The organism is Frankia sp. CpI1-P (genome assembly GCF_001421075.1).
Taxonomy (GTDB): domain Bacteria; phylum Actinomycetota; class Actinomycetes; order Frankiales; family Frankiaceae; genus Frankia; species Frankia torreyi.
The window spans coordinates 1,491-59,161 of record NZ_LJJX01000034.1; the positions used below are offsets into that span (position 1 = coordinate 1,491).

General features: G+C 73.8%; 39 protein-coding genes, 1 tRNA gene, 31 pseudogenes and 1 riboswitch (1 of these 72 only partly in view). Of the genes and pseudogenes, 32 read left to right on the plus strand and 39 right to left on the minus strand.

From position 1 onward, the window contains the following. Window positions 1–351: 351 nt before the first annotated feature. Window positions 352–714 (minus strand): hypothetical protein, encoded by a 363-nt coding sequence (locus FF86_RS53800; protein WP_242419214.1) that lies wholly within the window; start codon window positions 712–714, stop codon window positions 352–354. Here FF86_RS53800 and FF86_RS20705 point away from each other — a divergent pair. Further along, window positions 707–1,342 carry a polysaccharide deacetylase family protein gene (locus FF86_RS20705; protein WP_242419211.1) on the plus strand — a complete coding sequence of 212 codons (636 nt, stop codon included), beginning with the start codon at window positions 707–709 and terminating at the stop codon, window positions 1,340–1,342. The genes FF86_RS53800 and FF86_RS20705 overlap by 8 nt on opposite strands. Window positions 1,343–1,590: 248 nt before the next feature. Here the strand turns inward: FF86_RS20705 and FF86_RS20710 are convergent. The 3 genes and pseudogenes from FF86_RS20710 to FF86_RS53805 all read right to left on the minus strand — a co-directional run. Next, window positions 1,591–1,662, minus strand: a tRNA-Val gene (locus FF86_RS20710). Between the two features lie 184 nt (window positions 1,663–1,846). Continuing rightward, a partial coding sequence (locus tag FF86_RS20715) for a redoxin domain-containing protein (RefSeq protein WP_242419192.1) occupies window positions 1,847–2,167 on the minus strand: 321 nt, incomplete at its 5' end. A gap of 1 nt (window position 2,168) precedes the next feature. Continuing rightward, window positions 2,169–2,305 (minus strand): annotated as a pseudogene (locus FF86_RS53805) (redoxin domain-containing protein); the annotation flags it as partial. Between the two features lie 613 nt (window positions 2,306–2,918). Here FF86_RS53805 and FF86_RS20725 point away from each other — a divergent pair. Beyond that, complete coding sequence (locus tag FF86_RS20725) at window positions 2,919–3,539, plus strand: DUF4234 domain-containing protein (RefSeq protein WP_236706264.1); 621 nt, start codon at window positions 2,919–2,921, stop codon at window positions 3,537–3,539. A 164-nt stretch (window positions 3,540–3,703) separates the two neighbouring features. Here FF86_RS20725 and FF86_RS20730 read toward each other — a convergent pair whose 3' ends face one another. Beyond that, window positions 3,704–4,141 (minus strand): DUF3052 domain-containing protein, encoded by a 438-nt coding sequence (locus tag FF86_RS20730; protein ID WP_009742958.1) that lies wholly within the window; start codon window positions 4,139–4,141, stop codon window positions 3,704–3,706. 241 nt (window positions 4,142–4,382) lie between these two features. Next, complete coding sequence (locus FF86_RS20735) at window positions 4,383–4,787, minus strand: secondary thiamine-phosphate synthase enzyme YjbQ (protein WP_041939623.1); 405 nt, start codon at window positions 4,785–4,787, stop codon at window positions 4,383–4,385. Window positions 4,788–5,176: 389 nt separating this feature from the next. Between FF86_RS20735 and FF86_RS53810 the strand changes: the two are divergent. The 5 genes and pseudogenes from FF86_RS53810 to FF86_RS20750 form a co-directional block, all read left to right on the plus strand. Beyond that, window positions 5,177–6,093, plus strand: a pseudogene (locus FF86_RS53810) (pyruvate dehydrogenase (acetyl-transferring), homodimeric type); the annotation flags it as partial. 1 nt (window position 6,094) lies between these two features. Next, window positions 6,095–6,861: pseudogene (locus FF86_RS53815) on the plus strand (pyruvate dehydrogenase (acetyl-transferring), homodimeric type); the annotation flags it as partial. 1 nt (window position 6,862) lies between these two features. Next, window positions 6,863–7,957, plus strand: a pseudogene (locus FF86_RS53820) (transketolase-like TK C-terminal-containing protein); the annotation flags it as partial. A 732-nt stretch (window positions 7,958–8,689) separates the two neighbouring features. Continuing rightward, window positions 8,690–8,950, plus strand: a complete 261-nt coding sequence (locus FF86_RS20745) for a hypothetical protein (RefSeq protein WP_055409011.1) — start codon at window positions 8,690–8,692, stop codon at window positions 8,948–8,950. After that, window positions 8,947–9,782 (plus strand): annotated as a pseudogene (locus FF86_RS20750) (hypothetical protein). Before FF86_RS20745 ends, FF86_RS20750 begins: the two are co-directional and overlap by 4 nt. A gap of 108 nt (window positions 9,783–9,890) precedes the next feature. On the opposite strand, the gene FF86_RS20755 reads toward FF86_RS20750, so the two are convergent. Both FF86_RS20755 and FF86_RS53825 read right to left on the minus strand, forming a co-directional pair. Then, window positions 9,891–11,399 (minus strand): bifunctional phosphatase PAP2/diacylglycerol kinase family protein, encoded by a 1,509-nt coding sequence (locus FF86_RS20755; protein WP_044888354.1) that lies wholly within the window; start codon window positions 11,397–11,399, stop codon window positions 9,891–9,893. Window positions 11,400–11,684: 285 nt separating this feature from the next. Next, window positions 11,685–11,940 (minus strand): DUF5999 family protein (locus FF86_RS53825; RefSeq protein ID WP_255355866.1); only part of this gene is annotated, 256 nt, incomplete at its 5' end. Window positions 11,941–12,446: 506 nt separating this feature from the next. On the opposite strand from FF86_RS53825, the gene FF86_RS20765 reads away from it, so the two are divergent. The 3 genes and pseudogenes from FF86_RS20765 to FF86_RS53835 form a co-directional block, all read left to right on the plus strand. After that, window positions 12,447–13,427: glycosyltransferase family 2 protein (locus FF86_RS20765; RefSeq protein WP_242419193.1), on the plus strand; the 981-nt coding region annotated here is incomplete at its 3' end. A 1-nt stretch (window position 13,428) separates the two neighbouring features. Continuing rightward, window positions 13,429–13,787, plus strand: a pseudogene (locus FF86_RS53830) (glycosyltransferase family 2 protein); the annotation flags it as partial. An 18-nt stretch (window positions 13,788–13,805) separates the two neighbouring features. Then, window positions 13,806–14,414, plus strand: a pseudogene (locus FF86_RS53835) (hypothetical protein); the annotation flags it as partial. 1,418 nt (window positions 14,415–15,832) lie between these two features. On the opposite strand, the gene FF86_RS20775 reads toward FF86_RS53835, so the two are convergent. After that, window positions 15,833–16,255 carry a CoA-binding protein gene (locus tag FF86_RS20775; protein WP_044888347.1) on the minus strand — a complete coding sequence of 141 codons (423 nt, stop codon included), beginning with the start codon at window positions 16,253–16,255 and terminating at the stop codon, window positions 15,833–15,835. Between the two features lie 224 nt (window positions 16,256–16,479). On the opposite strand from FF86_RS20775, the gene FF86_RS20780 reads away from it, so the two are divergent. The 4 genes and pseudogenes from FF86_RS20780 to FF86_RS20790 all read left to right on the plus strand — a co-directional run. Continuing rightward, on the plus strand, window positions 16,480–16,704 hold a 225-nt coding region (locus FF86_RS20780), incomplete at its 3' end, for a type II toxin-antitoxin system RelE/ParE family toxin (RefSeq protein WP_242419194.1). A 1-nt stretch (window position 16,705) separates the two neighbouring features. Then, a pseudogene (locus tag FF86_RS67285) lies at window positions 16,706–16,797 on the plus strand (type II toxin-antitoxin system RelE/ParE family toxin); the annotation flags it as partial. Between the two features lie 278 nt (window positions 16,798–17,075). Further along, the gene (locus tag FF86_RS20785) at window positions 17,076–17,666 is read left to right on the plus strand and encodes a type II toxin-antitoxin system antitoxin SocA domain-containing protein (protein WP_044888349.1); all 591 of its coding nucleotides are present in this window, start codon (window positions 17,076–17,078) and stop codon (window positions 17,664–17,666) included. Window positions 17,667–17,828: 162 nt separating this feature from the next. After that, window positions 17,829–18,368 carry a Fic family protein gene (locus FF86_RS20790; RefSeq protein WP_044888350.1) on the plus strand — a complete coding sequence of 180 codons (540 nt, stop codon included), beginning with the start codon at window positions 17,829–17,831 and terminating at the stop codon, window positions 18,366–18,368. A 41-nt stretch (window positions 18,369–18,409) separates the two neighbouring features. Here the strand turns inward: FF86_RS20790 and FF86_RS53845 are convergent. The 4 genes and pseudogenes from FF86_RS53845 to FF86_RS20805 all read right to left on the minus strand — a co-directional run. Then, window positions 18,410–18,772 (minus strand): TerD family protein (locus FF86_RS53845; RefSeq protein ID WP_242419195.1); only part of this gene is annotated, 363 nt, incomplete at its 5' end. A gap of 1 nt (window position 18,773) precedes the next feature. Further along, a pseudogene (locus FF86_RS53850) lies at window positions 18,774–18,991 on the minus strand (TerD family protein); the annotation flags it as partial. Window positions 18,992–19,105: 114 nt separating this feature from the next. Next, window positions 19,106–20,062: MBL fold metallo-hydrolase (locus FF86_RS20800; protein ID WP_242419196.1), on the minus strand; the 957-nt coding region annotated here is incomplete at its 5' end. A 143-nt stretch (window positions 20,063–20,205) separates the two neighbouring features. Next, the gene (locus FF86_RS20805; RefSeq protein ID WP_236706263.1) at window positions 20,206–21,024 is read right to left on the minus strand and encodes a PaaI family thioesterase; all 819 of its coding nucleotides are present in this window, start codon (window positions 21,022–21,024) and stop codon (window positions 20,206–20,208) included. 666 nt (window positions 21,025–21,690) lie between these two features. On the opposite strand from FF86_RS20805, the pseudogene FF86_RS53855 reads away from it, so the two are divergent. The 6 genes and pseudogenes from FF86_RS53855 to FF86_RS67300 all read left to right on the plus strand — a co-directional run. After that, window positions 21,691–21,998 (plus strand): annotated as a pseudogene (locus FF86_RS53855) (hypothetical protein); the annotation flags it as partial. A gap of 1 nt (window position 21,999) precedes the next feature. Then, a pseudogene (locus FF86_RS53860) lies at window positions 22,000–23,430 on the plus strand (hypothetical protein); the annotation flags it as partial. After that, the gene (locus tag FF86_RS20815) at window positions 23,427–24,410 is read left to right on the plus strand and encodes a hypothetical protein (protein WP_055868405.1); all 984 of its coding nucleotides are present in this window, start codon (window positions 23,427–23,429) and stop codon (window positions 24,408–24,410) included. The pseudogene FF86_RS53860 and the gene FF86_RS20815, both read left to right, overlap by 4 nt. After that, the coding region (locus tag FF86_RS67290) for a hypothetical protein (RefSeq protein ID WP_396229971.1) at window positions 24,403–24,794 on the plus strand (392 nt) is incomplete at its 3' end. The genes FF86_RS20815 and FF86_RS67290, both read left to right, overlap by 8 nt. Before the next feature lie 3,196 nt (window positions 24,795–27,990). Beyond that, a pseudogene (locus FF86_RS67295) lies at window positions 27,991–29,051 on the plus strand (hypothetical protein); the annotation flags it as partial. A 1-nt stretch (window position 29,052) separates the two neighbouring features. Then, window positions 29,053–29,453, plus strand: a pseudogene (locus FF86_RS67300) (hypothetical protein); the annotation flags it as partial. Window positions 29,454–29,657: 204 nt separating this feature from the next. Here the strand turns inward: FF86_RS67300 and FF86_RS53865 are convergent. Beyond that, window positions 29,658–30,275 carry a hypothetical protein gene (locus FF86_RS53865; protein WP_236706262.1) on the minus strand — a complete coding sequence of 206 codons (618 nt, stop codon included), beginning with the start codon at window positions 30,273–30,275 and terminating at the stop codon, window positions 29,658–29,660. 16 nt (window positions 30,276–30,291) lie between these two features. Between FF86_RS53865 and FF86_RS53870 the strand changes: the two genes are divergently transcribed. Continuing rightward, complete coding sequence (locus FF86_RS53870) at window positions 30,292–30,468, plus strand: hypothetical protein (RefSeq protein WP_242419197.1); 177 nt, start codon at window positions 30,292–30,294, stop codon at window positions 30,466–30,468. Window positions 30,469–30,864: 396 nt separating this feature from the next. Here FF86_RS53870 and FF86_RS20830 read toward each other — a convergent pair. The 10 genes and pseudogenes from FF86_RS20830 to FF86_RS20865 all read right to left on the minus strand — a co-directional run. Beyond that, a pseudogene (locus FF86_RS20830) lies at window positions 30,865–31,187 on the minus strand (lycopene cyclase domain-containing protein); the annotation flags it as partial. Further along, window positions 31,184–31,717, minus strand: a complete 534-nt coding sequence (locus tag FF86_RS53875; protein WP_236706260.1) for a lycopene cyclase domain-containing protein — start codon at window positions 31,715–31,717, stop codon at window positions 31,184–31,186. The pseudogene FF86_RS20830 and the gene FF86_RS53875, both read right to left, overlap by 4 nt. Beyond that, window positions 31,705–32,082, minus strand: a 378-nt coding sequence (locus FF86_RS53880) for a thiamine phosphate synthase (RefSeq protein WP_242419198.1), incomplete at its 5' end; no start/stop codon positions are given. The genes FF86_RS53875 and FF86_RS53880, both read right to left, overlap by 13 nt. Before the next feature lies 1 nt (window position 32,083). Continuing rightward, a pseudogene (locus FF86_RS53885) lies at window positions 32,084–32,394 on the minus strand (thiamine phosphate synthase); the annotation flags it as partial. An 85-nt stretch (window positions 32,395–32,479) separates the two neighbouring features. After that, the gene (gene thiS / locus FF86_RS20845; protein WP_044887237.1) at window positions 32,480–32,743 is read right to left on the minus strand and encodes a sulfur carrier protein ThiS; all 264 of its coding nucleotides are present in this window, start codon (window positions 32,741–32,743) and stop codon (window positions 32,480–32,482) included. Between the two features lie 97 nt (window positions 32,744–32,840). Then, window positions 32,841–33,164, minus strand: coding sequence for an Rv2175c family DNA-binding protein (locus FF86_RS20850; RefSeq protein WP_044887238.1), 324 nt, complete (start codon window positions 33,162–33,164; stop codon window positions 32,841–32,843). A gap of 157 nt (window positions 33,165–33,321) precedes the next feature. Then, a pseudogene (locus FF86_RS20855) lies at window positions 33,322–34,970 on the minus strand (Gfo/Idh/MocA family protein); the annotation flags it as partial. 208 nt (window positions 34,971–35,178) lie between these two features. Beyond that, window positions 35,179–35,896, minus strand: a pseudogene (locus tag FF86_RS53890) (2-iminoacetate synthase ThiH); the annotation flags it as partial. A 1-nt stretch (window position 35,897) separates the two neighbouring features. Beyond that, window positions 35,898–36,351 (minus strand): annotated as a pseudogene (locus tag FF86_RS53895) (2-iminoacetate synthase ThiH); the annotation flags it as partial. Further along, entirely contained in the window at window positions 36,348–37,256 is a 909-nt protein-coding gene (locus FF86_RS20865) for a thiazole synthase (protein ID WP_082122158.1), read from the minus strand. The gene FF86_RS20865 and the pseudogene FF86_RS53895, both read right to left, overlap by 4 nt. After that, window positions 37,251–37,365, minus strand: a riboswitch (TPP riboswitch). It overlaps the preceding gene by 6 nt. A 405-nt stretch (window positions 37,366–37,770) precedes the next feature. Here FF86_RS20865 and FF86_RS20870 point away from each other — a divergent pair. The 4 genes and pseudogenes from FF86_RS20870 to FF86_RS20875 all read left to right on the plus strand — a co-directional run. Next, a partial coding sequence (locus tag FF86_RS20870; RefSeq protein WP_396229972.1) for a protein kinase domain-containing protein occupies window positions 37,771–39,452 on the plus strand: 1,682 nt, incomplete at its 3' end. A gap of 40 nt (window positions 39,453–39,492) precedes the next feature. Continuing rightward, window positions 39,493–39,725: PASTA domain-containing protein (locus FF86_RS53900; protein ID WP_242419200.1), on the plus strand; the 233-nt coding region annotated here is incomplete at its 3' end. Window position 39,726: 1 nt separating this feature from the next. Continuing rightward, window positions 39,727–39,942, plus strand: a pseudogene (locus FF86_RS53905) (PASTA domain-containing protein); the annotation flags it as partial. Window positions 39,943–40,036: 94 nt separating this feature from the next. After that, complete coding sequence (locus FF86_RS20875; RefSeq protein ID WP_044887241.1) at window positions 40,037–42,049, plus strand: DUF5667 domain-containing protein; 2,013 nt, start codon at window positions 40,037–40,039, stop codon at window positions 42,047–42,049. Window positions 42,050–42,282: 233 nt separating this feature from the next. Here the strand turns inward: FF86_RS20875 and FF86_RS53910 are convergent. From FF86_RS53910 to FF86_RS20900, 8 genes and pseudogenes are all read right to left on the minus strand, one after another. Next, window positions 42,283–42,634, minus strand: a pseudogene (locus FF86_RS53910) (3-deoxy-7-phosphoheptulonate synthase); the annotation flags it as partial. Between the two features lies 1 nt (window position 42,635). Next, window positions 42,636–42,871: pseudogene (locus FF86_RS53915) on the minus strand (3-deoxy-7-phosphoheptulonate synthase); the annotation flags it as partial. A gap of 1 nt (window position 42,872) precedes the next feature. After that, window positions 42,873–43,266: pseudogene (locus FF86_RS53920) on the minus strand (3-deoxy-7-phosphoheptulonate synthase); the annotation flags it as partial. 1 nt (window position 43,267) lies between these two features. Beyond that, a pseudogene (locus FF86_RS53925) lies at window positions 43,268–43,535 on the minus strand (3-deoxy-7-phosphoheptulonate synthase); the annotation flags it as partial. 99 nt (window positions 43,536–43,634) lie between these two features. Then, window positions 43,635–44,621, minus strand: a 987-nt coding sequence (locus FF86_RS20885) for a 6-phosphofructokinase (protein ID WP_242419201.1), incomplete at its 5' end; no start/stop codon positions are given. 184 nt (window positions 44,622–44,805) lie between these two features. Continuing rightward, window positions 44,806–45,336: a polyadenylate-specific 3'-exoribonuclease AS gene (locus tag FF86_RS20890; protein WP_044887244.1), complete on the minus strand. Its 531-nt coding sequence runs from the start codon at window positions 45,334–45,336 to the stop codon at window positions 44,806–44,808. 4 nt (window positions 45,337–45,340) lie between these two features. Continuing rightward, entirely contained in the window at window positions 45,341–47,026 is a 1,686-nt protein-coding gene (locus FF86_RS20895) for a hypothetical protein (protein ID WP_242419202.1), read from the minus strand. 32 nt (window positions 47,027–47,058) lie between these two features. After that, window positions 47,059–48,033: a lysophospholipid acyltransferase family protein gene (locus FF86_RS20900; protein WP_044887245.1), complete on the minus strand. Its 975-nt coding sequence runs from the start codon at window positions 48,031–48,033 to the stop codon at window positions 47,059–47,061. Window positions 48,034–48,561: 528 nt separating this feature from the next. Here FF86_RS20900 and FF86_RS53930 point away from each other — a divergent pair. From FF86_RS53930 to FF86_RS20915, 5 genes and pseudogenes are all read left to right on the plus strand, one after another. After that, on the plus strand, window positions 48,562–48,953 hold a 392-nt coding region (locus tag FF86_RS53930), incomplete at its 3' end, for a carboxylesterase (RefSeq protein ID WP_242419203.1). A gap of 1 nt (window position 48,954) precedes the next feature. Continuing rightward, a pseudogene (locus tag FF86_RS53935) lies at window positions 48,955–49,359 on the plus strand (alpha/beta hydrolase); the annotation flags it as partial. A gap of 103 nt (window positions 49,360–49,462) precedes the next feature. Next, the gene (locus FF86_RS20910) at window positions 49,463–50,452 is read left to right on the plus strand and encodes a hypothetical protein (RefSeq protein WP_055868423.1); all 990 of its coding nucleotides are present in this window, start codon (window positions 49,463–49,465) and stop codon (window positions 50,450–50,452) included. 251 nt (window positions 50,453–50,703) lie between these two features. Further along, window positions 50,704–50,893 (plus strand): annotated as a pseudogene (locus FF86_RS53940) (TIGR00300 family protein); the annotation flags it as partial. A gap of 12 nt (window positions 50,894–50,905) precedes the next feature. Next, a pseudogene (locus FF86_RS20915) lies at window positions 50,906–51,969 on the plus strand (TIGR00300 family protein); the annotation flags it as partial. Window positions 51,970–52,011: 42 nt separating this feature from the next. Here FF86_RS20915 and FF86_RS20920 read toward each other — a convergent pair. From FF86_RS20920 to FF86_RS53955, 7 genes and pseudogenes are all read right to left on the minus strand, one after another. After that, window positions 52,012–53,112 carry an ROK family glucokinase gene (locus FF86_RS20920; RefSeq protein WP_242419204.1) on the minus strand — a complete coding sequence of 367 codons (1,101 nt, stop codon included), beginning with the start codon at window positions 53,110–53,112 and terminating at the stop codon, window positions 52,012–52,014. After that, complete coding sequence (locus FF86_RS20925) at window positions 53,109–53,879, minus strand: hypothetical protein (RefSeq protein WP_128423372.1); 771 nt, start codon at window positions 53,877–53,879, stop codon at window positions 53,109–53,111. The genes FF86_RS20920 and FF86_RS20925 overlap by 4 nt, the downstream gene beginning before the upstream one ends. Further along, window positions 53,876–54,879 (minus strand): ArsA family ATPase (locus FF86_RS20930; protein ID WP_242419205.1); only part of this gene is annotated, 1,004 nt, incomplete at its 5' end. The genes FF86_RS20925 and FF86_RS20930, both read right to left, overlap by 4 nt. A 1-nt stretch (window position 54,880) precedes the next feature. After that, a pseudogene (locus tag FF86_RS53945) lies at window positions 54,881–55,090 on the minus strand (ArsA-related P-loop ATPase); the annotation flags it as partial. A gap of 6 nt (window positions 55,091–55,096) precedes the next feature. Continuing rightward, on the minus strand, window positions 55,097–55,531 hold the full coding sequence (locus tag FF86_RS20935; RefSeq protein ID WP_009742916.1) for an SRPBCC family protein: 435 nt from the start codon (window positions 55,529–55,531) through the stop codon (window positions 55,097–55,099). Between the two features lie 153 nt (window positions 55,532–55,684). Further along, a pseudogene (locus FF86_RS53950) lies at window positions 55,685–55,986 on the minus strand (metallophosphoesterase family protein); the annotation flags it as partial. A gap of 1 nt (window position 55,987) precedes the next feature. Further along, a pseudogene (locus FF86_RS53955) lies at window positions 55,988–56,452 on the minus strand (metallophosphoesterase); the annotation flags it as partial. 364 nt (window positions 56,453–56,816) lie between these two features. On the opposite strand from FF86_RS53955, the pseudogene FF86_RS53960 reads away from it, so the two are divergent. Continuing rightward, window positions 56,817–57,578, plus strand: a pseudogene (locus tag FF86_RS53960) (AMP-binding protein); the annotation flags it as partial. Window position 57,579: 1 nt separating this feature from the next. Further along, window positions 57,580–57,671 (plus strand): annotated as a pseudogene (locus FF86_RS53965) (long-chain fatty acid--CoA ligase) (its annotated part continues 86 nt past the right edge of the window); the annotation flags it as partial.

A 57,671-nucleotide genomic window follows, 5' to 3' on the forward strand; every position in this document is an offset into this window, starting at 1 on the left:
GGACGTGCTCCGCCGGTACATCGAGGAACAGACCCGTCCGGTTTAGAGCACGCTCAGGCCGCGAGACGGCCTTCCCGCGCGGGCCTTCACCCCCGACCTGAAGGCCGGAGCACTGGCCCGCAACCCGGTAGCCAGGACCGCACGCAGCTCCAGGTCCAGCCGCAGACGCATCCNCATCCGCATCGCGCGGATGATCAGTTCAGTGCCATCGTCAAGGAGCAGGACGGCGATCTCCAGAAGGTTGCCAGCCAAATCCGGACCCCGCCGGAGCTCCCGCGGCGGGCCGTCCGACCTGCCCCGGCTGCGACCTTGGGCCGTTGCCGGCACCCGTGGGCGGTGCAAGGCTCCTGCTCACGACGTCGGGTGAGACCTCGTCCGCGTCGGATCGGGAGGCGCCATGCGACGCTCACAGCAGGCCCTCGTCACCTTGGTGGTGGCGTCCACCGTCGCGTTCACCGCCTGCGGCGGCTCCAGCGGCATCGCGACGCAGCCCGGCCCGACGTCCGCCACCGCCACGAGCACGGCGCGGCCCGCCAGTCCCGGCACCGGCACCGGCGTAGTCCCGCCCACCGCGACGACGACCGGGCCGGGCGGAGCGACGGCGACCGCGACCGCGACGATACGGCCCACCCCGGCGAGGCCGACGACGTCGACTAGGCCGTCGACCCCGGTGCCCCCGACGGCACCGACGGCACCGACCACGGGCGTGCCCACGCGCCTGGTCGGTCGGGACTGGGAGCGCATCCCGACCGACCGCCGAATGGTCGCGCTGACGTTCGACGCCGGCGCCAGCGCGGACGGCGTGGACTCGATCCTCTCGACGCTCAGCCGGGAGGGCGTGCCGGCCACCTTCTTCCTCACCGGCCGGTTCGCACAGACCTTCCCGGCCGCCGCGCGCGCCATCGCCGCCCGCGGCCAGGTCATCGGCAGCCATTCGGCCACGCACCCCTACTTCACCCGGCTCACCGACGCGGACCTGCGCGCCGAGCTGCTCGGTGCCCAGGCGACCATTCAGAGCGTCACCGGGGTCGACCCGCGCCCCTGGTTCCGCTTCCCGTACGGCGACCGTGACGCGCGCACGATCGGCGCGGTCAACGCCCTCGGCTACGTGCCGATCCGCTGGACGGTCGACACGCTCGGCTGGAAGGGCACCTCCGGTGGGCAGAGCATGCAGAGCGTCACCGACCGGGTGCTGGCCGCCGCGAGCAGCGGCGAGATCGTCCTCATGCACGTGGGCGCGAACCCGCAGGACCGCTCGACCCTGGATGCGGACGCGCTGGGCGGAATCATCCGGGAACTGCGCGCCCGCGGCTACACCTTCACCACGGTCAAGGCGATGTAGTCACGGCGAGATGACTGAGGGATCCACGTGCACCGACGTGCCGGCCGCCGGCGATCCACGCCTCCCGAGCGCCCCAGCAGCCGCCCCGGGGGCGGCCCAGACGGGTGGCAACAGACCGGGCCCCGCCAACCACNCCCCGGAAGCCGCCGCAGGCGCCCCGCCGGGGGGTTCGGGGGGTCGTCCCCCCGGCTAACATTGCGGCTGCGGCGCAGGCGATCAAAGATCGACAAGCACGCGGAGCCAGCGCGTGGGCGCGGCAGGGATCGAACCTGCNACCACTCGCTTGTAAGGCGAGCGCTCTCCCGCTGAGCTACGCGCCCGGGAGACGAGAAAAACGAAGCTGACTAAGACTACGCATGCGGCGACGCCCCGTGGAACGATCGAGCGCCTCGATCGGCGGATGGTGACCGGCCGGTCGGGCACCGACGCTCCAACGGGCCGTCGACAGCGGGAGCCGGCCCCACGACTACCCAGGTACGCCAGGCCGGCTCCCGTAGGTAGATCCTAGAGGGCGGCGAGAGCCTTGAGGTACTCGGCCTGGTCCCGCGCGTCCGGGATGTTGTTGACGACCTTCCAGCGCACGACGCCCTCCTTGTCGATCACGAAGGTGCCGCGCACGGCGATGCCCCGATCCTCGTTGAAGATGCCGTACGCCTTGGCGACCTCGCCGTGCGGCCAGAAGTCGGCGAGCAGCGGGAACTCGTAGCCCTGCTGCTCGGCCCAGACCTTGTGGGCGAACGGCGAGTCGACGGAGACGGCCAGCACCTGGACGTTGTCGTTCTGGAACGAGCCGAGGTCGTCGCGGACCGAGCACAGCTCGCCCTGNCAGACGCCGGTGAAGGTCAGCGGGTAGAAAAGCAGGACGACGTTCCGCTTGCCACGGAACTCCGACAGGGTGATGGTCTCGTTGTTCTGGTCCTTCAGCGAGAAGTCCGGGGCGACGGAGCCAACCTCGACGGTCACGGGCGCTTCCTCTCCACGACGATGGGGCTAATCACAAATGACGCTGATCNCGATGACCGAGCACCGAGGACGATGCACGGGCCGATCCGGAGGATCACCACAGATCGAATGATCGCAACGGCAGGTGGGAACGGGAGCGGACCGGCGACGGCACCCACCGGTTCGGGCGCCCCCGCAGATCGGTCCGCCGTCCCAGAGCCAGCATGCCAGTTCCGACCGCGATGAAACCGGCCGACCAGCCGCGGATGGCCCACACGGACGCCCGGGAGCCGTCCGTCCGCCTCACCGGGCGCCCAGGCGTTGACCACGACCTGCGAGGACGGTCGACGGCCGATCCACGCAGGGCGCAGGACCACCCGCACCGACAGACATCGATCACCTGCTTCGGGCCGCCACTCGACTGTCACCCAGACGAAGGTTCACCCGCATTCGATCCCAACAGAAGGTATCTTTCGCGCTCCCGGGACACTGATGCGGCGAGTGTTCGGGTTTCCTACGTCAGACTGGCCTAGTCTGGCCGATCGACACGGGAGCCATCGGCCGGACATGCGCGTAACACGGTGCGTGCTCCGCGTGCGCCACAGGTATGGACACCGATGAGGGCAGGACCACCTTGACCAATCAGAGTGCGACCCCGCACGGTTACCCCGAACCGCACGGCTACCCCGCGCAGGAACCCCACCCGATCGACGGTCCGGGCACCTCGACCGGCGGCTTTCCGATCTACGCCTTCCGCGAGTCACTGCCCGGCCCCGAGCCCGAACAAGGCTACCCCGCGACCCCCGACTACGGCTCGCCCGGCCCGGATGGGCCGCACGGCGCGCCGGACTCCTTCGGTGGGGCGGGGGTACTCGGCAAGCACCGCAACCCCTTCGCCGTCTGGCTGGGCCTGCCCCTGATCACCCTTGGGGTCTACTACTTCGTGTGGGTTTACAAGACGAACCGGGAGCTGGGTGAGTACGACCGGCGTATCCAGGTCAACCCGGCCCTGTCCCTGCTGGCGTTCCTCGTCGGTTGGCTGGTCCTCGTGCCGCCGTTCGTCGCCGCCTGGCGGCTGGGTACCCGCACGCGCGCGGCCCAGCACGCCGCCGGGGTGCCGGAGACGAATCCGGTGCTCGCGTTCGTACTGTTCCTGATCGGCTTCGGGCCGCTGTTCCTCCAGCTCGAACTCAACCGCCTCTGGGACCGCTACCCGGGGGCCGTCGAGGGCCAGCAGGTGCCGCTGTACCGCTGAGCCCGGGCGCGGGAGAGCCAGCCGGCCACGCGGGCCCTTCGGGTCCCCGCACGTATCGGTGGAGGCCGCGCGCGGGCCGGCGCAGGTCCCGACCCGACCCGGACGCGGGCATGACTCGACAGCGCCCGGGCCCACACGGGCCGCCGGACGCCCTCGCGCCGGCCTCAGCGGTGCCGCACGCGCTGCGACTTCGGTGCGGCCAGCCGCTGACCCGACCACTCCTGCGCGACGCTCAGCGTGCTGGTCTGCACCAGACCCGCGGTGGGCACCGCGTCCAGCACGTCGCTCGGCGCGACATGACCGTCCCGTCCGGCCTTGGGGGTGAGCAACCAGATCACCCCCTCGTCGGACAGTTGGCGGCGCGCGTCGATGAGCGCGTTGGCCAGATCCCCGTCGTCCTCCCGCCACCACAGCAGGACGATGTCGACGACGTCGTCGGAGTCCTCGGGGACCAGCTCCGTCCCGCTGGCGCTGGTCACCGCGTCCAGCAGATCCTGGGCGATGTCATCGTCCTCGTTGAGCGACTGCACCTGGGTCCCGGCGGAGACTCCCAGTCGCTCCGCCCGGCGCTGACCCTCGGCGTTCGCCGCGGTCGGACTCACCCTGCGCTACCTCCTGTTCGTGTGTGACGCTCCGCGAGGGTCGCGGAGACGTCCCGTGCATGAACGCACCGGCGCGATGGGGTCCATCACCCGGTGCGTCTCGACCTAGTCCACCGGACCTCCCGGTGGCTGCGCAAGTGCCACGCCGTCGGTTGTGGACCGATGACGGCGTGGCCGACGTGCGGCGACTACCCGCCGGTACCCGCAACGAGGCACGATCATTCCGTCGCCGGACGCTCGATCATCCCGTCAGGAGGGACAGCCGGACCGTTCGGTCGGGGTTGTCCACGTTGAGATCGACCAGCGCAATCGACTGCCAGGTGCCGAGCGCGAGCCGACCGTCGAGCACCGGGACGGTGAGCGTCGGCGGGATGAACGCCGGCATGACGTGGGAACGGCCGTGGCCGGGCGAGCCGTGCGCGTGGCGCCACCGGCCGTCGGCGGGCAGCAGCTCGGCGAGGGCCGCGAGCAGGTCGGGATCGCTGCCGGAGCCCAGCTCGAGGATGGCCAGCCCGGCCGTGGCGTGCGGCACGAACACCGACAGCAGGCCATCACCGGAATCAGTGACGAACTCCACCGCGTCGGGGGTGAGGTCGACCACACGCTCCTGGCGGCCGGTGTGCACGGACAGCGTCGTGGTCTTCATCCGGGTGTCCATCAGGGTGATTGTCTACCAGGCGGGGGCCCTTCACCGGCTGCGCCGCGGACGACATGTCGACAACGCCGCGCGTATCGCCCGATTCTCTACTCGAAAGTAACCAAGGCGTGCGTGACGAGGTCGCGCAGACGGAGCACGATGGGACCAAGGCGTGTTCGCTCGCCGGGTCCCGCCCTCGGCCGATGGGAGTCGGCCGACCACCCGCAGCGNCATGCCGACAGGAGAAGTTGACGAGCGGCCAGGACGCGGCGATGCATCGATCATGCGGGTTCCCGCATCCGCGAGCACGTGAAGTGACACATGGGCCGACGGACGCACGAGGAGGATCTTCTCGAGNGGCACCGGCGGCCCCGGAAGCTTGAGGAGCAGGANAAGGCGTGGCGCAGGACACAACCCGGAAGTTCTCGGTCATCACCGACGGGCTGCCGAGTCAGCTGCCGGACATCGACCCCTCGGAGACCAACGAGTGGCTGGAGTCACTCGACGCGGTCATCGAGGAGTCCGGCCGCGGCCGGGCCCGCTTCCTCATGCTGAAGCTCCTCGAACGAGCCCGCGAGAAGGCGGTCGGGGTTCCCGGTCTGACCAGCACGGACTACATCAACACGATTCCGCCGGAGCGCGAGCCCTGGTTCCCCGGCGACGAACATGTCGAGCGCCGCATCCGGGCGTATATCCGGTGGAACGCGGCCATCATGGTCAGCCGAGCGAACCGGCCCGAGTTCAACGTCGGCGGCCACATCGCCACGTACGCGTCGAGCGCGAGCCTGTACGAGGTCGGATTCAACCACTTCTTTCGCGGCAAGGACCACCTGAGCTCCTCGCCGGGAAGCGACTCGGGCGACCAGATCTTCATCCAGGGGCACGCCTCGCCGGGCATCTACGCCCGTGCGTTCCTGGAGGGCCGGCTGACGGAGAAGCAGCTCGACGCCTTCCGCCGGGAGAGCGAGTCGGGCGGGCTGTCGTCCTACCCGCACCCGCGGCTCATGCCCGACTTCTGGGAATTCCCCACCGTGTCGATGGGCCTCGGCCCGATCGACGCCATCTACCAGGCGCGGTTCAACCGTTACCTGCTCAACCGCCAGATCAAGGACACCTCGAACAGCCGGGTGTGGGCGTTCCTCGGCGACGGCGAGATGGACGAGCCGGAGTCGATCGGGGCGCTCGGCGTCGCCGCCCGCGAGGAGCTCGACAACCTGATCTTCGTGGTGAACTGCAACCTGCAGCGCCTCGACGGCCCGGTCCGCGGCAACGGCAAGATCATGCAGGAGCTGGAGTCGCTGTTCCGCGGCGCCGGNTGGAACGTGATCAAGGTCGTCTGGGGTCGCGACTGGGACCCGCTGCTGGCCAAGGACACCGACGGCGTCCTCGTCCACCGGATGAACACCACCCCGGACGGGCAGTTCCAGACCTACACGACGTCGTCGGGCGAGTACATCCGCGAGCACTTCTTCGGCGCGGACGCCCGCCTGCGCCGCATGGTCGCCGACCTCGCCGACGACGACCTGCGCAAGCTCTCCCGCGGCGGCCACGACTACCGCAAGCTCTACGCGGCGTACAAGGCGGCCACCGAGCACACCGGTCAGCCCACGGTCATCCTCGCCCACACCATCAAGGGCTGGACGCTGGGCAAGGACTTCGAGGCCCGCAACGCCACCCACCAGATGAAGAAGCTGACCAAGGCGGAGCTCAAGGAGTTCCGCGACCGGCTCTACCTGGAGATCCCGGACTCGGCGCTGGCCGGGGACCTGCCCCCCTACTACCACCCGGGGCCGGACTCCGAGGAGATCCAGTACATGCGGGAGCGCCGGGCCTCCCTCGGCGGCTCGATGCCGCGCCGCGTCGTGCGGGCCAAGCCGCTCACCCAGCCGCCCGCGAAGATCTTCGACGAGCTGCGCAAGGGCTCGGGCAAGCAGCCCGTCGCCACGACGATGGCGTTCGTCCGGCTGCTGAAGGACCTCATGAAGACCAAGGAGATGGGCGCGCGGTTCGTGCCGGTCATCCCCGACGAGGCACGCACCTTCGGCATGGACGCGATGTTCCCGACGGCGAAGATCTACTCGCCNCACGGGCAGCGCTACGAGGCCGTCGACCGCGAGCTGCTGCTGTCCTACCAGGAGTCCGAGTCCGGCCAGATGCTGCACGAGGGCATCAGCGAGGCCGGCTCGATGGGCTCGGTGATCGCCGCCGCCACGTCGTACTCCACCCACGCGCAGTACATGATCCCGGTCTACGTCTTCTACTCGATGTTCGGGTTCCAGCGCACCGGTGACCAGATGTGGGCGCTCGGCGACCAGCTCGGCCGTGGCTTCCTGCTCGGCGCCACCGCCGGGCGGACCACGCTCAACGGCGAGGGCCTGCAGCACCAGGACGGCCACTCGCTGCTGCTCGCCTCGACCAACCCGGCCTGCGTCGCCTACGACCCGGCGTTTGCGTTCGAGGTCTCGCACATCGTCCGCGACGCCCTGGACCGGATGTACGGCGAGCGCGACGAGAACGTCTTCTACTACCTCACCGTCTACAACGAGCCCGTACCCCAGCCGGCCGAGCCGGCCGGCCTCGACCCGGCGCAGATCATCGCCGGCATGTACCGGTTCCGGCCGGCCGAGGAGCTCGTCGGCGGCCTGCCGAACGGCGGCGCCGAGGGCGACTCGGGACCGCGGGCGCAGTTGCTGGCCAGCGGCACGTCCATCCACTGGGCGCTCGCCGCGCAGGAGATCCTCGCCGCCGACTTCGGCGTCGCCGCCGACGTGTGGTCGGTGACCTCGTGGAACGAGCTGCGGCGGGAGGCCCTCGACTGCGAGCGGGCGAACCTGCTCAACCCCGAGGCCGACGACGCCGTGCCGTACGTGACCCGCATCCTCGACGGCGCCCCCGGCCCCGTCGTGGCGGTCTCCGACTGGATGCGTGCGGTGCCCGACCAGATCTCCCGCTGGGTGCCGCAGGCGTTCACCTCGCTCGGCACCGACGGCTACGGGCGCTCCGACACCCGCCTGGCGCTGCGCCGGCACTTCAAGGTCGACGCCGAGTCGGTCGTCGTCGCCGCCCTGGAGTCCCTGGTCCGGGCCGGCGAGGTCAAGGCCAGCCTGGTCGAGGACGCGATCCGCCGCTTCGGCCTGCGCGACGACGACGACGCCGTCGGCGGCACCGACGCCGGCTGACCAGCGAGGCAGGCCGACCGGCGAGGCCGACTGACCCATGACGGGCCCGGGGTGGACGACCTGACCAGGTTGTCCACCCCGGGCCCGCTCGCCGTCCACAGCCGGAGCGCCGCCCGGTCCCACCCGTCGGGGGGATGCGGCGGTGGCGGCGCCGGCCGTCCCGGCACCCCCGGTCCACCCCGGCGGGGGCGCCACCATCGGTGGGCCGCGACGCGTCGCGACACCCCCGGTCCCACCCCCGCACGGAGGCACCCCCCCGGCCGGCGCCGCCACCATCACCCGCCGGTGCCGGCACTCCCAGGGAAATCGCCGCCCAAGCGGGCCCCGGCCGAGTCCGTCGGCCGGCCGCCGCCGGCCCGGCCGTGGTGTCACGAGCCTCACCCCGGCGGGGTTCTGCGGCGGCGCGCCGGTGCACACCGGCGCCGTCGTCGCCCTGCGTGACCAGGATGGCCGACACCGACGTGCCACACCGCCTCCGGCAGCCATGCCGATCCGTCCTGCGCCCGAAATGGCACCGCCGTGCCACCACCGTCATGCCCCGCCTAAAGGCACAACGAGTTCCACATCGGGGCCGCGAACACTAGTCTCACGGAGGTGACATCGGGAGATCGGCGACGCGGCGTACCACGCCGCGGACCCCACGCAGGCGGCACTCCCCGCGCACGCCGCCCCGCGCAGCTACGGTCTCGGAGAGCGACGAGATGTGGCCTGCCTGGTACGCGGGACCATGAAGTGATCAGGTACGGTCGCCGCATCCGCCGCGCCGCCCATGATCCGGCCGGTGACGGGATGTCCGGCCGGTTCACCCGCACGGATTCGGACGACGGCTGCCCGGCGCAGGCCGCGACGGTCGAGGAGGACGAGGTGAACGGTGTCACGACGACCCCCATACTCGCGGTGGCACCATCCGCGCCGTGGCCGGGCAGGCTCGCGGTGACCCCGCGGCGATCCGTGTGCGCCGGGGCCCCCACCAGCGGCGGGCGGATGGCATGATCCTTCGAGCCCGCCGCATCGAACGGCTGGAGGAGCACCCCAACCTGCGGGGCATCCTCGGCATCCTTGCCCAGCTCGTGCACACCACCGACGCCGAGCTCGGCTCGCTCGCCGCCGCCTGGCGCAACTCCGGTTACCTGGCCGCCGCTCGGGACAAGGCGCTGGCCCCCGACTCGCCGCTGATCGTCGAGGTGCTGGCCGCGTTCGACGCGCTGAGCGCCATCTACGCCGACGACCTCGCCGGCGCCGACTACGTCACCGTCGAGCCGTCGGTCGCGGCGACCGCGCTGCGCGCGATGCGCGACGCCGTCGCCGCCTCCTACGCGCGGCCCATCCTCGGCCGCGCCGAGTACGCCGCGCTCATGCGGCCCTGGCGCGCGGTCTACCCACGGGCGCGCTCACACGAGCCCGACCTGGGCCCGGCCGCCGCGGACGTCAAGCGGGTCCTCGCCGCGCTGCCGGTCCTCGCCGGCCGCGCCACGACCCAGACAGCCTGGAGGTCTTCGACGGGCTGCTGGTCAGCGCCCTGACCCGGGACGACTCCGCCCACCAGCAGGCCATGGACGCCGCGTTCGCGAGCGCCGTGGTGACCGGCCGCCGCCGGGTGTGGACGCTGGTGCGCCGCAGCGCCGCCGAGGGGTTCTGGCGGCTGTGCCCGGACTGCCGCGGCAAGCGCGCCGCCACCGACTCCAGCGAGGATCACCGGGTCATGGAGCTGTGCGCCGACCTGGCCTGCGCGCTGCTCGTCGAGGACCTCCTCGACTCCTCCCAGTTCACGCAGCTCACCCGCCCGCTGCACACGCTCATCCCGCTCCAGCACCGCGGCGGCTGAGCGCTCGGGCAGGCTCGGGCAGCGGCCGCCCCGAGCTTCCGCCCGTCAGCCGTCAGCCGTCGGGCGCCGGCCGTCGGGCGCCGGCCGTCGGGCGTCGGGCGTCGCGACTCAGCCGTCGCCGGGGCGGCGCGGGCGGTAGACGACCAGCCGGGCACCGCTCGGGGTGATCACAATCCGCTCCACCCCCTCGGTGACCTCGCCGTCACAGGCGAAGGGCAGCGGCCCGGGCTGGTGGGAGGAGATCAGCACCCGTTCGACCGTGCGCTGCTCGTACACCCGGCTGCGGCCGAGCCGGCCGGTGAGGACCGCCCCCACCAGCCGCAGCCGGGCCAGCGGCGCCGACGCGTCGACGATCCGCAGGTCGAGCAGGCTCTCGTCGAGCCGGTTGCGGTAGGTCGGCGCGAAGCCGTCGGGGCGGTACACCCCGTTGCCCACGAAGATCAGCCAGACCCGGCGGCGCTCGGAGTCGATCTCCACCTCGAACGGCGGCTCGTGGCGCAGCACCCAGCACAGGGCGATGATCATCGCGGGCCACTTGCCGATGCGCCGCTCGAACCGTTCGCGCACGGCCACCATGTCGGGATAGCCCCCGAGGCTCGCGGTGTTCACGAAGATCCGGGAGAACCGGTCGAACACCGCGGAGATGCCGTCGGCCCGACCGAGGTCGACGGCGACCGCCGCACCCTCGCGGATCGCCTGCACCGAGTCGCCGGCACCGACCAGGCCCAGGTCGGCGGCGAAGTGGTTGAGCGTGCCCGCCGGGAAGACCGCCAGCGGCATGCCGCGGGCCAGCGCCACCTGCGCGGCCGCGTTGATGCTTCCGTCGCCGCCGGCGATGCCCAGCACCCTCGACTTCGATGCGGCGCCGGCCAGGGCGGCGGCCATGTCGTCAGCCGGCCCGACCTCGATGACCTCCGCCAGCGGCAGGTCGGCGCGCAGCACGGCGAGCAGATCGGCGTGGTTGCCCTGGCCGGAGCGCCCGTTGACGACGACGGTGAGGCCGTCCCCCTCGGGCAGTGCCGGCGCCCAGGCCGACGCCGGGCTCGCCCGCGCCGGCACCCAGGGCCGCCGCGGCATCACCTTCGTCGTGAGCAGGCCCGCGCCGACGCCCAGCAGGATCCCCGCGGCCACGTCCCCGGGGTAGTGCACCCCGACGTACACCCGGGAGAACGCCACGGCGGCGGCCAGGGCGGCCACCGGCACCGCCGCCCCGGGCGCGTCGAGGGCGACCCCGGTCGCGAAGGCGGCGGCGGACGCGGCGTGCCCGGAGGGGAACGAGAAGGTCGTCAGGTCGCGGGAGAGCCGGCGCAGCGGCGGGATGCCGTGCGTCGGCGGGCGGTCGCGGCGGAAGACCAGCTTGGCCGGCCCGTTGGCCAGGACGCTGGCGACGCCGAGCCCGATCAGGCCGCGGGCGGCCGCCGGGCGGCGGCGCCCCTTGGTGGCCCCCAGCGCCCCCGCCACGCCCCACCACAGCAGGCCGTGGTCGGCGGCGTGCGACAGCCGCGGCAGGACCGGGTCGAGCAGCGGGCGCCCACCGGCGAGCGCGGTGAACAGCGAGCGGTCCGCCCGGGTGAACGCCTGCACGAAACTACGGCCGAGGGCGATGTCGCGGCGCATGAGCAGGCGAGCCCGGCGCCCGACCGGACTCGTGGCCGGCGGCAGGCCGACCCGGGACCCGCGGGACACCTCCGCCCGCCACCGGTCGGCCAGGCCGGTCCCCCGCGCCGCTCCGACAATCCCCCGCACAGACCCGCCCGCCGATCTCGCCGTCACGCCCGGCACCGTACCCGCCCGCGAGGCCGTCGGATCAATCTGGACGAAACCTCACAGCCGCGGGACACGGCACAGCCACGGGACACGACACAGCCGCGGGACACGACGGCGCCGACGGCGCCCGGCCGGTCAGACCCGGACGGGAGCCTGGCTCGCCCGCCGGGGCGCCGGGGGCCGCGGGGCGCAGGCCGCCCGCGGCAGGGCACGCCGCGGCTCGACCGTGCGACCGGTCGGCAGGATCTCCCCGGTGTCGTCGAACAGGATCACCCCGTTGCACAGCAGACTCCAGCCCTGGTCCCAGTGCTGGTTGGTCACCCGCGCGGCGTCCCGGTCGGCGCCTTCGGCGGTGGGGCAGGGTGGGGAATGGGGGCAGCCACGCCGGGGTNGGGGAAGCGCCCGGGAGGCTGCGGAAGCGGAGGAAGCGTCTGGGTCCTCGGTCGACGCAGGAAGCGCCGGCACCTCGTCTGAAACGCGAACAGCTTGCACGGGCACCAGACGTTACGCCTCCCCGTAAGAAGCGTCACACCGAGGCGCGTGCGGAGGGCCCGGCGTGTCTGCCGCGCCACAGTGCGGGCCGATCGCGAGATGCGCACTGATCGGGTCCTGACCAGGACAGCAGCCGCATGGCGCCCAGGTGCTAGCCGCTCGGGCAGGCCACGAGGTGTCCGCAGATGGACACCGGTAATCGGACCATGCGAGCAGATCGGTAGGTTACGGGGCTGCGGGCGAGCGATCCGTGGCACCGGCCGCGAGAATGACTCGCGTCGGTCTGCTGATGCGTCCGCCTGAACGACTGGCGCCGGCCCACCGGCGACCGGTCAGGGACTCCCGTCACGGACGGCCACCGGTGGGCGGTCGCGGGCACGCCCGGCCATGGAGGGGGTACGGACGATGGAGGGTGCCACGGGCACCGGCGCCGACACCGTCGGGGAGACTCCCGCCGCCGGCGGGGCGACCCGTTCGCGCGGTCAGGCGTTCGAGGTCTCGGTCGTGATGCCGTGCCTCAACGAGGAGGACTCGGTCGGCGTGTGCGTACGCAAGGCCCTCGCCGGGCTCGCCGCCGCGGGCGCCGTCGGCGAGGTCGTCGTCGTCGACAACGGCTCGACGGACCGGTCGGCCGAGCTCGCCCAGGAGGCGGGCGCCCGGGTCGTGCACGAGACGCGACGCGGCTACGGCAACGCCTACCTGGCCGGCTTCGCCGCCGCCAGGGGGCGGCTGATCGTGATGGGCGACGCCGACGACTCCTACGACTTCTCCGACCTCTCCGCGCTGCTCGCCCCGCTGCGCGCCGGTCGGGCGGACTACGTTCTCGGCTCCCGCTTCGCCGGGAAGATCCTGCCCGGCGCCATGCCCTGGCTGCACCGCTACGTCGGCAACCCGGTGCTCACCGGCATCCTCAACCGCCTGTTCGACGTGCGCTCGTCCGACGCCCACTCGGGGATGCGCGCGTTCAGCCGCGAGGCGTACCTGCGGATGCGGCTGCGCTGCGAGGGAATGGAACTGGCCAGCGAGCTGGTCATCGCCGCCGGGCGGGCCGGGCTGCGCATCGAGGAGGTGCCGATCACCTACCACCCGCGGGTGGGTGACTCCAAGCTGCACTCGCTGCGCGACGGCTGGCGCCACCTGCGGTTCATGCTGCTGCTCGCGCCGCGATACCTGTTCGTCCTGCCGGGTCTGGTGCTGCTGGCGCTCGGGCTCGTCGGCCAGGCGGTCCTGCTCCCCGGCTCCCTGGACCTCGGCTTCCACCGGCTGGATCTGCACTTCTCGATCCTGTTCGCGCTGCTGGCACTGCTCGGCTGGCAGCTCGTGCTGCTCGGCGTCTGCGCGGACGTCCACAACCACGCGGTCGGCTGGCAGGAGCGCCGCCGCTGGNCGCTGCCGCTGATCCACCGGGTGTTCACCCTCGAACGCGGCCTGGCGTTCGGGGCCGGCCTGTTCACGGTCGGGTTCGTCGTCGACGTCGTGGTGCTCGTACGCTGGCTCGCGAACGACCTCGGTCCTCTGAACGAGATGCGCCCGGCGCTGCTCGCGATGACCCTGATGGTGCTCGGCGCCCAGACCGCGTTCGGCTCGTTCTTCCTGCGCCTGCTGACCGCGGGGCCCAGCGGCGGCCATCAGCGCGCCGCCGCCCGCCCGGCGATGCGGGCGCCCGGCGATCCGCCCGGCGGAGCGCCGCTGGTCGGCATGCACTACGAGACGCAGGAGCACCCGGCCGAGGCCGTCGGGTTCTGAGAACGGCGGACATCGACGATGGTCGTCCTGGGCAGGCACGTGTTCCCGCCGCCCCGTGTTCACGCGCATCCTGATCAGGGCAGCGGCTCCCCGCCCCAGCCCCCGGTCAGGACGACGGCGGCGACGCCCTCGGCGGCCACCGCGGGGCCGGCCTACCCCGTCTACCCCGACGAGCCGGACCGTTCCGGCGAACCAGAGCGCGGGGACGAACCCGAGTATCGCGGCGACGGCGGTGACGCTCCGCATGATGTCGGCGACGCGAAGCGCGCCGCGAGGGCCCCGGCTTCACCCGACGCCCCGGTCGTCCTGGGCGCCGACACGGGCGGTGGGGACGGGCCGCCGCCGCGCCGCGACCGCCGGCCGCTGCGCCATCTGCCGTTCGCGATCCTGCTCGCCGCGGGCGTGGCACTGCGAGCGGTCACCGCCTACGCCTACCGGCCGGCGTTCGAGTTCTACGGCGACTCCTACGCCTATCTACGCCTGTCGACGCTGAAGGCCCCCGACCCGATGCGGCCGGCGGGCTACCCGGCGTTCCTGCGGCTGCTGTCGTTCACCGACAGCCTCTGGTGGGTCACCGTCGTCCAGCACGCGGCGGGGCTGGCTCTGGGCGTGACCCTCTACGTCCTGNTGGTGCACCGCCGGGTCGCGGCGCCGATCGCGGCGCTCGCCGCGGCGCCGATCCTGCTCGACGCCTACGAGCTGGTCATCGAGCACTACGTGATGGCCGAGACGCTGTTCGCGGTGCTGCTGGTCGCCGCGATCGTCGCCCTGACCTGGTCGCCCCGCCCGTCGGTGTGGGCGTGCGGGCTGGCCGGGCTGCTGCTCGCTGGCGCGGGCCTGGTTCGCACGATCGGCGTGGCCCTCGCCGTGCTGGTCGTCGGTTACCTGGTGCTGCGCCGGGTCGGCTGGCTTCGCTTCGCGACCTTCGTCGTCGCCCTGGCCGTGCCGCTCGCCGGCTACGCGACCTGGTTCCATGCAAGCCACGGGAAGTACGCGCTCACCGGCGGCGACGCGGTGTGGATGTACGGCCGGGTGGCACCGATCGCCGACTGCGACCGACTGCACCTGAGCCGGCCGCAGCTCGTGCTGTGCTCCCCCCACCCCGTCGCCGAGCGGCCAGACCCCAGCTACTACGTGTGGAGCGTCAACAGCCCGTCCCGGCGGCTGCACGTGCCCGCCGACGAGCGGGACGCGCTGCTGCGCGACTTCACCCACCAGGTCATCCGCTACCAGTTCGGCGACTACGTCCGGATGGTCGGCGGGGAGCTCGCCCACTACTTCCGCCCCGGCCGACCGATCGGGCACCGGGACTGGCCCGACGCGACCTGGCGCTTCCCCACCGGGGACGAGCCTCGCTTCCTGCACAACGGCGAGCCGCTGCTGGGCCTGCACGGCGACGCGCCGAAGCGCGAGGTCCACGAGTCGGCCGCCGGCTTCCTGCGCGGGTACCAGCGGTACGGCTTCACCCCCGGGCCGGTGCTGGCCGGAATGCTGCTGCTCGCCGTCGTCGCGATCGCGGTGCCGGCCCGGCGCCGCGCCCCGCGACTGGGCGTACGCGGCGCCCGGGCCCGCCGACGCTGGCACGACCAGACGGTCGAACACCGGCGGCTACGCGCCGACACGGCCCTGCTCGCGGCCGCCGGCGTCATGATCCTCGTGGTGCCGGCGGCCACGGTCTGCTTCGACTATCGCTACCTGCTGCCCGTGCTCGTCCTGATCCCGCCCGCCGCGGCGCTGGCGACCCGCCGGCTCGCCCTGGTCCGCCGCTCCCGCCGGGCCCCCGACGAGATCACCCGCACCTCGCTGTGGGCCCCCGCGGTGCCCGAACCCACACTGCCGGGGCCAGCGTCGACAGGAGGACCGTCGCCGATCGGGCCGTCACCGATCGGGCCGTCGCTGACTGAGAAGTCGGCGACACGCCGTGCCGGCCAGGACCACCTCGACCCGGCCGGACCGGCAACCCGTCCCGCCGACACCGGCGACGCGGCGGCGGCGGGCACCACGGTGCGGCGTCGCCACCGGCGCTGACCGGTCAGCGGGTCCGGTCAGCGGGTCCAGCCGAGGCCGAGGCGGGGGGCCTCCATCGCCGGGCAGGTGTCCATCACGACGTCCAGGCCGGCCTCACCGGCACGGACCGCGGCCGCGTCGTCGCGGACGCCGAGCTGGAGCCAGACGCCCCTCGCGCCGATCTTCACCGCCTCGTCGACCACCGGCCCGGCAAGCTCCGAGCGGACGAACAGGTCGACGACGTCGACGGCGAACGGGATCTCGCTCAGCGTCGCGTACCCCTGCTCCCCCGCGACCACCGGCGCCGACGGGTGGACCGGCACCACCCGCTTACCGTTGCGACGCAGGTACTCCGCGATGCCGAACGCGGTGCGGCGGGTGTCGTTGGACAGCCCGACGACCGCCCACACCTCGGTGTCGGCGAGCAGATGACGGATCGTGTCGTCGTCTCCGTAGCGCATGCCAGGTGTCAACAGCGGCGACGGTCCGTGTCATCCGGTCGCGTGGGGACGAGGGATGGCCCGCGGGCATCCGTGCCGAACCCGCACTTCCCGCCCGACGAGCGCGAAGCGGGGGCCGCGGGACGGGCGGCCGCATAGGATCACCATGTGAACAACACGGAAGTCGTCCTCTCCCGCACGGGACGGCCCCGGCCACATTCGGGCGGCGGAATGGGTGGCCCGCGGTGAGCGACAAGCACGAGGTCACCCTCTCCGCCTCGGCCGAGCGGGACCTGGCCAAGCTCGCCGAGCTCACCCGCGGCGAGGTCCGCCGGTTCCTCGACGGCAAGCTGCGCGACGATCCGCGCAAGGCCGGCACCCCGATTCCGGGCGAGCAGGTCGGCATGCACGAGGCCAGCGGCCGGACCTGGCGGATCCTCTACCGGATCGACGCGAACACCCGGACGGTGNGGGTCATGGTCGTCGCGCCGCGCGGTTCGCGCACCCGGATCGTGCCCACGATCGGCACCTCAAGCCCCGCCACCGGCTGGCGCCGCATCTGACCTCCGGCGGCCCCGGGGCGTCCCCATACGGCGCCGCTCCGCACGGACGTCACGCATACGAACATATGTTCGACATCCTGAGGTGAACGATCTATCGTGGATCCATGACCGCCCCGAGCGACCGAGCCGGCCGCGCACCGATACCCGCACGGCGGCTGCCAGGTGGGGCGGCGAGATCACACCATCGACGCGACGGCGCTCGTGCATCCCCGACGACGGACCGATAAAATCTTCAGTATAAGCAGCCGCGAGGTCGGACCGGGAGGCGATGTCAGGCCATGGCGGAAAACGTCCATGATGTCGCGTCGCTGATCGTCACGACCCTCGGAGACGTCGACACCATGCGCCTGCAGAAGCTGGCCTACTACTCGCAGGCCTGGCACCTGGCGACCTACGGGACGGTCCTCTTCCCCGACGAGATCGAGGCCTGGACCTTCGGTCCCGTCGTGCCCCAGCTTTACAGCGCCCACCGGGGGGCCTACGGCGTGAGGACCTGGGTCCGTGGCGACCCGCGTCGCCTCGACGATCGCTCCCGCCACCTCGTCAACTGGGTCCTCGAGACCTATGGGCAGCTCACGGGCGAGGAGCTCTCTCGGATGACGCACGCGGAAGCTCCCTGGCGACATGCGCGAGCGGGGCTCGACGACAGCGAGCGCTCGAACGAGCCGATCGATCCCACGGTCATGAAGGAGTATTTCTCCCGCCTGAGGATGTCCCCGGCTGAGGCGGTGTCCGCAGCGGTCGGTAACGCGCGGCTCGAGGGCTACGAACTGTCGGCCTCGACGGCGAAGCAGCTCGGCAGGATTGCCACCGGCGAGAGTTCGGCAGACGACATCGTCAGGGAAATTCTCGCCCGGTATCATCACTGAGGGCGATAGCGGAGGGCGATAGCCGCTACCGTCCTTGAAATACCTCTGGCATCAAGACCCGCTGTGCCTCGGCATGGTCGGCCCGGGGGCGTTGGAGGCGCGATCGCTGCCGCTGGTGACCCGTACTGCTGGCCAGGTTCCGAATGCCTGAGGAACCGGCTTATGATCATCGACCGGGACGAGCTCGCCGAAGTGGAGCAACAGCTCTCGGCGGCCCGCTACACGCAGCTTGGCATCTCACTCCTGCCGGGCGCCTACGATGCCGCGCACCTTCGGAGGTTCCACCGGCAGCTTTTCGCTGACGTGTACGACTGGGCCGGCACCACCAGAAGCGTGAACATCGCGAAGGACGGCCACCCCTTCTGCCTGGCACCCAACATCGACAGCCAGCTCGATGCACTGTTCACCGGCCTCGCCAGGAATCAGTATCTGCTCCACCTCGACCGGGAGACCTTCGTCTCCCGGCTCGCCGAGTTCTACGGCGACATGAACGCGATCCATCCCTTCCGGGAGGGCAACGGCCGCACCCAGCGGGCGTTCTTACGCCAACTCGCGGCCGGCGCCGGCTGGACGCTGCGGTGGGACGACCTGGCCAAGGACGCGAACGACGGTGCCTGCCATCGGTATCGGCATCATTTCGACCCCGAGGAACTGATCGCCCTTCTCGGCCCCCTGGTCCTGCGAAGAGGCGGCCAGGAGTGATCGGGGCCGCGTTGGCCGTGAGTGCCTCCCGGCAGGGAGAGTCAGGAGACGTTGACGCCGAAGTCCAGGGCGATCCCGCGCAGCCCGGAGGCGTAGCCCTGGCCGACGGCGCGGAACTTCCACTCGCCGCCGTAACGGTAGAGCTCACCGAAGATCATCGCGGTCTCGGTGGAGGCATCCTCGGTGAGGTCGTACCGGGCCACCTCCGCACCGGTCGTGGCGTCGGTGACCCGGATGAAGGCGTCGCGGATCTGGCCGAAGGTCTGCCGGCGGGTGTCCGCGTCGTAGATCGACACCGCGAAGACGACCTTCGCCGCCTGCGGGGTCAACGTTCGCAGGTCGACGTTGATCTGCTCGTCGTCGCCGCCACCGCCGCCGACCAGGTTGTCGCCGAGGTGCGTGACNCCGCCGTCGGGGCTGACCAGGTTGTTGAAGAAGACGAAGTAGCTGTCGGAGAGCACCCGGCCGGCCTCGTTGACGACGATCGCGCTGGCGTCAAGGTCGTAGTCCGCGCCGCTGGTCTGCCGCACCTTCCAGCCCAGCCCGATGGTCACTGCCGTGAGGTTGGGGGCGACCTTGCTGAGCGAGACATTCCCGCCCTTGGACAGCGACACGGACGTCATGTCCCACACCCTAGTACCGATGGGTGCGGCCCGAACCGATGCGGCCCGAAATCCCCGCCTACGCCAAAGTCCGGAAGGCGGTGCCCTGCCACGTCCGCGGACACCCGCGCCCGGCTACGCGTCGGCGAGCCGCCAGCGCGCGGGGGCGCCGTCGTCGACGCGGGCGGCGCCGGTCGCCACCAGGGCGGCCAGGCACCCGAAGGTGTCGGTGACAGCGTTCTGGAGCGCCACGCCGCGCAGGTTGCGGAACGGGCGGTGCCAGGTCACGTGGTCGGCGATTTCCCAGACGGTGCTCGCACCGGCGCGCAGGCCCGCGAGCACCTCGGCAAGCCGGCCTCGGTGCATCGCGTCGATCTCGGCGAGGCGGTGTTCCAGGCCGGTGAACCGGTGCTCGTGCGCCGGCAGTACCTCTGCGGCGTCCAGCCCACGCAGCCGGGCGAGCGCGCGCAGGTGGTCACCGAGCGGGTCGGGATGGGACTCGTCGGGTTCGGGGGTGCCGACCACGGTCGACGGCAGCACGTGGTCACCGGACAGCAGCAGCCGGTTGGCCGGCTCCCAGAAGCACAGGTGTCCCGGCGAATGGCCGGGGGTCCACAGCGCGCGCAGCTCCCACCCGGGGATGTCCGGTCGCCCGCCGTCCTCGATCAGGACGTCCGGGCGCGGAATCCGGCGCACGGCCGCCTGGGTGCCCTTGACCAGGTGTTCGGTCACCTCGGCCGGGGCGCCGGCGCGGGCCATCAGCCCCGGGATCCGCGTGGCGAAACCGTTCTCGAACTGGCTCAGGATCGCGTTGTCCAACGGGTGCAGCGACACCCAGGCGCCGGACGCCTCACGGATCCGGCCCGCCATCCCGAAGTGATCGAGATGGGCATGGGTGACGACGACGCCCTGAACCTCGGCGGCCGAGGTCCCGACCGTGTCCAACCCTGCCTCCAGGGCCGCGAAGGCCTCGTCGGAGTCCCAGCCGGCGTCGATCAGGTAGGGGCCGTCCGCGGTCTCGAAGACGTAGACGGTCACGTGGGCCGGCTTCGCCCAGGGCAGCGGGAGCGGGATGCTCCACAGTCCCGGCCGNACCTGTTCCACCNGCGGCAGGGGACGGCGCCAACGCACGGGCCGCGTGCCGGCGTCGCGCTGCGCGGGCGCGGAGGGAAGCCGTCCGACGTNGGGCGTGGTCATGCGTCGGGCGTGGTCATGGTCGTCGTTCCTCCACAGGGTCAGGCGGTCGACGGCTGGTTGGGGGGGACGGCGGCTGAGGGGACTGTGCCGGGCGTACCTGGGGTGTCGGGAGCCGGGGCGCCGAACGCGCCGAACAGTCGGGCGGCCTGGTCCGGGCGGGGAACGACGAAGATGCCGACGCCCTCGACCAGGGGCTGGTCGGGCTCGGACTCCAGCGCGATGGTGCCGGCCGCGGTGATCTTCCGGTCGGCGACCTCGACGACCCGCCCGACGACGAGCAGCGGCGCCAGCAGCGGAACCGGCCGGCGGTAGCGGGCCGACAGGGAGACGGTCAGGCCGGATCGGCCACTCGCGCTGACGACGTCGCCCAGGACCTGGTCGAGCATCATGGCGCTCACCCCGCCGTGCAGGTAACCGCGCGGCCCCTGGTAGGGCAGGCCGAGGGTGGCACGGCCGGTGAGGACCCCGTCCACCAGCGTGGTCTCGAGCCAGGGCGCGATCGGGTTGGCCTGCCCGATGACCGGGTTGTACAGCCACAGCTTCGCGACCGGGTCGTCCAGTGGCGCGGGTTCACCGACGTCGCGCTGCTCGGCGGTCAACGCGGGCAGACACTGAGTGATCCGGGCGGCGACGTCGAGCAGGGTCGCGGTCGGCGCCAGCGTGCGCACGGAGGCGTCGGTCAACGCGCGCAGGGCCGCGCCGAGCTGGGCGGCCGCATCTCGCTGGGCCGCCATCTCTCGCTGGGTCGCCATGCCATCCGCGACCGTCGACGGCTCCTCCCAGGCGGGCCGCGCCTGCGCAGCGGCCTGGCGCGGCAACCCAAGCTCGTCCAGAGCAGCGTCCACGGCGTCGTCCACCCGTTTCCTCGGCGCCTGGCGGCGCGTCGTCTCGTCGGTCACCCCACGCCCCGGGACGGCCGTACGGCACCGCCGCCGATGCCCCGCCCGCCCCACCCGCCGCGCCGCGGGTGGGAGAAAGGGAGAACGGGCACCGCCTGGTGCCCGGCGAGCCAGCGCCACCCCTCGTCGGGTGTACGCACCCCCGGTCGATCCCGTCCGCGCCGAACGTTCATCGTGGTGACGCCTCAGCCACGCGATGGAACCGAGTTGAGAATACCCCACCGGCCTGTTGACGGTCGCTCGACAGCCCTCCTGGGTCGCGTGGGTCACGCCGCTGCGACCAGGGTCAGCGGGCCCTCGACCCCCGCCCGCCAGGGCACTGACAACCCATGAAAGGCCTGCACTACCGGCACGTCGCTTCCCCCTGACGCCGGCCGGCCGGGCCCACACTCCGCCGGGGGTGCGCTTCGTGAGCGAGATCACCCTGGATCTTCCGTACCCGGCCGACCATGCGCCCCCGACACCCCAACGGCCAACAGAGTGCACTGAATTTGCACCGCGCCGGAATCCCGTCGGCGGTCGCCCGCCGCAACGCTCCACCCCGCTCCTACCGTCGTGCACCGCCCGGGCACCGCAGCCGGGTCGTGGGCGGCCCGGTCCCCGCCAACCACTAGGCTCGGACGGATGATCGAGCCCGCGTCGACAACCGGTCCAGACCGGCTGCCCACCGCGGTCGGGCTCGTCGGCGACGTCGGGATGATCCGCCGGCTCAAGGCGCTGGCGCTGACGCAGCCGTTGCACGACCTCGACGTGCGCAAGGCGCACCTGGACGGCGCGGACTTCTCCGTCTACGCGATGGCCGAGCTCGGCCTGCACGCGATCGACCAGGTCACCGTGGCGATGGACTTCGACCGCGGCGCGGACCACGACCAGGTGCGCCGCCGCCTGGTCCCGCTCGCCGCCGCCCAGGCGCCCGCCCGCCCGGCCGCCGANCACGACCGGGTGGCGTCCTGGGTGCTGCACAACCTCATCAACGTCGGCAACGTCAACCGGGGCTTCGAGGCGGGTTACGGCACCCTGCACGCCGACGGCCGTTACGAACGGCGCCGCTTCGACTTCAAGCTGCTCGTCGAGTTCGCCGATCCACACGGGGAGATCTACCTGCGGGCCACCGACGAGGCGGTGACCGTGCTGGTCGGGGCATTGGACACCGACATCACCTCGGCGCAGGTCGCCGCCGAGGTCGCCCTGGACACGCTCATCCGCCGCGGCCGGCTCGCCGACGCCCGCAGCGCGGCGGAGGCCGCCCGGTACCGCACCGTGCAGTACGCCGAGCAGCTCCGCCGACACCTCGACGCGACGCGGCGCAACGTCCTGGCCGTCGACTGGCTGCACGCGATGCCCGCCCTCGTCGACGAGGCCCTGCAGCACGTCGAGCAGCGTTACCGGTACGAGAACGCGATCCTCACCCACATCCGCCGCTACCGCGACTCCGCCGACGACGCCGACCACAAACGCCAGGCTGCCGACCTGGTCGCCATCGTCGGAGACTGCATCCGTCGGCACACCCAGCTCCAGGCCCGGCTGTTGGAGGCGGGCGCCGTGTTCCGCGCCGAGCAGGACCGCCAGCAGTTCGCCGTCACCCCGGCGCGCGGTGGCGTCGACCTGCACGCCCAGTTGCTGGTGCCGACGCTGGCATTGGCCGCCGGAGACGCACAGCGCCCGGCGGCGGCGTTCTTCCCCGGTGCGGTGGGCGTGCGCACGCCCCGGGCCCCTCGGGTCCTCGATCTGGTCGATCTGCTGCTTCGCCCGCCGGTGGAACGCGACACGCTCGGCGCGGAGGTGGTCGAGGCCGAGCTGGTGCCGTTGGCCGAGCCGGCGCGGTTCGACGACGAGACCTGGGCCCACGCGCTCGGGCTGCTCGAGCTCGACCCAGCGGCGCCGCGCCGGCTGTCCGCCCTGCTCGCCGACGCCCGCCGCGGGGGCGACCGGGACATCGTCGACCTCGTCGCGCTGCTGGCCCTGCACGCGGTCAACCCCCGCGTCGACGCGTCCCGGCAGGCGGGCGAGACGACCCTCACGGTCGCCGTCGACGACGGCACGCCGCTGCACGATCCGGAGTTCGGCGGGGCCGACCTGCTCGTCGGCCGGGCCCGGATCGTCGCGGCTCCCAGCACGGAGACGGCCAGCACGGGGACGGCCAGCACGGGGACGGCCAGCACGGGGACGGCCAGCGCGGAGACGGCCAGCGCGGCGGCGATCGCGGGGACGGCCGGCACTGCCGCGGCCGTCGCGGATGGTGCGGTCGCCCGGGGGCCGCAGGGCGAAGCGGAATCGTCGGACCCGGCTGGTATCACTTCAGTCCTGACAGAACTGCAGGCTGCGGGCGGCGCGGCCGCGCCGGCGGGAAGGAGGTCACGATGAGCCGGGAACCTGACACGGGCGTCCCGGACCCACAGGGCGACCCGATCGACGCCGACCCGATCGACGGCGGGTCGATCGACGCCGACCCGGTCGACGGCGGGCCGGTCGACGGCGGGCCGGTCGACGGCGGGCCGGTCGACGGGGTGCGGGGGGCCGAGCGGCGGCGCGCCGACGCCCACGAGGCGTCCCGGCTGGTGTCGTTCGGCCTGCGGCCCCGGCTGGTGCCGGCTCGTGACCCCGACTACCGCGACCTGGTCCGGCGTTACCTGCGGGAGGCGGAGTTCGCCGCGTTGACCCAGGCGATCGCCGCCGGCCTCGGGCTGGTCGTGCTCGACGTCTCCGAGCGGGCAGGTCTGGTCCCGGCCGGCGCCGACGACTCGGCCTTCGCCGTTCGGATCGGCGACTACGCCCGCCGCGCCGGCGGCGAGCACCGCGCGGCCGACCGGCTGCTGCACGCCCTCGCCCAGCTCGCCGTCGCCGCGCTCGCCTATCCGCGGCCGGCCGACCTCGCCGACGCCTCCTACGTCGGGCGGGTCAGCGTGCACGGCGTCGACGCGTTCGTCCGGGAGACCTGCCGGCTGCTGGCCGAACGCACCGCCGACGACCTGAACACCGATCCGCCGGTCGACGCGCCACGGCTGGAGGCCGCCTGGCGCCTCTACTCCCGGCGCACCTCGACCGGCACCACCCGCGACGCGCGCCGCCTCGCCGGGTCGACGACGGGAATTATCGCCCGGGCGATGAACTTCCTCGTCGAGTCGGGCTGCCTGGTTCCGGTCGGCGACGAGGCCGGCGGCACGTACCGGACCACGCCCCGCTATCAGGTCCAGGTCCGCGAGCTGGCCGCGGATGCGGCCTTCGAGGAGTTGCTGGCCCTCGGCGTGGTCACGGTCACCGACGGCGCCGGCAGCGTGCGGGTCCTCGTCGACGAGCCGGCCCTGCTGGAGACGACGCCGGCCGGAGAGGCCGCGGATGTATGAGTTGTCGCGGGTGCGGCTGCACTCGATCGGGCCGCCGGGCGCCCGCTTCGGTGACGTGCTGCTGGACTTCTCGGGAGTGGGCGCGCCGGTCGCCGGGCCGCGCCAGGACGGGCTGTTCCCCGTCACGCCCCGCCAGCGCCGCGACGCCGCCCTCCCCGCAGTTCCCGCGCTTTCCAGCGCGCCGTCGCCGGTGGCCCCGGTCGGCCCAGGCACGGCGATCGACCCAGGGACGGCGGCTGCGGAGACCGCGGTCGCGGGGACGGCGGCTGCGGGGACGGCGGTCGCGCCGGGTCGGCCACGGCGCCCCTCCCCCGCCTCGGTGCTGTTCCTGGAGAACGGCGGCGGCAAGAGCGTCCTGATCAAGCTGATCTTCTCGGTGGTGCTNCCCGGTCGGCGGCAGGTCGTCGGCACCTCCAACGGGCGGGTGCTGGACAACTTCGTCCTGCCCGGCGACTGCGCTCACGTCATCTGCGAGTGGCAGCACGCGGTGACCGGGCACCGGGTGGTGACCGGCAAGGTGAGCGAGTGGCGCGGCCGCGGCGCGGCCGACGCCGCTCGACTCACCGAGGCCTGGTACTCCTTCCGCCCCGGCGGCAGCCTGGAGATCACCTCTCTGCCGCTGACCGCCGAAGGCCGCCAGGTCACCCTCGCCGGGTTGCGGGGCCGGCTCCACGACGCCCACGGGGCCGACCCGGCGCTCGACCTGACCTGGGAGACGCACCAGGGCGCCTGGCGGGAACACCTGGATACCCTCGGCCTCGATCCCGAGCTGTTCCGTTACCAGCGGGCGATGAACGCCGGCGAGGGCGAGGCGGCCGAGGCGTTCTCGTTCGGCTCCGACGAGCAGTTCGTCGACTTTCTGCTGCGCGCCGTCACCCCGCCCGAGGACCCCGCGGGCATCGCCGACGTCGTCGACGGTTACGCGACCAAGCTCGCCGAACGGGCCGCGCTCGGCGCCGAGCGCGACTTCGTCGCGGGAGCGCTGGCGCGACTCGCCCCGCTGGCCGACGCGGTCGAACGGCGTGCCAGCGCCGGTGCGGGCTACGCGGCCACCCAGGCCCGCATCGCGGACCTGCACGACGGCGTGCGGGCCAGGGTGCGCCGCGACGCCGCCGCCCTGGCCGGGCTCGCCGCCCAGGTGCAGGCCGCCCGCGACGCGGAACGCGACGCCGACGAGGCCCGGTCGCGCCGGCACGGCGCCGTTCTCGCGTTGCGCCGACGGATCGCCGAGCTGCGCCTCGCCGACGCCGAGCGGGAGCGGGACCGGCTCGTCACCGACGCCCGCGCCGCAGCCGCCGAGATCGACGCCTGGCGGGCGACCGAGGACGTGTTACGGCTTGCGGCGGCGTCGGCCGAGGCGGAACGGCTGACCCGCCTCGTCGCCGATGCGGAGGACGTCGCCGCGCCCGCGCTGGCCGACCGTGATGGCGCCGCGCGGGCCCTGCTGCTCGGCCTGAACCGGCTGGCCGAGGCGTCCGGCGAGGCGGCCCGGCAGGCGGAGGCCGAGGCCGGCGAGCACGACCGGCGCGCTGGCGCGGCGGACCGCGCGGACCGCCGCGCCAGCGACGAGGCCGCGCAGGCGCGCGCCCGGGAACAGGCCCTGCACCAGCGACGGGCGGCGGCGCTCGACGCTCTGGCCGCCGCCGCCGGGGCCGGGCTGATCGCCCCCGGCGGCACCGATCTCGCCCGTCAGGCGCAGCGGGCCGGCGCCGAGGCTCAGCAGGCCGCCGCCGCCGTGCGTGACGCGCTGCGCCACGCCACCCACGCCCAGGACCGCGGCCCGGCGGACGCCGCGACCCGCGCCGCCCAGCACCGCGTCGTCTCGGCCGGCGCGGCCCTGGATCGGCTCACCGGCCAGCTCGACCAGGCACGGGCCGGCGCGGCGGCGCTGCTCGCCGACGGCCGACTCGCGGAGCTGCTCGGCGACGCGGGCCCGGCCAGCGGACTGGGCGGACCGGACGAGGTCGCGGGCGAGGACGAGGACGAGCCGGCCGCCGCCGACCAGGAGGCCAGCGCCGCCGACGGGGAGTCCCGGGGCACCGACCCGAGCCCCACCGTCAGCGACGACGAGGCCGCCGCGGGCTCGCACCGGATCCTCGACGCGGTCGCCGAGGCCGCCGGGGAACGGCTGGCGGAGGCGGTCGCCGCGGCGGAGGCGCGCCGGCTCGCTCTGTCGGTGGCCGCCGACGCCGACCGGCGCCTGCTCGGCGCGCTGGGCGGGGGCGGCCTGCGCCCACCCCGCGAGGAGGTCGCCGCGGCGGTCGACGTCCTGCAGGCCGCCGGGATCGCCGCGGTCGCCGGCTGGTCCCATCTCGCGCATGCGGTGCCGGCCGCACGGCGCGAACGGGTCCTGCGGGCGCGGCCCCACCTCGCCGACGGGGTGATCATCACAGATCGGGCGGGTCACGCGCGGATCCGCGAGGTACTCGACGCCGCCGCCCTGCTCCCCGACAGTGTGGTTGCCGTGGGTGGGGTCGATGACCTGCTCGACGACGCCGACCCGGTCATCGACGGCGAACGGATCACGATGGTCCGGCCGAACCCGGCGCTCTACGACACCGCGGCCGCCGCCACCGAGCGGGAGACCATCCGTGCACGCCAGGACGAGCGCGCCACGCTCGNCGCGGCGCTGTCCGACCGGATCGCGACGGACCGTGACCTCGCCGCAGCCCTCGCCGGCTGGCGGCGGACCCACCCCCCCGGACACCTCGACCGGCTTGGGACACAGCTCACGGCCGCCCGGGAGACGCTGACGGCCGCCGAGGCGGAGCTCGCCGCTGCCGGCCGGGAGGCGGCCGCAGCCGAGCAGGCGGCACGGCGCGCGCTCGCCGACGTCGAACCGCTGCGGCTGGCCGCCGCCGAGGCTGCCGCGCGGGCGACCGCGCTGGACCAGCTCGCTCGGTCCGTCGGCGACCTGGCCGCGACCGAGCGGGAGATCGAGCAGGTCGCCGCGGTCGCCGAGGACCGGCTGGCCGAGGCCCGGGCAGCTCGGGAACACGCCGCGACGCAGCGGCGGGCGGCCGCCGAGGCCGTCCGGCGCGCGGACGAGGCGCGCCGCAACGCCGCGGCCGCCCGCGCGGAGAGCGGCAGCGTCGTCGGTGCGGGCGATGCCGCGGCGACGGCGAGCGCGGGCGACGAGCCGAGACCGCCCGTGGCGGTGCTGCGCGCGGCCTACGAGGCCGCAAGCCGCACCTACGCGCAGGTGGAGGTCGGCGCGGACCTGCGCGGCGAGGTCGATCGGGCCCGCCGGGAGGAGGCCGCCGCCCGAGCGGCACTCGAGGCCTTCGAGCCGGCCGTGCGCGTACGGGCCCGCGAGCTTCTCGCGGGCGTCAGCGGCGGAGACAGCGCGACCCGGGCGGCCGGTGAGGCGCGGGCTCGCCGGTCGGCCGCGGCGGTCGGGGCCGAACTCGACGGCGCCCGCGAGCGGCTTGGCGCGTTGCGCGAGGAACTGCGCACCGCCACGGCGGAGGTACAGCGACGCGGGGTGGCGCCGCTCACCGGGGAACAGGTCCCGACGGATCTCGGTCACGCCGGGGAGTTGCTGCGCGCCGCGACCGCGGCGGTCGAGCACGCCGAGGANGGTCACGCCCGGGCCCGCGCTGTCCGCGACGACCTCGTCGAGCGCTCCACCCGGCACACCGAGGAACTGGACGCCTTCACCGCCATCGCCGAGAGCCTCGCGGACCTGCCCGCTGCGACCCAGCCGACCATGGGCCCGGCGAGCGCCGGAACAGGCGGCGCCGGCGAGCGCGAACGGGGCGCGTCCGCGCTCGCCGGGCCGGCGATGGACGATCCCGCGCCGGCCGACGGGGTCGCGGTAGCCGTCCCGTTCACGGGCGACGCGCGCCAGGCTCGGGAGAGCTCCCATCGGCTGCGCCTCGCGTGGCGGGAGGCGGCCGCCGGCTACGGCCAGGCCGCCGGCGCCGTGCGGACGGCGGCCGACGTGGTCACCGCCTGGGCGGCGCAGGACCGGTTCGACGCCGTGCGCAGCCCCGCCCGCCGTCAGATGCGGCGGGCAGGACGCGAGGCCGTGGCCGACGGGGCGGCGGCCTGGGCGCAGGCCCTCGCGCCGCGGCTGCGCAGCCTCGACGACGACCTCGCGCACATCGGCCGCAACCGCGAGGCGATCGTCGCCCGCCTGGAGGGGATGGTCCGCGCCGCGCTCGGCACGCTGCGTGCCGCCGGCCGCCTGTCCCGCCTCCCCGACCAGCTCGGCGACTGGTCGGGTCAGGACTTCCTGCGCATCACGTTCGCCGAGCCGGATGACCGGGCGCTGACGGAGGCCCTCGGCCGGGTGGTCGACGAGACGGCCGCCGCCGCGGTGGCCACCCGACCCCGACCGGGCGTGGCCGTCGGCGTCGGGACCGGCGACGCACGCGGCACCCGTGCCGCGGCCGCCGTGCTCCGCGACGGGATGGGGCTGCTGCTGCGCGGGGTCCGCGCCGCGCTTCCCCGTGGCGTGCGGGTCGAGATCCTCAAACCGGACGCAGTCCTGCGTACCGAGCGGGTGCGAGTCAGCGAGCTGGGTGATGTCTTCTCCGGCGGTCAGCAGCTCACCGCCGCCATCATCCTGTACTGCACGATGGCGGCCCTGCGGGCCAACGACCGCGGCCAGCTCCGGGCCCCGCATGCCGGCGTGCTNTTCCTCGACAATCCGATCGGCCGGGCGAGCGCCGGCTACCTCCTCGACCTCCAGCTCGCCGTCGCCGACCGGCTGGGCGTCCAGCTCGTCTACACGACGGGGCTGTTCGACACCGCTGCCCTGTCGGCCTTTCCGCTGATCGTCCGGCTGCGCAACGATGCGGACCTGCGGGCCGGCCGCAAGTACCTGCGAGTGGAGGAGCATCTACGACCCGGGCTGACCCCGCCCGACCCGGTCTCCGCAGGGGCGGCCGTCACAGGCGTCATCACCGCGACCCGGCTGTTCGCGCGCCCCCGGCCGCCCACACCCGCAGCCGGCCCCGACGACACACCCGGGCTCGACGACACACCCACGGGTCCGACCACCGGCGGCGGCCATGGCCACCACCTGGCCGGGGAACGNCCCGATCGACGCCCCTCCTGACCTGGCCTTACTCGCCTACGTTAGCGAGGGGCCAGTGGAGGACACCGGCCAAGGTCTTGGCGAGCCGGGGCGTTCCTGCGATGATGGATTCGCCGCCCGNCACCCCCCGAGCCGGGCGGCACCATACTTTCGGGCCGCACTTTCGGGCCGCTGACCGGCGCGGGACACCCCGCGGCGCCGGCTCAGGACGGGCACGGCAGCACGACGAGCGAACCCGACGACTGCGAGCGCCGACCTTCCAGATCCGTGACGGTGGCCGTGTAGTTGATCGTGCCGGGGTCCTGCGTCGACGCCAGCGTGCCGGTCCACGTCGAGCGGTCTCCCGTGGCCTGGCCGAGGCTCAGCGACTCGGTCGTCGTCCGCCCGCCGGGCAGGACTGCGGCCAGTTCCACGGCGAAGATGCCGGTCTCGTCGAGCGCCGTCACCGTCACCGTCGACCGCGCCACGCCCGCCGCCGGCGGGCAGCCCGCCCGCACGATCCGATCCGGTGCGGCCGTCACCGATTGGATGCGCGGCGGTCCGTCGACGCTGGCCGTGATGCGCACGTCGGCACCGCCCACGCCGTTGCGGGCGTTGACCGGCACGGTGACGTCGACCGGCCCCGGCGGGGCCACAGACCGGTCGAGCGTGATCACAAGGGGGACGTCCGCCCCCGGGTTGACGCGGGGACGGTCGGGGACGACGGCGAGCCAGGAGGGGCTCGCCCCGACCGCGACGTCGACCGGTGCCGTGCCCTCGCCGCGCAGGTCGAGCCGCCAGACCGAGTCGACCGGGCCGAGATCGACGGTCGTCGCGCTCACGGCGAGGACCGAACCGGTGGGCCGCGGTGCGACCGGGACGACCGCGGCGCCGCTGCGCCCCGCGGCGCGCGAACGGACTCCGGTGGGCGCGCCGGACGGCGAGACGATCGCCGGAGCCGGCGCGGTCGTGGTCGCGGCGGCGCTGCCGACCGCGGGGGTCGAGGATGCGGCCGCAGTCGAGCTCGGTCGGTGAGTCGCCGTGGTCGCGGTCAGCACGTCCGAGGGTCTCTGCGCGCTCGGCGCGAACGGGGCGGTCGGGACGCCGGAGCGGTGGACGGGCCCGGCGGCGCGGCCATCCCCGGCCAATCGACCACGGATCAGCACCAGACTCACAACCACCAGCGCCAATGCAACCACTACGGCGATGATGCGCCCCCACCGGATGGGCAGAATCCTGCCCGGCTTACCCCAGGGAGAACGGTGCCGCCCCGCGGAACCTGGGCCCCCCGCAACATCATGNGTCATCACGGTCGAGATTAGGCCGATGGATGACCTCCAGGGAGCCAATTCGCTCGTTTCCGTCACGGAGTGCGGAGAGATTTCATTCAGTTTCGCAAATGTAACGCAACGTGGCTATTTGTGGCGCTCNGCGGGGGCGGGGCGGCGTCGGGGTGACCGGTCCAGCCGACGACCCCACCAGACCCACCAGGTAAGTGTGTGGGTGACGAGTGCGAAGCCGAACAGCAGATCCTCGACCGGGGCGTACGCGATCCGCAGCCCCGCGATCGCGCCCGGCTCGTAGACGACGATGCCGAACCCGGTCAGGATTCCGTTGGCGAGCAACTGGAAGACGACGATGATCCCATACGAGACCCAGAAGATCCGCCGGGTCAGCAGCCGGGTGCGCAGGAGCCACAGGTCCGCGGCGACCGCCACGGCGACTCCGAGGACCGCCAGCGCCGTGTAACTCATCCCCCCGGGCCCCCTGGCCCGCCCGCCGCGCCCGGGGCCTTGGCCACCTCGAGGTCGCCGGAGCCGGGGCCGGCGTCGAGGCTGGCGGCGGAGTCAGCGTCGGCATCGAGGTCGGCGTCGAGGTCGGCGGCGGAGTCTGCGTCGGCGGCGGAGTCTGCGTCGGCGTCGGCGAGGTCGGCGGACTCGCCGGCGGGATCGTCGTCCGGCTCGTCACCGGCCGGCCAGCCGCGCACCGAGCGGACGGCCTCCAGCGTCATCACCGCGCAGACGGGAACCACGAGAAAGAACAGCAGCTCGTCCAGCGGCAGGTGGCCGGGGAGCCGCACGCCGGTGACGCCGCGCGGATCGAAGCTCCACTGACCGGCGGCGATGGCGTACACGTCCCAGCCGACGAAGATCGCGACGACGGGCAGCAGCGTCAGCAGCAGGCGACGCGGACGGGCGTAGACCCTGGTACCCAGGAACAGTTCGAGCGGCGCCGTGCCGAGCAGGCAGCCGGCCAGGACGGCGAGGTAGCTCAGGTGCCGCACGCGCTGCCGCTGGAAGCGGTACGCAGCCGCCGGGCGAGCGCGGCGGCTGCGGCGGCGGGATCCTCGGCGGCGGTCAACGCTCGCACCACCACCACCCGGCGGGCCCCCGTGGCGAGGATGTCGTCGAGGGTGTCCGGACCGACCCCGCCGGTGACGAACCAGGGCTTCGCGCCCGGTTCGAACGGCGGGGCATGGCGGGCGGCGAGCCGGGGCAGCCCCAGCCCGACCGGTGGCCGTCCCTGCTTGGTCGGCGTCGCGTGCACCGGACCGACGCACACGTAGTCGACGTCTGGATCGGCCAGAGCCGCCAGGAACTGCTCGGGACTGTGCGTCGACTGGCCGATCAGGACGTCCGGACCGACCAGNCGGCGAGCGAAGGCAGGCGGTACGTCGTCCTGGCCGACGTGCAGGATGTCGACTCCGGTGAACGCGGCGAGATCGGCGCGGTCGTTGGCGCTGACGAGGGTCTCCCGGCCGGCGCCAGCCGCCTGGATCTCGCGCAGGCCGCGCACCTCGTCGGCCCATTCGAGGCTCTTCTCGCGAAGCTGCACCAGGTCGACGCCACCACGGCCGGCGGGGCCGATCACGGCGTCGAGGAACGGGCCGAACTCGGCCCGCCGCGGCGTGCAGAGATACAGCCGGGCGTCGGCGAGCCGCCGCAGCCGGTCCGCCCGCACCGCCCCGTCCGCTGCCGCCGGCCTGTCCGCTGCCGCCGGCCTGTCCCCCGCGTCGGCGGGCGGCGTCGGTCCCGTTGTGGTCAACTCATCCTCCGGCGACGGCACGCACGATCTCCAAGGTGTCACCATCCGCGAGCCGGATGCCGGACAACTCCGACGGGGTGATCGCCACCCCGTTGCGTTCGACGACCACCGAACCGGGCCGCAGGCCGAGCTCGGCGAGCAGGTCGGGCAGCGGCTGGCCGTCCGCGACCACGCGGGCGGCGCCGTTGACGACGATCTGTGCCCGGGCAGGTCCCGTCGGCGGGGTGGGCGCCGGCGCCGAGGCGGGCGGCGGGCGATCGACCATGACCCGACCCTACGGGAGTCGGCAGCCCCCGACAGCCCGGAAGCCCAGCACCGCGCAGGACCCACGACCCCGCAGGACCCACGACCACGCTGCCTGGTCAGAAGGCGAGGGCCTGGGCTCGCCGCTTGACCTCCTTGCCACGGTTCTCGACGAGCGCCCGCATCGGGGTGCCGGGCAGGCTCGGGTCCTCCCGAAAAAGCCAGTCGAGGGCCTCGTCGTCGGTGAACCCCGCGTCGGCGAGGAGCGTGAGCAGGCCGGGCAGGCCCTTGACCACCGCGCCGTCGCCGATGAACTCCGCCGGCACCCGTAGGACGCCGCCCTCCCGCCGGGCCAGCAACGTTCGGTCGCGCACCATCTGCCGGACTCGGGTCACGGGAACCTGCAACTGCGTCGCGGCGTCAGGCAGGGTCAGCCAATCCATGGTCAACAGTAAACACCTAAGTCCGGACCGGCGTCGTGGGGTGCCGGCGGGGTCCGCACCACCCGTGACCTCGTCAGTCCCGGAGACGTTCAGGGCCGGCGCACGGTCACGGCGACCTGATCACAGCGGCACGACCTGCGCGCCGCCGGTGGCCACNGAACGCACCGCCGCCTCGAGCACCGCAACCACCGGGCGGGCCGCCTCGACCTCGTAGCCCGCAAGAGGCCAACCGGAGACCAGGCTGTCGGCGAGGTCGCGGTAGAACACCTCCGTGCCGACCCGGGCCGACCCGGGCGCCGGCAGCGGATAGCGGGTCCGGACGCCGTCGTAGGTGGCCAGCAGCAACGAGGCCGCCCCGGCCGCGTCGTCGTCCTGCGCGGCCCGGCGGCCGGCGTGCCGGCCCGTGACCGCGGGCCCACCGTCAGGCGGCTCGAGGTTCGCGGCGGCGGGGGCGTCGTCGAGGATCAGCGTGCCCACGCTGCCGAGCACCTCGAGGCTCGGACGGGCCGCCACCGTCAGGTCGGAGACGGTGATCTGTGCCTCCGCGCCGCTCGCGAAGCGCAGCAGCAGCCGGCTGTGGTCGGCGTTGCTGACATGGTACCAGACCCGCTTGAGCTCCGCGGCGCTGACCCACTCGACCGGCTCGTCGACGAGCGCGAGCACCTGGTCGACGCCGGCGGCGCCGCGATCGTAGAGCTGGCCGCCGCTGATCCGCTCGTCATCGCGCCAGGTCCCGACGGGTCGACGCAGCCCGCCGCGGTGCACTTCCAGCCGCAGCGGCTCGCCGATCGCGCCACGACCGACGGCCGCGCGCAGCGCGCGATAGCCGGGGTCGGCCCGACCCTCCGGGTAGACGGCGAGCAGCAGGGAACGCTCGGCCGCGAGCTCGGCGAGCTGGTCGGCATCGGACGTCGCCAGGCACAGCGGCGCCTGCACGACCACGTGCTTGCCGGCCTCCAGCGCCCGTCCGGCCCATTCGAGGTGGGTGTGCGTCGGGGTGGCGACGACGACCACGCCGAGCTCGGGGTCGTTCACCAGGTCGTCGGGGTCCTCGACCCGACGGGGCAGGCGACCTGCGGCGTGCGCGGGAGCGCGACCCGGGCCGCCGTCGCACAGGGCGGTCAGCTCCAGCCCCTCGGTCGCGTCGAGGCCCGCGTGGTGGGCTGCGGTGGTGTCGGGGGTGCCGAGCAGGCCGACGCCGACCGGCGGCGCGTCGTGCACGCCGAGGCAGTGCCGCAGCCACCGCCCGACGAGCCGGTGGTAGGCCGCGTCGCCGAGCACGGCGGCACCCGTGCCCAGGGTGAACATGCCGAGCCCCGTCGCCGGCCGCCAGGTGCAGACGGGATAGTCACCCATCTCGTGGCGGATCAGCACCAGCCGCTCGACGTCATCGGCGACCTTCTCCGGGATGACCCAGCTCTCCCGGGGACGGAAGTCACCCGATCGGGCCATGATCGCGCCGCCCTGCGGCCCGGCCTGCAACCGCAGCTCGTAGGGGGGCGTCGCCCGGCCGGGAATGAGGCCGGAGGCCTCCACCAGCGGGCTGTCGGCGGGCAGGGCGCGCACGGTCGGGCCGGCGAGCAGCACCGGAACGGACTGCCGGGCGCGATCGAGCAGCTCCTGCTCGACGTGGTCGAGGGGACGATCGATGAGGACGAGAAGCGCGTCCGCCGACCGTGCCGAGGTCGGGCCGAGACCCGCTGCGCGCAGATGGTCGCCGAGCGCGTTCACCCCGGGCAGGTTCGACACCAGGTGAATGCGAGGCACGCCCGGCACTCTAGTGGTCTTACCGACGCGCGCGGTCATTCGGGTCGTGAAGGACGGAGCATGCCCTCTCTACATTACGAACAGTGCGCCACATCTACCCTCAAACCGCGCATAGGGGAATTGCGTCGACACCGTCCGCACGCAGAACAGCGCGTTAGTGTCGGCATCGTCCGGGCCGGCTCCGCCGGGCCGGGTTCCGAACGACCTTGGGCGGAGTGCTCTGCGCCGACGGCGTCGAGTTCCGCCATCACCGCGGGTCGACGAGGGGGAAGGCATCCTTCCACACCGGCTCGTAGCCGGCCGTGACGAGCATCGCGGCGACCTCGGCCGGCGGGCGCTCATCCGAGATCGAGAACTGCTCCTGAGCGGTACCCGGCGAACCGTAGCCGCCGGGCTCGGTGGAGGAACCCGCGCTCATCGTCGTCACGGCGATGCGGACCAGGCCGTCGCGCATCGCCGCCGGCTCCCGGGTGGACAGCGTCAGCGCGAGGTCGGGCTCGAACAGCCGCAGGGCCGCGTACGCCTGCACGAACTCGGCGTCGGAGACGACGACAACCGGCGGAAACTCGCTGGCACTGGGCTTGATCCGCGGCAGCGCGACCGACACCTCGGTCCGCCAGTACCGCCGCGACAGGAACGAGGCGTGGGCGGCCAGAGCGAGCACGTCGGCCCGCCAGTCCGGGGCGAGGCCGAGCAGCGCGCCGATCCCGAGCCGGCGTGCCCCGGCGCCCGCGGCCCGCTCGAACGACGACAGCCGGCGGTCGTAGTCGCGTTTCCAGCCCGCGACGTGCACCTCGGCGTAACGGGCCCGGTCGTAGGTCTCCTGGTAGTGGACGACGCCCTCCAGCCCGGCCCGCACCAGCCGGGCGTAGGTGTCGTCCGACCAGGTCTGCGTCTCGATCGACAGCGACGGGAACATCGGCCGCAGCCGCTCCACCACGGCGACGAGGTAGTCGGCGGACACCNCGATGCGGTGTTCCCCGGCGACCAGCAGCACGTGGCGGAAGCCCCGCTCGGCCAGCAGCCGACCCTCTGCCGCCACCTCGTCGACGCTGAGCGTGCGCCGCGCGACCGGCAGACCCTTGGCGAAGCCGCAGTAGGTGCAGGACGACAGGCAGGCGTTCGAGACGTACAGCGGGGCGAACAGTCGCACGGCCCGGCCGAAGCGGCGCAGCGTGGTCGTCCGGGCGGCGAGGGCGAGCTCCTCCAGCCGACCCGTCGCGGCCGGCGAGAGCAGGACGGCCAGCTCGTCGAGGCCGACCCGCCCCGGCGCCGGCTCGCCCCGGCCGCCCGGGGCGGGCAGGACCCGGCGCAGCACCTCGTCGACCTCCGCCGTCGTCGCGCGCCGCGACCGGTCGGACAGGCCGGACAGGTCCAGCGCGACGAGCTCGCGGGCGAACTCTCCCGGCGGCGCGCTCACCCGGCCACCCTGCCGTTGCCGTTCGCGGGGGTGCCGAGAGCGCCGAGGAAGCCGGTGAGCGGCGAGGACGCGGAGGCCGCGGTGGCCGTCCCGGTCCCCGCCTGCCCGGCCAGGTGGCCCAGCCGCCCGGCGACGGTCGCCAGCGCGAAGGCCCGGGCCATCCGCACCGGGTCGGCCGCCACCGCGATGGCCGTGTTGACCAGCACCGCTGCCGCGCCGATCTCCATGGCCTCCGCCGCGTCGGAGGGCACACCGAGGCCGGCGTCGACGATCACCGGCACGCCCGCACCCGCCACGATCGCCTCGATCGCGTCCCGGGTGCGCAGCCCGCGGTTCGAGCCGATCCAGCTACCCAGCGGCATGACCGTGGCGCAGCCGGCCTCCTCCAGGCGGCGGGCCAGGACCGGGTCCGCCGAGCAGTACGGCAGGACGGTGAAGCCGTCGGCGACCATGAGCTCGGCGGCGCGCAGGGTCTCGATCGGATCCGGGGCCAGCGTCCGCGGGTCCGGGGTGACCTCCAGCTTGACCAGGCCGGTGCCGGTGGCGGCGCGGCCCAGGCGGGCCAGCCGCAACGCCTCCGCCGCATCCGCCGCACCGGAGGTGTTGGGCAGCAGCGTCATCCCCGGCGGGACGAAGTCGAGCACGTCGCCCTCGCCGGCGCGGTCGAGATCGACCCGGCGCAGCGCGACCGTCACGATCTCGGCGCCGGAGGCGAGCAGGCTGTCGCGCATCACCTCGTGAGCCGCGAACTTGCCCGTCCCGACCAGCAGGCGGCTGCCGTAGGACCGCCCGGCGATCACGAGCTCATCACTCTCGACCGGCTCGACGGCGCCGGACAGCGCCGGGCCGGGCGGCCGGGACCACTCCGACGCGGGAACGGCGCGACCTGACGGAGCCTGCGACATGATGACCATCCTCCCCACGCGCGCATGACCGCGATCGGGTATGCGGGTCGCCGACGGTGTTCCTGGCCGGCCTCTCAGCCCATGTCCACGGGCTCCCCGGTGCGACCCCAGTCTAGCCGGCCCGCAACCGCCACCGAGCCGGATCGATGCACGCCGCCCACGTGCGGCGGCCGGACCGGGGGCCCGCGGATCGGGGGCGGCACCCCGACGGGCGACGTCCCGCGAATCTCATCCTCACGGACGGCGACGACTCGAACGTGCCGGGGCACGCCCATCGCCGGCCGGGGCGGATGGGCGGCGGTATCCGTGCGCCGCGGCGGATCCGCGCAGCGCGATCGCCGCATACCGGCAGGGTCAGGTATTCAACCGAAGAGCATCGGCCGGTAAGGCGATAGGCAACGCCATGTCCGCGGGCATGGCGTTGCGTTCGCCGCCGCCCCTCAGTCGAATCCGGAGCTAACTCCACGTGGCTCCGGTAGCGGCATGGTTCGGCGACGATCGTAAACTGTCTCCCGTGGATGCCACCGTGGCCGACCCCGTCATAGGTCGGCTTCTCGACGGCCGCTATACGGCGCAGGAACGACTCGCCGTCGGCGGCATGGCGACGGTGTACGTCGCACACGACAACCGGCTGGACCGGCTCGTCGCCCTCAAGGTCATGCATCCCAACCTCAACCACGACCCGGAGTTCGTCGGCCGTTTCCACCGCGAGGCCAAGGCGGTGGCGCGCCTGAACACCCCCCGGGTCGTCTCGGTGCTCGACCAGGGCTCCGACCACACCCCGGCGGGTCTGATCAACTACCTGGTCATGGAGCTGGTACGCGGCCGGTCGTTGCGCCAGCACCTGGGCGCCCGGGGGCGGCTGCCGGTCGCCGAGGCCGTCGAGATCATCGAGCCCGTGATGGAGGCGCTCGCCGCCGCGCACGACGCGGGCATCATCCACCGCGACATCAAGCCCGAGAACATCCTGCTCGGCGACGACGGCCAGGTGAAGGTCGCCGACTTCGGCCTGGCCCGCCCGCTCGGCCAGCCCACCCAGGCGCTCACCGACGGGGTGGTGATGGGCACCGTCGGGTACCTCGCGCCCGAGCAGGTCACCCTCGGCACCGCCGACACCCGTAGCGACGTCTACGCCGCCGGGGTCGTGCTGTTCGAGTCGCTGACCGGCCATCTTCCCCACAGCGGCGCGACCCCGATGTCGATGGCCTACCAGTCCGTCCACGGCGACGTGCCGGCGCCGTCCACCGTCGTCGAGGGCGTGCCGGCGGAGCTCGACGGCCTCGTGCTGCGGGCGACGGCACGCGACCCGGCCCGCCGGCCCGCCGACGGCGCGGCGCTGCTCGACGAGCTGCACCGCATCGGGCCGTACCTGCCCGCGCCGGACGCCTACCAGACCGGCTTCACCGGCGAGGTCGAGCGGATCGGCCTGATGGGGCCGCCCCCCGAGGACCCGGGGCCCGACTACACCCGCCCCTTCCAGCCCACCGACTACGACGCCGACTACGACGATCCGCACGGCGCCGTTCCGTTCACCGGTGCGGAGTCGAGACAGCCGAGAGCGGGCATCGCGGAGCACGACGCCGCCGGCGGGCGGCCGTACGCGGGCGGCGTGGCGAGCCAGCCCGGCACCGGGGCGCTCTACCGTTCCGCCGCCCCACCGACCCCGACCTCCACCAGCTACCTCGGCGCCGGGCACGGGCGCCGCCGTGCCGCCAGCCCCGGCTCAGGCGCGCGCCGGTACGCGCCGTTCGCCGTGGGCGGCGCGGCTGTCCTGGTCCTGCTGCTCGGCTTTCTCGCACTGCGCCTGCTGTCCAGCGACAAGATCGAGGTCCCGCTGCTGACCAGCCTCAGCAAGTCTGATGCCGAGGCGATGCTGCGGGACCACGGGCTCAGGCCGACCTACCTCGATCCGGTCGCCAACCCCACCGTGGCCGCCGGCCATGTCGCCCAGCAGGACCCCAAGGACGGTGCGAAGGTCGACAAGGGCGCGGTGATCACTCTGCGGCTGAGTTCCGGGCCGGCGACCGTCGGTGTGCCGGACCTCGCGAACCTCACGCAGGACCAGGCCACGGCCCGGCTCAAGGAGGTCAACCTCACCGTGGGCGGGCTGGTCAACCAGGCCAGCGACACCGTCCCGGCCGGCCATGTGATCGGCACCAACCCGGCCGTCAACACGGTGCTCAAGCCCAGCGACGGNGTCACCCTGATCATGTCGAGNGGGCCGGACACCAGGCAGATGCCGGCCGACATCATCGGCAAGCCCTACGACGCGGCCAAGGCGGAGATCGACGCCCTCGGCGTCGCGGGCGTGACGGTCCAGCGCGATCTGGCCGTGACCGAGGACACGACCCCCGGCAACGTCATCGGCGCCGACCCCGGCGTCGGCCAGCCGATCGCGCCGAAGAGCACCGTGACGCTGACGGTCGCCGCCTTGCCCGACGACGGAACCGACTCCACCGGCGGCGGTGANGGCAGCGGCGGTGACAGCAGCGGCGTTCAGGTCACCGTCCCCAAAGTGATCGGCAAGACCTACCGCGACGCCGAGAACGTCCTGCGCCAGCGTGGGCTGAAGATCGACCGGTTCGCCGTGCTCGGCAACCCGACCGACCGGGTGACAGCCCAGTTCCCGCAGCCCAACTCCAAGATCGAAAAGGGTAGTACAGTACACGTGAACACTGTGTGGTAGTTCGGTAACTGAACGGCGGTAGACCTCGGTCGGGCCGGCACGGGGGCAGCCGGCTCCCAGACCGCCGCCGCGCGACCGCTCCCAGGGGGAGGACGTGAGGGCAGCGCGCGGCCGCGACCGGGATTCCGCCGGGGTGGAACAACCCGGGCCTGGGTCATGCGGTTCCCGGTGGTGGCGGCTGCGCCGGACCCGCGCCGAGCGGGCCGCCGCGCTGCTGGAAGGCCGGCGCCCGCCGACCGACGCTTCCGACATCCGCCTGGCGAACGCGGCGGCGGCTCTGCGTGACCTCCCGATCCCCCGGATGAATCCGGTCCGCCGTGACGCCGTGCGCTCCCACCTGCTCGCCTCTCTCACCGACCAGACCAGCACCGCGGCGCGCGGCTCGGGCAACACCGGGCGGCGGGTGCGTCCGGCCCCGGCGCGGCGAGGCCGGGTCCTGCGCGCCGCCCGTCCGCTGCTGGCCGTCTCCCTCGCCGGCGCGGTGGCCCTGGCCGGTCTCGCCGTCAGCGCGCAGGACGCTCTGCCCGGTGAGACGCTCTACAGCGTCAAACGGCGGGTCGAGAACCTCCAGGTATCGCTGGTGCGCGATCCGGTCGCCAGGGCGAAGACCCGACTCGACGTGGCCGGCACCCGCATGAACGAGCTACGCACGATCACCCTCGGCGAGGGCGCCCCCATCGGCCGCGCCAACACCGACACCGGCAGCGCCGCCAACATCGGCACCGGCGGCACCGGCGGCACCGGCGGCACCGAGGCGGCTGCCGAGGTCCGGCCGCCGGCGCCCACCGCACTCGGCCAGCCCGCCGCTGCCGGCATACCCCCGCTGATCGCACCCGTCGCGGGCGCCGCGGGCGGCCTGGCTGCCGTACCTGAGGCCTCCTCGCGGGCCGAGACCGGGGTCGGCACGCCGTCGTCGACATTGCGGACGTCCGCGGCAGCCGCCGGTCCCGCAGGCGCCGCCGACCAGCCGTCAGGCCCTGCGGACCCGTCGCATCTGGGAGATCCGCTCGGCTCGCCGCGCACCGCCGGGACGGGCCTTCCCCTCCTGCCCGCCCGGCCCCTCCCACCCGTCGTGCCCGCCGCGGCGCCGGGCACGGCAGCCGCCTCGGCCACAGCAGCCGCCCCGACAGCCTCGGCGCCGGCCCCCGCCTCACTCGGCCGTCACGCGGATGCCGGCATGGTCAACAGCCTGCTGCGGGCCTGGTGCGCCCAGGCCCGGGCCGGCTCGCGGGTGCTGCTCGCCCGGGCCACCGCCGGGAACGCCGACGCCTGGGCGACGATGAACGCCTTCACGACCGAGCAGTCCGACCGACTGACACCCGTCCTCGCCGCCCTTCCCCCCGGCACGACCGATGCCACCCGGGCGGCGCTCGACCTCATCGACGGGTTTCGCAGGGCCCTCGGCCCCCGTCTCCCGCGGCCAACGGCCGCCACCGCGGCGCATCCCGCGAGCGCCGCGCCCACGGCGGCGCCGACCACTGCCTCGCAGGGGCTCCCGCCGACCGCCATGCCGAGCACGCCGGTCTCCCCGAGCGACACCGATCCGATCACTGCGCCGACGTCAGCCAGCAGCCCGATCAGCGGCCCGGCGCAGGAGGCGACGCACGGTTCGACCGGGGTGGACCGGGCTGCCGAGCCGGTCGCGCCGGATCCGACGCCCGCCGCGCCAGGGCAGCCAAACGCCGTGGCCCCGGCCGTGCCGCCGGACGCATCCTCCACGACCTCCGCGGCCGGGGCTCCACGCACACCGGATGCCCTCGCGCCGGCGGGCACCGCCGGCCGCCCGGCCGCGATCCCCAGCCAGGCAGGCAGCACGAACCGGGCAGGCAGCAACAGCCAGCCGGGCACGGGCGACCGGGCCGGAACGGCCGGCACGGCGACCGCGACGGGCGGCGCGGGAGCCCCGACTCCTGTTCTTGGGGCGGACGGGGCGCGGGTGGGGGCCCTGCCCAGCGGCGTGACGTCCAGCGGCGCGGGGGGTGAGCCTGCCGGCGACGGCGGCGGCACGACGGGCGCCGCGAACGGAACCGCCCCGGCGGCCGGCACCCCGACAACCGGCACCCCGACGGGCGCTGCCACGGACTACGGGCTCGCCCCCGCCGGCTGAACGGCGCGCCCGCGGTTGCGTGCGGACGCGTCCGGGGGCAGGCTGGCAACCGTCTGCCGGTGAGATCCGGGTGCCGGTCGCGCGTGCGAGGAGCAGGACTGTGTGAGGTCCGGTCCGGCTAGGCGATGGGGAGCTCCTGCATCGCGGCGGCCCGCTCGCCCCGCGCGTGCNGGAGCATCTCGGCGACGAGGAAGGCCAGCTCGAGTGCCTGCCCGGTGTTCAGGCGCGGGTCNCAGGCGGTCTCGTAACGGCCGCCGAGATCCTCCTCGCCGATCAGCTCTGCGCCGCCGAGGCACTCGGTGACGTTCTCGCCGGTCAGCTCGATGTGCAGACCGCCCGGGTGGGTGCCCAGGGCCTTGTGCACCTCGAAGAAGCCGAAGACCTCGTCGAGCACGTCGTCGAAGTGGCGGGTCTTGACGCCGCCGACGTCGCGGGTGTTGCCGTGCATGGGGTCGCAGGACCAGACGACCGGAGGGCCGGCGGCGTTGACCTTCTCGATGATCGGCGGGAGGGCGTCCCGGATCTTGCCCGCGCCCATCCGGGTGATCAGAGTCAGCCGGCCGGGAACGTGCTGCGGGTTGAGCCNCTCGGCGAGCTCGAGAACCTCGTCCGGGCTGGCCTTTGGCCCGACCTTGCAGGCGATCGGGTTGCCGACCCGGGACAGCAGGTCGACGTGGGCGCCGTCGAGGTCCCGGGTCCGCTCCCCGATCCAGATCATGTGGGCGGACAGGTCGTACGGGTTGCCGGTGGCGTCCTCCACCCGGGTGAGGGCTCGTTCGTACTCCAGCAGGAGGCCCTCGTGGCTGGTGAACAGCTCCACCCNGGTCAGCGCCGCGCTGCCGAGGTCGATGCCACAGGCCGCCATGAAGGCGAGGGCGCGCTCGATGTTCGTCGCCATCACCTCGTAGCGCCGGCCGGCCGCCGAGTCGCGCACGAACGCCTTGTTCCACTCGTGGACCTTCGACAGGTCCGCGAACCCGCCGGTGGCGAACGCCCGGACGAGGTTCAGCGTTATTGCGCTCTGGTGGTAGGAGGCGACCATGCGCATCGGATCCGGCCGGCGGGCCGCGGCCGTGGCCGCGATGTCGTTGACGGCGTCGCCGCGGTAGGACGGCAGGCCGGTGCTCGACTCGATGTCGGCCGAGCGCGGCTTGGCGTACTGGCCGGCGATGCGCGCGACCTTCACCACCGGCGTGCTTGCGCCGTAGGTGAGCACGNCCGCCATCTGCAGCAGCGTCTTGACCTTGTCGCGGATCTTGTTGGCGGTGTTCGCCGCGAAGGTCTCGGCGCAGTCACCGCCCTGGAGCAGGAAGGCCTCGCCCCGGGCAACCATCGCGAGGCGCTCGGTGAGCGAACGCACCTCCGGGGCCGTGACCAACGGGGGAAGGGCCGCAAGCTGGTTGTAGGCGGCCTGCAGTTCCTCGAGGTCGGGCCACGACGGCTGCTGCTTGGCCGGGAGGGTCCGCCAGACATCCAATGCGCTCACGAGGCACCAGGGTACCGCCGTGTGCGCCGGCCAACGGTCGACATGCTCGGTCGATGTCCCGACGACGTTCCGTACCCGTCGACGGTCCGGACGTACCGCTCAGCCGAAGAAGATCTCCGCCTCGTTGTAGAGCTCCTCGGGCACCGTCTTGAGCTCACGGGTCGCCTCCGCCAGCGGCACGCGGTCGATGCGGGTCCCGTGCAGGGCGACCATCACCCCGAAGTCGCCCTCGTGCACAGCGTCGACGGCGTGCAGGCCGAAGCGCGTCGCGAGCCAGCGGTCGAACGCGGTCGGCGTGCCGCCGCGCTGGAGATGGCCCAGCACGGTGGCGCGGGCGTCGCGGCCGGTCCGGCCGCGGATCTCGGTCTCGAGCACCTGCGCGATGCCCTGCAGGCGGACGTGACCGAAGGCGTCGAGCTCACCCTCCCTCGTGACCAGGGTGCCGGCGATCGGGGTGGCGCCCTCCGCGGCGACGATGATCGGGGAGTAGTGGGTGGCGAAGCGGGCCTCGACGAAGGCGCAGACCTTGTCGAAGTCGAACGGCCGTTCCGGGATGAGGATGACGTTCGCGCCGCCGGCCATGCCGCTGTGCAGGGCGATCCAGCCGGCGTGGCGCCCCATCACCTCGAGGATGAGCACGCGGTGGTGGCTTTCCGCGGTGGTGTGGAGGCGGTCGATCGCCTCGGTGGCGATGTTGACGGCGGTGTCGAAGCCGAAGGTGTAGTCGGTGGCGGACAGGTCGTTGTCAATGGTCTTGGGAACCCCGACCACAGGCAGACCCTCGGCGTGGAGCTGGGCGGCCACGCCAAGGGTGTCCTCCCCGCCGATCGCGATGAGCGCGTCGATCTCGGCGGCGGCCAGGTTCTCGCGGACCAGCGACGGCCCGTCCACGGCGGCGTAGGGGTTCGTGCGGCTCGACCCGAGGATGGTCCCGCCGCGCGGCAGGATGCCACGCACGGCGGCGGTGTCGAGCGGCACGGTGTCACCGGTCAGTGGCCCGCGCCAGCCGTCCCGGTACCCCACGAAACTGTGCCCGTAGACGCCCTCGCCCTTGCGGACGACGGCCCTGATCACCGCGTTGAGCCCNGGGCAGTCGCCGCCACCGGTCAGTACGCCGATCCTCATCGCGAATCCTCCTGTCGAGTGCGCAGGCCCCGCCGGGGGCAGCGTAGCGGCAGGTCCGCACACAGGCAGCAAGTTCGGTCACTGGGCGTGGCGACTCGATCGCGCAGAAGAGACGATGTCTTCGCGACGAGCCCGCGGTGGGGCGTCAGCGCCGAGCGGGCGGAGCGGCGACGACGCGGGCCCGCAGCGGGGCGAGGACCTCCCAGCGAGCCTGGTTGTGCACGGCGTCGGCGAGGGCGTCGTGAGCGTTGGCCGGCGGCGGCGGCAGCGGCGGGCGGCCGACGTCCTCCCAGAGCTGGCGCAGGTCCCGGGTGAACCGCGGCAACTGCGCGGGCAGGTCGGTCATCGTCCCGAAAAGCTGGCAGAGCACCACGTGGTCGTAGGCGCCGTACCAGGCCCACAACTCCGGCGTGCCGTCGGCGGTCAGCAGCGCGGCGATCTCCTCGCGGATCCGCGCCCGGGATCGCCACGCCGGATCGGCGGGCGGCGGTAGCTGGTCGAGGACGTTGCGGCGGACCCACGGCACCGCGAAGGCCGGGTCGAACTCGGTGGACACGGCGTAGTAGCGCTGCGCGCCGTCCTCGCTGACGATGCCGATGCTGACCAGATCCAGCCAGAGATGATCGGCCTCGCGGCGCTCGATGAACTCGGTGTCGTAGAAGAATCGGGTGCCCACCGGCTCAGTCTCCTCTGCCGGCCGGATCGGCGGGAACCGACGCCTGCCCCGGGGCCACCGCCGGCTGCCAGTCCGCCGGGTCGGCCGGCGCGGGACGGGGGTCCGGCGACGCCGAGTCCGGCGCCGACCAGCCGGAGCGGCCCGAGCGACCCGAGCGCCGGCGCCACGGCCGCAGCACGAACGCGAGCGGCGCCGCCGCGCCGGCTGCCCCGACGAGTGGCAGCACCCACAGCAGCGGTCCGGAGTAGTCGTCGTCGCGGCGGTCGGCGGCCGCGGGGGCGCCCGACCCCGCCGACCCCGCCGCGGGTCTCGACGAGGGGACACAGCCGCTCGCGCCCGCGGCCGCGGGCGCGCTCACCTGCGGGCCGGCGGTGGCTGGGGAGACCCGGACGTCGACCCGGGCCGCCCCGGGCTCGGCCACGACGCACAGCAGGCCCGCGCCCGGTGCCGAGGTCACCCGCGCGCCGACGACCTGGACCTGATAGCCCTGCGGGTAGGACCACGCCGGCACGCTGATGGCCGTCGCCGTGCCGGGCGCGAGGGAGCTCCCGGCGGGCGCGGCGGTCCGGTAGGTGACCGTGAGGACCCGCGCGTCGTCGAACCGCAGCGACTCGGGCGTTCCCGCGACGGCCACCGGGTACGGACGGACGATCTCCGCCGGGGCGGCCGGGAGCGGGCCGCCACCCAGGGCTTGCGGCGGGTCGGTGCCGACCGTCCCGCCCGTGCCGCTGGGCGCGTCGTAGAACCAGCTCAGCCCGAACGCGTCCGCGGCCGACACCAGGCCGCGCACCGCCGCGGGCGAGCCGTCCTTCCACCCGATCAGGTAGCCGGTCGGGTCGTTGACGGCGACGCTGGCGGCGGCGTCGAACGGCGCCGGGCGGTCCCGCCACAGCAGGTGGCGGGGGTCCTGCGCCGTGACGGCGTCGGTCAGCGCCGGCCCGGCGCCCGCGGCGGCGGGGACCTCGTAGCCGATCAGGCCCGGCTCGCCGCGGAACCGGGTCGCCAGCCGGCCGAGGCCGGTGGCGAGCGTCGCGTTCGACAGCACCTGGCCCCGGACAGCCGGGACGAGCCGCAGCACGACTCGCATCCCGCGGCCGGTGAACGTGCGGGCCAGGCCCGCGACCTGACCGAGCCCGGGATCGGACGCGGCGCGCGCGACGGCATCGGGCACCGGCCAGCCGGCGGTGACCGGGAAGCGGCCGCCCGCGGCCACCGGCACCGCGAGGCGCACGCCGCTGAAGCCATAGCCGATCCAGGTGTCGAGGTCGGCGGCGGTCGGGGTGACTCCGGCCGGCACCGTCATCCCGCGGATGACGACCGCCCGGTGCTCGCTGTCGGTCAGGTAGGACCCGGAGCGGCCGATGGTGCCGGCGGGGGCGGGGCCATCGGCGGGGGCGGGGCCATCGGCGGGGGCGGCGGCGAGACCCGCGGGACCCGGTGCCGTCGGGAACGCGGTGACCGCGGCCGACGGTGTGGGCGCGGCGAGCGCGGCCGGGCCGACCGCGACGAGGCAGCCGGCGAGCGCACCGAGCGCGAGCAGCAGCGTGGCGGCCCGGCGGGAGCCATGGCGCGCGTCGGCCGCGCCGGTGCGACGACCACGACCCGGCCGCGGACCCGGAACGCACCGCCGCCGACGCATGCCGGCCGACCGAGCAACCGCCGCCGACAAAGGACCGAAATCGCCACGCACGCGACCATCCTGCCGTGTTGCTTGCAGCCGGGTCAGACCGCCCGGTCGACGTGGTCGTCGGAGCCTCGCGGAGGAGCCGACGCGGCCACGGGCCTGGCCGGGCGTTCGCCCGCCACCGCGGCCGGCCCCGAGGGGACTCCCGGCACCGTCCCCGCCGCCGGCACGTGTCCAGCCGCCGCCGGTATCTGCATCGCCGCCGGTGCCGTCCCCACCGCCGGTGCCGTCCCCACCGCCGGTGCCGTCCCCACCGCCGGTGCCGACCCCGCCGCCGGTGCCGGTGCCGACCGTCCACCCGGCACCGAGGTGCCAGCGGCGCGGGCGGCGGCAATCTCCTCCTTGGCCCGCTTGGCGTACATGTCCACGTACTCCTGGCCCGACAGGGCCATCAGTTCGTACATGATCTGGTCGGTGATCGACCGCAGCACGAACCGGTCATCCGCCATGTCGGCGTAGCGGGAGAAGTCGAGGGGCCGACCGACCCGCATCCCGATCCGGCGGATCTTCGGCACGAGCTGACCGGGCGGCTGCACCTCGAACGTGCCGATCATCGCGACCGGGATCACCGGCACGCCGGCCTCCAGGGCCATCCGGGCGACGCCGATCTTGCCGCGGTAGAGGCGGCCGTCGGGTGAGCGGGTCCCCTCCGGGTAGATGCCGATCAGCCGGCCCTGGCGCAGGACGCGCACGCCGGAGCGCAGGGCGCCCTCGCTCGCCTTACCGCCGCTGCGGTCGATCGGGATCTGGCCGGCGCCGCTGAAGAACACGCGCTTGAACCAGCCCTTGACGCCGGCCTCGGTGAAGTAGTCGCTCTTGGCCAGGAAGGTCACCCGACGCGGGATCACCACCGGCAGGAAGAAGTGATCCAGAAAGGAGAGGTGGTTTCCGGCGAGGATCGCGGGACCCTGCACAGGAATGTTCTCGGCTCCCTCCACCCACGGACGCCAGAACACCCGAAGGATCGGCGTCAGGACCGCCTTGAGCACCCAGTAGAACAAGACAGCTCCCACCTGGTCACCGCCGTCAGACGACGCCCGCCGGGGGCGGCCGTGGCCGGGCCGCCCGTCTCCATCCGCCGACGCCGATCACACCAGACCCGAGCATCCCACCGCGCGCCAGGTGGGGCACGGCGGCGCTCCGCAGCTCGCGGACTGCGACGGTACGCGAGCCGGGCGGCGGACGCGGCCCGGCCATGGTCGCCGACGTAGGGGAGCCGCCCGCAAGCCTGGGGATCGGCCATCATCACGTCCATCTAACGCTCGCGCGGCCCAGGTGGTGCCCACCCCTCCCGGCTCGGCGCCGATGGCACCGGACTCGCGAGACGCGCGCGGACAGGCCCGCACCTATATCATCCCAGCCGGGGCGTTCTCGGTCCCTGCGGGCTCCTGGCGTTCCGACGGCGTCCGCACGACCGTGAGATACGTACGACCGTGGCCTCAACCCGCGGACCGTGCGAGCATACGTTTACCGGCGCTTTCCTTTCACGCCGCCCGCGACGTGGCAAGCGGGCGGGCCCAGGGCACGAAGGGCGGATCACGATGGCGGGCTCCACCGGCACAGCCGTCCTACCTGGTGCCGAACCGTTCGAGTTCACGGGTGGCCCGGTGGGCGTCCTGCTGGTCCACGGGTTCACCGGTTCTCCGGGCAGCATGCGGCCCTGGGGCGAGTCCCTCGCCGCCGCCGGGCTGACCGTCTCCTGCCCGCTGCTGCCGGGTCACGGCACCCGCTGGCAGGACATGGTCCCGACCACCTGGCCGGACTGGTACGCCACCGTGCAGGGCGCGTTCCTGCGCCTGCGGGCGGACTGTGAGCAGGTGTTCGTCATGGGCCTGTCGATGGGCGGGACGCTGACGCTGCGGCTGGCCGAGGAGCACGGCTCCGACATCGCCGGCGTGGTCACGGTGAACGCGAGCCTGTCGACCGAGCGGTGNCACGCCGCGCTCGCCCCACTGCTCGGGCGGTTCATCCCAGCCGTGCGCGGCGTTGCCGGCGACGTGAAGGCCACCGGCGTGCCCGAGGTCGGTTACGACCGGGTGCCGCTGCTCGCGTTCGCCTCGCTGCGCAAGCTGTGGGGGGTCACCCGCGGCGACCTCGGGCGGATCGACTGTCCGGTGCTCGCGTACCGAAGCGTCGTCGACCACGTGGTGGAGCCGAGCTCGGGGGCGATCCTGCTGGCCGGGGTGCGCGCGCCGATCGAGGAACGGCTGCTGCCGGACAGTTGGCACGTGGCAACCCTCGACAACGACAAGGAAACGATCTTCAAAGGCAGTCTGGACTTCGTCCAGCGGCACGCGGCGCGCGCGCTCGTGCCCGACACCCCCCGCGACGATGGCTGAGCCTCCGCCGGCGCCGGGCCAGGGCGAGCCCCGGCCGTCCGCGGCGGGCGCGGCGGAGCCCGACCGTCCGGTGGCGGACCGCGGGGCGGCGGCGGGAGCTGGTGTGTCACCCACCGGGTGCGGCGCCGCCCTGCCGGCCGAATCCGGCGTGGCCGGGAATGCAGGCACGCCCGCGGGCGGCGAGGCATCCGGCGTGGCCGGGAATGCCGCGGGCGAGGGGCATTCCGGACCCGCCGGCGCCGCTGCGGCGACCCCCGAGGACCCCAGCCCGACCGGGCCGCCGTCCTCGGCCGCCCCGCCAGCCTCGATCCACCCGCCGGCCTCGATCCACCCGCCGGCCTCGATCCACCCGCCGGCGTCGCCTCACCCGCCAGGTCTGCCGTCCTCGACCGGGCGACCGGACGCCGCGGCCGGCGCCCTGGGGAAGCCGGAGGCGGACGGGGGTGTCGCCGCCGAGCGCGGCCCGGCCGGTTCGGCCGACGGGGAAACGCCCGGGCCCCGGCCCGAAGAGCCCGCCGCGCGGTCGACGCCCCGTTCCCAGGAGGCCGACGACGCGGCCTTCCTCGATCTCATCGCGCGCTTCGACGACGAGCCGGAGACCCGGCGGTGGCCGGCGGCGGAGGACCTCGGCGACACCCGTCGCCCCACCGTGATCATCCTGCGTCCGCCGTTCGAGCCCGGTGTTCCACCCGCGCCGGACGATCGCACCGATCCCGGCCTGGACGATGCGCCGCCCCCGGGGCTGAATCCGCCCGGCATCGGCGGCGGGCGCGGCGCCGACCCGGCCGACTTCGTCGTGATCGACCTCGGCGGATCGGCGGACGCCCCGGCGGACCCGCAGGACGATCACTACGTGCCGCCGCCGGCGCCGCCCCTGCCCCGGATCCGGCCGGTGACCCGCTGGGCGCTGGGCTCGATCGCCCTCGGGGTGGTGTTCCTCGTCGTGCCGACCCTGATCGGCTTCAACCAGTCCCGCGCGCAGGATGTCACCGGCGTGCTGCTGATCCTCGGTGGGGTCGGCACCCTCGTCGCCCGCATGGGTGACCGACCGCCCACCGATTTCGACGGCCCCGACGACGGCGCGGTGATCTGACCGCGACGGTCCGGGGCGTGAGCCGCCGCGATGAACCTGCGGCGGCGTACCGGCGGTGCGGCCTGCGTCGGTGCGTGGCCGCGCGGTCGGGGCGCGCGCCCTCCGGACGTTCTCGTGCCCCGGCCGGATCCCGGGAACGGTCACACCCCGGGGCACACCGGAGGGAAGGCAGGGTCGGTGCGTGGCATCGGGCCTGAGGACGACGTCGGCGTGGCAGCCGTCGTACTGGCACCGAAGGGAAGGCGTTGGGCGTGCGTTACCACGAGAAAGTCGAGGTGCACGGGCACCTCATGGACACCGGTGTACTGGCCCGGGTGCTCGACGACGTACTGGACTACGGCGGCGACTACCGGGTGGATCACATCGACCTGGGGCGCAGCCACGATGACGAGTCCCACGCGGTCGTCACCGTCGGCGCCGATTCGCCGCGGCGGCTCATGCNCATCCTCATGNGGATCCAGGTCCACGGCGTGAACAAGGTCGAGGCGGGCACGGCGCGCTGCGAGGCCGCGGACCGCGACGGCGCCTTCCCGCCGGACTTCTACTCGACCACGAACCTGGAGACCGTCGTCCATCTCGACGGCCAGTGGGTCCCGGTGGAACACCCCGAGATGGACTGCGGCCTGGTCGTCTCCGGCGGGCGGGTGCGCACCGTACCGGTGACGGACGTCCGCGCCGGCGACATGATTGTCTGCGGGGTGGACGGGGTGAAGGTCGTCCTGCCGGTCACCGACCACTCCAGCCGGATCTACGCCGAGTACGAGGCGCTCGGCGCACCGCTGCCGAGCTCCACCCAGCCGCAGGCGGTCCTGGTGAAGGCGATCGCCCGCCAGGTCCGCGAGGTCAAGGCCGAGGGCGCCCAGGTCCTGTGGGTGGCCGGGCAGACGGTCGTCAGCACCGGCGCCGCACCCGCGCTCGTCGCCCTGGTCGAGGCCGGCTACGTCGACGTCCTGTTCACCGGGAACGCGCTGGCGACGTTGGATGTGGAGGCGGCGCTCTACGGCTCCCCGCTCGGCCTCGGACCGCTGCGCAGCGGCCGGGTGCAGCGCGGCAGCGAACAGCACATCCGTGCGATCAACGCGATCCGCCGCGAGGGCTCGATCCGGGCCGCGGTGGAGTCCGGCGTCCTCTCCCAGGGCATCATGCACGCGATGGTGAAGGCGAACAAGACCTTCGTGCTCGTCGGCTCCGTGCGCGACGACGGCCCGCTGCCCGACGTCCACACCGACGTGATCGAGGGGCAGCGGGCGATGCGCGCGGCGCTACGCGGGGTCGGCTACGCGCTGATGGTTGCCAGCGCCCAGCACTCCGTGGCCACCGGCAACATCCTGCCGGCGTCGATCCCGGTCGCCTGCGTCGACGTGAACCCGACGACGGTGCACGCCCTCACGGAACGCACCAGCGCGCACGCCGTCGGGGTCGTCGCCGACACGGGCCTGTTCCTGGAGGAGCTCGCCGTCGAGCTGGTGCCGGACTTCCGCCCGGCCCGACCGGGGCCGGGCGGCTCTGGCATCTGAACCGGGCTGCGCAGATCCGGGCTCTGCGCAGATCCGGGCTGCTCAGATCCGGGCGAGGTCGGCGGCGCCGACCAGACCGGCCTGGGAGCCGAGCTCGGCGATGACCACCTCGGCCCGGGGCCGATGCGCGCGGCCGGGCACCGTCTGGGCGAACCGCTCCCGGGCTGGGCCGAGCAGCAGCTCGCCGGAGTCGGAGACCCCGCCGCCGATGACGAATCGGTCCGGGTCAAGCACGGCGGTCAGGCTCGCCATGCCCTCGCCGAGCCATTGGCCGATCTCGGTCAGGCAGCGGATCGCCGCCGGGTCGCCCTTGCGGGCCGCCTCGGTGACGTCCGGGCCGGTCAGCCGCTCGGCGTCACCGCCGCACGCCTCCAGCATCGCGGCGGCGGCGGACGGATCCAGCGCCGCGATCTGACGGGCAGCGCGAACCAGCGCCCGGCCGCTGGCGTACTGCTCCCAGCAACCGTGGTTGCCGCACCCGCACAGGTGGCCGTCGGGCACCATCCGCATGTGGCCGGTCTCCGCGCCGATGCCGAACGCGCCGCGGTAAAGCTCGCCACCGAGGACGATGCCGCTGCCGATGCCCGTGCCCACGGTGAGGCAGACCAGATCACGGCGGCCACGGCCGGCTCCGAACCGGTACTCGGCCCAGGCCATCGCGTTGGCGTCGTTCTCGACGACGACGGGCAGCCCGACGCGGCCGCTTACCTCGTCGCGCAGCGGCTCGTCCCGCCAGGCGAGGTTCGGGGCGAACAGGACCCGCGAGCGGTTCGCGTCGATCCAGCCGGCCGCGCCGATGCCGACCGCCTTCACCTCGTAGTCGGCGCTGAGCTCCGCGACCACGGCGGCGATGGTGTCCGCGACCTCGGACGCCGAATGACCGGGAGTCGGCCGCCGAACTGACGCGAGGACGGTGCCGGCGCCGTCGACGACGCCGGCGGCGACCTTCGTCCCACCGACGTCCACGCCGATCGTCAGGCCCGCGGTGCGCCGATCGTCGTCGACCGACGTGTCCGCGACGGCGGGCGGGAGGGGGCTGAGCGGGGCGTCCGAGCCCGTGGGACGGGCTGAGGAGGTGTCCGGGGTGCCGGGACGATCCGAGTTACCGGGACGATCCGAGCTGCCGGAAACAATGGTGCTCACGTGACATCGATCCTCTGGACGCGTGGTCTGGGCGCTGGGGCGGAACGGGTGCCCGCGGCGGCCCCCGGCCGCGGGTTCTGGTGAGTTGTGCGCCCCGCGCCCGGGGACGCGGGGGCGGCGGTCTCGTCGCGGGCGTCACCGGCGCGAGCTGTACGGGCGTGAGCTGTGCCGGGGCGAGCGCCGCCGGAGTAGGCGCTGCCGGAGTAGGCCTCGAGGGCCACGCGGAAGGCCGCCGCCAGTGATTCCGCGGCGGTCAGCAGGTGGCGGACCACCTCGGGCCGATCCCCGGCGAACATCGCCAGCAGTCGGCACAGCGGGCACGACGTGCAGGGCCGCCCGTGGCCCGCGCAGACCGCACCGCCGGCCGGACCGGCCGGAACACCGGCGTCGGCCGGCGCGCCCGCGTCGGCCCCGCCACCACCGGCCCTGCCACCACCGGCCCTGCCACCACCCGCCCCGGCACCACCGACGCCGAGCCCGCCGGCCGCGGCCCCGACACCACCGGCGACGTCGGCAACGGCTTCCCATAGGCGGCCACCCGACTCGGTGCCGGCCAGGCCCCGCAGGGCATCGACGAGCAGGGCCGCCTCGACCGCGAGCGGGCCGGGCGGCGGTGGCCGCTCCGCCGAGCGCGTACCGGCATCGCCGCTCTGACCAGGACCGCCGCTCAGGCCGGCGGCGCCACGCGGGGTGGAACCGCTGCTGGGGGTGGAACCGCTGCTGGGGGTGGGACCGTCGGGGGGCGGGTCGGCCGGGACGGACGTCATGCCCGCACCCACTGGTCAGGATCGGGCACGAACGAGACCACCAGCCGATCGCCGCGCAGCCGGGCGGCGCTGACGTCGCAGCGGCGCAGCGCCGCGGGCAGCGGGACCGCCCGGCGGAACGCCCCGACGGTGATGATCAGATCGTCACCCAGCCGGGCCAGGTCGATCTGGGAGCCGTCGACGAACGGAAGCCCGAACGACAGCGCGTACCCGTCGTCGGTGCGCTCGACCCGCGGCTGCTCGCCGGCCCCGGTCGGCGAGGCACCGAGGACGCCCGCCGGGTCGAGCTCGCCGTAGGTCGCCGCGCCGAAGGCCGCGAGCTCCTCCAGGCCGACCGGCTCGCCGGCCCGGTAGGCCACCGGGAGGATCGGGGTCGGCGCGAACGCCCCGGTGATCTCGGCGAGCGCCTCGCGGTGGGCGGCGGCCCAGCCGGCCCGCCAGGCGTCCGCCCCGGCCGGCGAGAAGATCCGGTTGACGACCACGCCGTCGAGGGTGAAGCCGTGCAGCGACAGCGCGGTGAGACTGCTGCGCGCCGCGGCCAGCGCCCCGCTCTCCGGGGTGAGCACCAGCCGGATGCTGGTGGCCGCGTGATCGGTGAGGATCGCCCGCAGGTCCACGGCGGCGCGGTGCACGCGGGAGACGGTGTCGTAGGCGGGTGCGGCGAGGTTTCCCCACCGGCCGCCGAACGCGCCCGCCCACCCGAAGCCGGGCCGCAGCCAGCGGGCGAACGCGCCGTCGGGCGGCAGCAGCCGCCGGCAGTACCACGACAGCGTCTCCGGGAAGGCGAGCAGCCGCAGCAGACCGGCGACCGGGCCACCGTCGACGATGACGACGTCGTGGTCGGCGCTGGCCAGCCCGTCACGCAGCTCGAGCAGGGTCAGCGTCTCGATGGCACCCGGCAGGAAGGCCAGCTCCTCGAGCTCGACCGGATCGACGTCGAAGGACGGCCAGGTGCCGGCCAGCACCTCGCGCACGGCCGGCCAGCGCGTGCCGACGGCGCNGCGCAGGTCGACCTGCTGGCCGGTCAGCCCGGGTTCGAGGTCGGTCGGGTCGGCGCCGACGGGGTGGTCAAGCGCGCCGGCGAGCCCGGCCGCCGGGTCGACGGACAGGACCAGGGTGCGATGACCCCGTTGCGCGGCAAGGATCGCGGTCGCCGCCGCCACCGTCGTGGTGCCGGCGCCGCCCTTCCCGGTGAAGAGCACACACCGCACGTGCGCTCAGCTCTCGACGTGCTTCTTGAGGTCCTTGAGAGCGGCATCCACGATGCCGCTCTGTACTTTCCGCCGGAGCAGTCCCGGAATTTTGATCTTGGTTTCGGCGGTGAGGTCGTAGGTGACCTCGGTGGTACCGTCACCGAGGTCGCGCAGGGTGTAGCTGCCGTCCTGCGACGACATCGCCTGCCCCTCGACCATGGACCAGGTGACCTGGACGTCGTCGGACCAGACGTACTCGTTGACGAACTCGTCCTTGACGACGACGGCGTTGATCCGGAAGCGGGCGCGCCGGGGCCGGCCGTCCGGGCCGACGTCGAGCACCTCGGCCTCCTCGATCTGGCCGACCCAGGTCGGGTACGCGGGGATGTCGGCGATCGCCCCCATCACCGCGGCGGGCCTGGCATTGATGACGATGGTCGATCGGGCGTGGTCCGCCATGGAGAGCAGCACCTCCACATTTGTCAAGCACGTCTGAAGGAGCACGGCGTCGCCGGCCCACCGGCAACCCGGATCTCTCCGGGATCCCGGATCATTCCCCGACCGATCGCCTGAGGCTACCGGAACCTGGGCCACATCTCGCAGAGCGGCTGGCTACCACTCGAGGACGAACGGGGTACCTCGGGCGTTGAAATGACCGACGTTCACGCAACGCGTTCCGTCGATCTCCAGGCTGGCGGTGAGGGGCTGATGAACGTGCCCGAAGAGCACGTAGCGCGGCCGGGTGGCGTGAATCGCCTCGAGGATCGCGACGCTGCCCCGCTCGAAGCGCCGAGCCTGGACGTCATAGACCAGCTCCGGCAGATGCGGAGGAATGTGGCAGCACAGAACGTCCACCTCGCCGACGGCGGCCACCTTCGCGGCGTAGACGTCGTCGTCGATCTCGTACGGCGTGTNCATCGGCGTCCGCAGCCCGCCGCCGACGAAGCCGAACCGCCAGCCGCCGATCGTTGTGGTCTGCCCGTCCAACAGGGTGATGCCGTCGCGCAGGTAGTCGGGGTAGAGGTGGGGCAGGTCGACGTTGCCGAACGTCAGGTAGGTCGGGGTGGGGAAGGCGGCGAACAGCCGCTCGTACTGCCGGCGGATCGCGGCCTCGACGATCTCGGCCCGGTCGCCGTCGAGACGTGCCCACAGCGAGCGCGACCACTCCCGTGCCTCGTCGAAGCGCTGCGCGGTGCGCAGCTCCACCATGCGGCCGACGGCCTCGGCGCCGAACAGATCACCCATGATCCCCCGGCTGTGATCGCGATAGTCGATGAACAGGATGAGGTCACCGAGGCAGATGAAGACGTCGGCCCCCTCGGCGGCGGCGGGCAGCGCGTCCGCCCGTCCGTGCACGTCGCTCACCACGTGGACCCGCATACCAGGAAGCTTAGGCGGCGGCGAGGGACATCCGGCCCGGTCCGGACAGGTCGGTCGACCGGCACCGTGGTGCCGTGCGACACCCGGGCCGTGGGCGGGCGGCGCCCCGTCGCGAGCAGCCACCATCCGTATGCGGACGGGTCGCGCCCCGCCCATCGTCGTCCGCACAGTCGCCAGCATCCGGCCCGCCCGCTAACGTCTGGTGCCCTGAACGGTCATCCGCCGTTCGGCGGCCTCGTCATCCGGCGGGCGCCCGAGGGCATCCGGTAGGACGCACGAGAGCACCTGGTAGGAGTAGCAGTGCGGGAGTACACCTCTGCGCCCCTGGTCACCATCGAGGACAATGCGACGCTGACGGACGCCNTGTTCCGGCACGCCGCCGCCCATCCGGACAAAATTCTCATTCGCCACAAGGTCGCCGAAGAGTTTGTCGGGATGACGACCCGCGAGTTCCACGACCACGTGGTGGCCACCGCCCGGGGACTCATCGCGCGCGGGGTGGAAACCGGCGGCCGGGTGGGGATCCTCAGCCACACCCGCTTCGAGTGGACCGTGGTCGACTACGCCGCCTGGGCGGCCGGCGCCGTCTGCGTGCCCATCTACGAGACGTCCAGCCCGAGCCAGATCGAATGGATCCTCCGGGATGCGGGGATCGAACTGCTCGTCGTCGAGAACGCCGAGCTCGCCGCGCGGGTCGAGCAGGTCCGCGGCGAGGCGCCGGCCCTGCGCGACGTGCTCGTCCTCTCCGACGGCGCGCTGGCCACCCTCGCCGCCGACGGCGCCGGCGTCGACGAGGACCGGCTGGCCGCGGCGCGCGCGCCCCTCGGTGCCGACAGTCTCGCGACGATCATCTACACCTCCGGCACCACGGCGCAGCCGAAGGGCTGCGAGATCACCCACCGGGCGTTGCTGTTCACCGCCGAGTCGTCCATCGCCATGCTGCCGGAGGTGTTCGCGCCGGGCTGCTCCACGCTGCTGTTCCTGCCGCTGGCCCACGTGTTCGCCCGGATGCTGCAGGTGGGCCTGGTGCAGGGGGCCTTCGAGCTCGCCTACACCCCGGACTCGCGCACCCTGCTGCCGGACCTGGCCAAGGTGCGGCCCAGCTTCCTGCTCGCCGTTCCCCGGGNCTTTGAGAAGGTGCACGCCGGCGCGCGGCTCAAGGCGCACAACGAGGGCAAGGGCCGCATCTTCGACGCGGCCGAGAACACCGCCGTGGCCT

Coding starts and splice junctions, on each gene's coding strand:
- FF86_RS20735 (WP_041939623.1), bottom strand. CDS start 4,787: ATGAAGACCACGACGCTGTCCGTGCACACCGGCCGCCAGGAGCGTGTG.
- FF86_RS20755 (WP_044888354.1), bottom strand. CDS start 11,399: ATGCGCCGCGACATCGCCCTCGGCCGTAGTTTCGTGCAGGCGTTCACC.
- FF86_RS20775 (WP_044888347.1), bottom strand. CDS start 16,255: ATGCGCTACGGAGACGACGACACGATCCGTCATCTGCTCGCCGACACC.
- FF86_RS20785 (WP_044888349.1), top strand. CDS start 17,076: ATGGCGGAAAACGTCCATGATGTCGCGTCGCTGATCGTCACGACCCTC.
- FF86_RS20790 (WP_044888350.1), top strand. CDS start 17,829: ATGATCATCGACCGGGACGAGCTCGCCGAAGTGGAGCAACAGCTCTCG.
- FF86_RS20815 (WP_055868405.1), top strand. CDS start 23,427: ATGAGCCGGGAACCTGACACGGGCGTCCCGGACCCACAGGGCGACCCG.
- thiS (WP_044887237.1), bottom strand. CDS start 32,743: ATGGTCGATCGCCCGCCGCCCGCCTCGGCGCCGGCGCCCACCCCGCCG.
- FF86_RS20850 (WP_044887238.1), bottom strand. CDS start 33,164: ATGGATTGGCTGACCCTGCCTGACGCCGCGACGCAGTTGCAGGTTCCC.
- FF86_RS20865 (WP_082122158.1), bottom strand. CDS start 37,256: ATGTCGCAGGCTCCGTCAGGTCGCGCCGTTCCCGCGTCGGAGTGGTCC.
- FF86_RS20925 (WP_128423372.1), bottom strand. CDS start 53,879: ATGACGTCCGTCCCGGCCGACCCGCCCCCCGACGGTCCCACCCCCAGC.
- FF86_RS20935 (WP_009742916.1), bottom strand. CDS start 55,531: ATGGCGGACCACGCCCGATCGACCATCGTCATCAATGCCAGGCCCGCC.